59 protein-coding genes (2 of these 59 only partly in view) are annotated in these 57,671 nt (G+C 42.8%); 21 read left to right on the top strand and 38 right to left on the bottom strand.

Annotated elements, in window-relative coordinates; translation table 11 throughout:
• From DK428_RS06810 to glnB, 7 genes are all read right to left on the bottom strand, one after another.
• Positions 1–463, bottom strand: the 5' portion of a protein-coding gene (locus tag DK428_RS06810) for a TatD family hydrolase (protein ID WP_109065033.1). Its footprint begins 320 nt before the window's first position; only the first 463 of its 783 coding nucleotides appear in the window; its start codon is at positions 461–463; its stop codon lies off the left edge, out of view.
• Between the two features lie 3 nt (positions 464–466).
• On the bottom strand, positions 467–1,456 hold the full coding sequence (locus tag DK428_RS06805) for a DNA polymerase III subunit delta' (RefSeq protein ID WP_109065034.1): 990 nt from the start codon (positions 1,454–1,456) through the stop codon (positions 467–469).
• A gap of 2 nt (positions 1,457–1,458) precedes the next feature.
• Positions 1,459–1,956 carry a hypothetical protein gene (locus DK428_RS06800; RefSeq protein WP_109065035.1) on the bottom strand — a complete coding sequence of 166 codons (498 nt, stop codon included), beginning with the start codon at positions 1,954–1,956 and terminating at the stop codon, positions 1,459–1,461.
• A complete protein-coding gene (gene tmk, locus DK428_RS06795; RefSeq protein ID WP_162616570.1) occupies positions 1,941–2,582 on the bottom strand; it encodes a dTMP kinase in 642 nt (213 codons plus the stop codon). The genes DK428_RS06800 and tmk overlap by 16 nt, the downstream gene beginning before the upstream one ends.
• A 1-nt stretch (position 2,583) precedes the next feature.
• On the bottom strand, positions 2,584–3,630 hold the full coding sequence (mltG, locus tag DK428_RS06790) for an endolytic transglycosylase MltG (protein ID WP_109065036.1): 1,047 nt from the start codon (positions 3,628–3,630) through the stop codon (positions 2,584–2,586).
• A 112-nt stretch (positions 3,631–3,742) separates the two neighbouring features.
• Positions 3,743–4,798: an AI-2E family transporter gene (locus tag DK428_RS06785; RefSeq protein ID WP_109065037.1), complete on the bottom strand. Its 1,056-nt coding sequence runs from the start codon at positions 4,796–4,798 to the stop codon at positions 3,743–3,745.
• Positions 4,799–4,801: 3 nt separating this feature from the next.
• Positions 4,802–5,140 (bottom strand): nitrogen regulatory protein P-II, encoded by a 339-nt coding sequence (gene glnB / locus DK428_RS06780; protein WP_005701342.1) that lies wholly within the window; start codon positions 5,138–5,140, stop codon positions 4,802–4,804.
• Between the two features lie 211 nt (positions 5,141–5,351).
• Here glnB and DK428_RS06775 point away from each other — a divergent pair, with 211 nt between their 5' ends.
• Positions 5,352–6,170 (top strand): pyridoxal phosphatase, encoded by an 819-nt coding sequence (locus DK428_RS06775; RefSeq protein ID WP_109065038.1) that lies wholly within the window; start codon positions 5,352–5,354, stop codon positions 6,168–6,170.
• A 98-nt stretch (positions 6,171–6,268) separates the two neighbouring features.
• Here the strand turns inward: DK428_RS06775 and mog are convergent, their stop codons facing one another.
• The 17 genes from mog to frr form a co-directional block, all read right to left on the bottom strand.
• Positions 6,269–6,850 carry a molybdopterin adenylyltransferase gene (mog, locus tag DK428_RS06770; RefSeq protein ID WP_109065039.1) on the bottom strand — a complete coding sequence of 194 codons (582 nt, stop codon included), beginning with the start codon at positions 6,848–6,850 and terminating at the stop codon, positions 6,269–6,271.
• A gap of 74 nt (positions 6,851–6,924) precedes the next feature.
• Positions 6,925–7,854 (bottom strand): phosphatidate cytidylyltransferase, encoded by a 930-nt coding sequence (locus DK428_RS06765; protein ID WP_005702332.1) that lies wholly within the window; start codon positions 7,852–7,854, stop codon positions 6,925–6,927.
• Positions 7,854–8,486, bottom strand: coding sequence for a lysophospholipid acyltransferase family protein (locus DK428_RS06760; protein ID WP_109065040.1), 633 nt, complete (start codon positions 8,484–8,486; stop codon positions 7,854–7,856). Before DK428_RS06760 ends, DK428_RS06765 begins: the two co-directional genes overlap by 1 nt.
• A gap of 10 nt (positions 8,487–8,496) precedes the next feature.
• Positions 8,497–9,105 (bottom strand): CDP-alcohol phosphatidyltransferase family protein, encoded by a 609-nt coding sequence (locus tag DK428_RS06755; protein ID WP_109065041.1) that lies wholly within the window; start codon positions 9,103–9,105, stop codon positions 8,497–8,499.
• Between the two features lie 17 nt (positions 9,106–9,122).
• Entirely contained in the window at positions 9,123–10,985 is a 1,863-nt protein-coding gene (locus DK428_RS06750; RefSeq protein WP_109065042.1) for an SLC13 family permease, read from the bottom strand.
• 50 nt (positions 10,986–11,035) lie between these two features.
• Entirely contained in the window at positions 11,036–11,623 is a 588-nt protein-coding gene (rnhB, locus tag DK428_RS06745) for a ribonuclease HII (RefSeq protein ID WP_065294928.1), read from the bottom strand.
• On the bottom strand, positions 11,616–12,800 hold the full coding sequence (gene lpxB / locus DK428_RS06740; protein ID WP_109065043.1) for a lipid-A-disaccharide synthase: 1,185 nt from the start codon (positions 12,798–12,800) through the stop codon (positions 11,616–11,618). Before lpxB ends, rnhB begins: the two co-directional genes overlap by 8 nt.
• An 81-nt stretch (positions 12,801–12,881) precedes the next feature.
• Positions 12,882–13,670, bottom strand: coding sequence for an acyl-ACP--UDP-N-acetylglucosamine O-acyltransferase (lpxA, locus tag DK428_RS06735; RefSeq protein ID WP_109065044.1), 789 nt, complete (start codon positions 13,668–13,670; stop codon positions 12,882–12,884).
• 37 nt (positions 13,671–13,707) lie between these two features.
• On the bottom strand, positions 13,708–14,160 hold the full coding sequence (gene fabZ / locus DK428_RS06730) for a 3-hydroxyacyl-ACP dehydratase FabZ (protein WP_109065045.1): 453 nt from the start codon (positions 14,158–14,160) through the stop codon (positions 13,708–13,710).
• Between the two features lie 94 nt (positions 14,161–14,254).
• The gene (lpxD, locus tag DK428_RS06725; RefSeq protein WP_162616569.1) at positions 14,255–15,277 is read right to left on the bottom strand and encodes a UDP-3-O-(3-hydroxymyristoyl)glucosamine N-acyltransferase; all 1,023 of its coding nucleotides are present in this window, start codon (positions 15,275–15,277) and stop codon (positions 14,255–14,257) included.
• A complete protein-coding gene (locus DK428_RS06720; RefSeq protein WP_109065047.1) occupies positions 15,277–15,855 on the bottom strand; it encodes an OmpH/Skp family outer membrane protein in 579 nt (192 codons plus the stop codon). The genes lpxD and DK428_RS06720 overlap by 1 nt, the downstream gene beginning before the upstream one ends.
• Before the next feature lie 103 nt (positions 15,856–15,958).
• Positions 15,959–18,361: an outer membrane protein assembly factor BamA gene (gene bamA, locus DK428_RS06715; protein WP_109065048.1), complete on the bottom strand. Its 2,403-nt coding sequence runs from the start codon at positions 18,359–18,361 to the stop codon at positions 15,959–15,961.
• A gap of 34 nt (positions 18,362–18,395) precedes the next feature.
• Entirely contained in the window at positions 18,396–19,727 is a 1,332-nt protein-coding gene (rseP, locus tag DK428_RS06710) for a sigma E protease regulator RseP (protein WP_109065049.1), read from the bottom strand.
• Between the two features lie 9 nt (positions 19,728–19,736).
• Positions 19,737–20,606, bottom strand: a complete 870-nt coding sequence (locus tag DK428_RS06705; protein WP_109065050.1) for a phosphatidate cytidylyltransferase — start codon at positions 20,604–20,606, stop codon at positions 19,737–19,739.
• Between the two features lie 14 nt (positions 20,607–20,620).
• Positions 20,621–21,340 (bottom strand): polyprenyl diphosphate synthase, encoded by a 720-nt coding sequence (uppS, locus tag DK428_RS06700; RefSeq protein WP_109065051.1) that lies wholly within the window; start codon positions 21,338–21,340, stop codon positions 20,621–20,623.
• A 22-nt stretch (positions 21,341–21,362) separates the two neighbouring features.
• A complete protein-coding gene (ispC, locus tag DK428_RS06695; protein WP_420837002.1) occupies positions 21,363–22,655 on the bottom strand; it encodes a 1-deoxy-D-xylulose-5-phosphate reductoisomerase in 1,293 nt (430 codons plus the stop codon).
• Positions 22,656–22,683: 28 nt separating this feature from the next.
• Complete coding sequence (gene frr / locus DK428_RS06690) at positions 22,684–23,241, bottom strand: ribosome recycling factor (protein ID WP_109065052.1); 558 nt, start codon at positions 23,239–23,241, stop codon at positions 22,684–22,686.
• 155 nt (positions 23,242–23,396) lie between these two features.
• Between frr and DK428_RS06685 the strand changes: the two genes are divergently transcribed.
• A complete protein-coding gene (locus DK428_RS06685) occupies positions 23,397–24,254 on the top strand; it encodes a DUF4189 domain-containing protein (RefSeq protein WP_109065053.1) in 858 nt (285 codons plus the stop codon).
• A 65-nt stretch (positions 24,255–24,319) separates the two neighbouring features.
• On the opposite strand, the gene pyrH is transcribed toward DK428_RS06685, so the two are convergent.
• Complete coding sequence (gene pyrH / locus DK428_RS06680) at positions 24,320–25,033, bottom strand: UMP kinase (protein WP_109065054.1); 714 nt, start codon at positions 25,031–25,033, stop codon at positions 24,320–24,322.
• Between the two features lie 154 nt (positions 25,034–25,187).
• The gene (locus DK428_RS06675) at positions 25,188–26,849 is read right to left on the bottom strand and encodes a putative transporter (RefSeq protein WP_109065055.1); all 1,662 of its coding nucleotides are present in this window, start codon (positions 26,847–26,849) and stop codon (positions 25,188–25,190) included.
• A gap of 159 nt (positions 26,850–27,008) precedes the next feature.
• On the opposite strand from DK428_RS06675, the gene DK428_RS06670 reads away from it, so the two are divergent.
• The 5 genes from DK428_RS06670 to leuD all read left to right on the top strand — a co-directional run bounded on the left by DK428_RS06670 (position 27,009) and on the right by leuD (position 34,261).
• Positions 27,009–28,793 carry an ABC transporter ATP-binding protein/permease gene (locus DK428_RS06670; RefSeq protein ID WP_109065056.1) on the top strand — a complete coding sequence of 595 codons (1,785 nt, stop codon included), beginning with the start codon at positions 27,009–27,011 and terminating at the stop codon, positions 28,791–28,793.
• A gap of 507 nt (positions 28,794–29,300) precedes the next feature.
• Positions 29,301–30,848: a 2-isopropylmalate synthase gene (gene leuA, locus DK428_RS06665; RefSeq protein ID WP_109065057.1), complete on the top strand. Its 1,548-nt coding sequence runs from the start codon at positions 29,301–29,303 to the stop codon at positions 30,846–30,848.
• Between the two features lie 101 nt (positions 30,849–30,949).
• Positions 30,950–32,026: a 3-isopropylmalate dehydrogenase gene (gene leuB, locus DK428_RS06660; protein WP_109065058.1), complete on the top strand. Its 1,077-nt coding sequence runs from the start codon at positions 30,950–30,952 to the stop codon at positions 32,024–32,026.
• Between the two features lie 197 nt (positions 32,027–32,223).
• Positions 32,224–33,633, top strand: coding sequence for a 3-isopropylmalate dehydratase large subunit (gene leuC / locus DK428_RS06655; RefSeq protein WP_109065059.1), 1,410 nt, complete (start codon positions 32,224–32,226; stop codon positions 33,631–33,633).
• Between the two features lie 25 nt (positions 33,634–33,658).
• Complete coding sequence (gene leuD / locus DK428_RS06650) at positions 33,659–34,261, top strand: 3-isopropylmalate dehydratase small subunit (protein ID WP_083014587.1); 603 nt, start codon at positions 33,659–33,661, stop codon at positions 34,259–34,261.
• A gap of 180 nt (positions 34,262–34,441) precedes the next feature.
• Here the strand turns inward: leuD and DK428_RS06645 are convergent, their stop codons facing one another.
• Both DK428_RS06645 and mtr read right to left on the bottom strand, forming a co-directional pair.
• Entirely contained in the window at positions 34,442–35,194 is a 753-nt protein-coding gene (locus DK428_RS06645; protein ID WP_109065060.1) for a class I SAM-dependent methyltransferase, read from the bottom strand.
• A 1-nt stretch (position 35,195) separates the two neighbouring features.
• A complete protein-coding gene (mtr, locus tag DK428_RS06640; protein ID WP_109065061.1) occupies positions 35,196–36,440 on the bottom strand; it encodes a tryptophan permease in 1,245 nt (414 codons plus the stop codon).
• Positions 36,441–36,594: 154 nt separating this feature from the next.
• Here mtr and ppa point away from each other — a divergent pair, with 154 nt between their 5' ends.
• Both ppa and DK428_RS06630 read left to right on the top strand, forming a co-directional pair.
• A complete protein-coding gene (ppa, locus tag DK428_RS06635; RefSeq protein WP_005702302.1) occupies positions 36,595–37,122 on the top strand; it encodes an inorganic diphosphatase in 528 nt (175 codons plus the stop codon).
• A gap of 77 nt (positions 37,123–37,199) precedes the next feature.
• Complete coding sequence (locus tag DK428_RS06630) at positions 37,200–37,973, top strand: M48 family metallopeptidase (RefSeq protein ID WP_109065062.1); 774 nt, start codon at positions 37,200–37,202, stop codon at positions 37,971–37,973.
• A 99-nt stretch (positions 37,974–38,072) separates the two neighbouring features.
• On the opposite strand, the gene DK428_RS06625 is transcribed toward DK428_RS06630, so the two are convergent.
• The 5 genes from DK428_RS06625 to DK428_RS06605 form a co-directional block, all read right to left on the bottom strand.
• On the bottom strand, positions 38,073–38,831 hold the full coding sequence (locus DK428_RS06625; RefSeq protein ID WP_109065063.1) for an energy transducer TonB: 759 nt from the start codon (positions 38,829–38,831) through the stop codon (positions 38,073–38,075).
• Positions 38,832–38,841: 10 nt separating this feature from the next.
• Positions 38,842–39,318 (bottom strand): TonB system transport protein ExbD, encoded by a 477-nt coding sequence (gene exbD / locus DK428_RS06620; protein WP_083014578.1) that lies wholly within the window; start codon positions 39,316–39,318, stop codon positions 38,842–38,844.
• 3 nt (positions 39,319–39,321) lie between these two features.
• Entirely contained in the window at positions 39,322–39,792 is a 471-nt protein-coding gene (gene exbB, locus DK428_RS06615; RefSeq protein WP_109065079.1) for a TonB-system energizer ExbB, read from the bottom strand.
• Positions 39,793–39,979: 187 nt separating this feature from the next.
• A complete protein-coding gene (locus DK428_RS06610) occupies positions 39,980–41,242 on the bottom strand; it encodes an HlyC/CorC family transporter (RefSeq protein ID WP_109059857.1) in 1,263 nt (420 codons plus the stop codon).
• Between the two features lie 75 nt (positions 41,243–41,317).
• On the bottom strand, positions 41,318–42,112 hold the full coding sequence (locus tag DK428_RS06605; RefSeq protein WP_109065064.1) for a cytochrome C assembly family protein: 795 nt from the start codon (positions 42,110–42,112) through the stop codon (positions 41,318–41,320).
• A gap of 154 nt (positions 42,113–42,266) precedes the next feature.
• Here DK428_RS06605 and ffh point away from each other — a divergent pair, with 154 nt between their 5' ends.
• Together ffh and DK428_RS06595 are read left to right on the top strand one after the other, a co-directional pair.
• Positions 42,267–43,646 (top strand): signal recognition particle protein, encoded by a 1,380-nt coding sequence (gene ffh, locus DK428_RS06600; protein ID WP_109065065.1) that lies wholly within the window; start codon positions 42,267–42,269, stop codon positions 43,644–43,646.
• An 86-nt stretch (positions 43,647–43,732) separates the two neighbouring features.
• On the top strand, positions 43,733–44,434 hold the full coding sequence (locus DK428_RS06595) for a DUF8095 domain-containing protein (protein ID WP_109065066.1): 702 nt from the start codon (positions 43,733–43,735) through the stop codon (positions 44,432–44,434).
• A 59-nt stretch (positions 44,435–44,493) separates the two neighbouring features.
• Here DK428_RS06595 and plsB read toward each other — a convergent pair whose 3' ends face one another.
• Positions 44,494–46,935 (bottom strand): glycerol-3-phosphate 1-O-acyltransferase PlsB, encoded by a 2,442-nt coding sequence (plsB, locus tag DK428_RS06590; RefSeq protein ID WP_109065067.1) that lies wholly within the window; start codon positions 46,933–46,935, stop codon positions 44,494–44,496.
• Positions 46,936–47,145: 210 nt separating this feature from the next.
• On the opposite strand from plsB, the gene lexA reads away from it, so the two are divergent.
• The 6 genes from lexA to dprA all read left to right on the top strand — a co-directional run bounded on the left by lexA (position 47,146) and on the right by dprA (position 50,694).
• Positions 47,146–47,772 (top strand): transcriptional repressor LexA, encoded by a 627-nt coding sequence (gene lexA, locus DK428_RS06585; protein ID WP_109065068.1) that lies wholly within the window; start codon positions 47,146–47,148, stop codon positions 47,770–47,772.
• A gap of 152 nt (positions 47,773–47,924) precedes the next feature.
• Positions 47,925–48,302, top strand: coding sequence for a 30S ribosomal protein S6 (gene rpsF, locus DK428_RS06580; protein WP_005555822.1), 378 nt, complete (start codon positions 47,925–47,927; stop codon positions 48,300–48,302).
• Positions 48,289–48,615: a primosomal replication protein N gene (priB, locus tag DK428_RS06575; RefSeq protein ID WP_005704762.1), complete on the top strand. Its 327-nt coding sequence runs from the start codon at positions 48,289–48,291 to the stop codon at positions 48,613–48,615. Before rpsF ends, priB begins: the two co-directional genes overlap by 14 nt.
• A 12-nt stretch (positions 48,616–48,627) precedes the next feature.
• Positions 48,628–48,858, top strand: a complete 231-nt coding sequence (gene rpsR / locus DK428_RS06570) for a 30S ribosomal protein S18 (protein ID WP_005541294.1) — start codon at positions 48,628–48,630, stop codon at positions 48,856–48,858.
• Positions 48,859–48,873: 15 nt separating this feature from the next.
• Positions 48,874–49,323, top strand: a complete 450-nt coding sequence (gene rplI / locus DK428_RS06565; RefSeq protein WP_109065069.1) for a 50S ribosomal protein L9 — start codon at positions 48,874–48,876, stop codon at positions 49,321–49,323.
• 255 nt (positions 49,324–49,578) lie between these two features.
• Positions 49,579–50,694: a DNA-processing protein DprA gene (gene dprA, locus DK428_RS06560; RefSeq protein ID WP_109065070.1), complete on the top strand. Its 1,116-nt coding sequence runs from the start codon at positions 49,579–49,581 to the stop codon at positions 50,692–50,694.
• 144 nt (positions 50,695–50,838) lie between these two features.
• On the opposite strand, the gene DK428_RS06555 is transcribed toward dprA, so the two are convergent.
• The 4 genes from DK428_RS06555 to DK428_RS06540 are packed head-to-tail and all read right to left on the bottom strand — an operon-like array spanning position 50,839 to position 53,768.
• Entirely contained in the window at positions 50,839–51,693 is an 855-nt protein-coding gene (locus DK428_RS06555; RefSeq protein WP_109065071.1) for a cysteine ABC transporter substrate-binding protein, read from the bottom strand.
• Positions 51,677–52,441, bottom strand: a complete 765-nt coding sequence (locus tag DK428_RS06550; protein ID WP_109089975.1) for an amino acid ABC transporter ATP-binding protein — start codon at positions 52,439–52,441, stop codon at positions 51,677–51,679. Before DK428_RS06550 ends, DK428_RS06555 begins: the two co-directional genes overlap by 17 nt.
• 9 nt (positions 52,442–52,450) lie before the next feature.
• Positions 52,451–53,119, bottom strand: a complete 669-nt coding sequence (locus DK428_RS06545) for an amino acid ABC transporter permease (protein ID WP_109065073.1) — start codon at positions 53,117–53,119, stop codon at positions 52,451–52,453.
• Entirely contained in the window at positions 53,109–53,768 is a 660-nt protein-coding gene (locus tag DK428_RS06540) for an amino acid ABC transporter permease (RefSeq protein WP_109065074.1), read from the bottom strand. The genes DK428_RS06545 and DK428_RS06540 overlap by 11 nt, the downstream gene beginning before the upstream one ends.
• A 310-nt stretch (positions 53,769–54,078) precedes the next feature.
• Between DK428_RS06540 and rpsL the strand changes: the two genes are divergently transcribed.
• The 4 genes from rpsL to tuf form a co-directional block, all read left to right on the top strand.
• Entirely contained in the window at positions 54,079–54,453 is a 375-nt protein-coding gene (gene rpsL, locus DK428_RS06535) for a 30S ribosomal protein S12 (protein WP_005543325.1), read from the top strand.
• A gap of 153 nt (positions 54,454–54,606) precedes the next feature.
• Positions 54,607–55,077 carry a 30S ribosomal protein S7 gene (gene rpsG, locus DK428_RS06530; RefSeq protein ID WP_109065075.1) on the top strand — a complete coding sequence of 157 codons (471 nt, stop codon included), beginning with the start codon at positions 54,607–54,609 and terminating at the stop codon, positions 55,075–55,077.
• A gap of 116 nt (positions 55,078–55,193) precedes the next feature.
• Positions 55,194–57,296, top strand: a complete 2,103-nt coding sequence (gene fusA / locus DK428_RS06525; protein ID WP_109065076.1) for an elongation factor G — start codon at positions 55,194–55,196, stop codon at positions 57,294–57,296.
• A 63-nt stretch (positions 57,297–57,359) separates the two neighbouring features.
• Positions 57,360–57,671 carry the beginning of an elongation factor Tu gene (gene tuf / locus DK428_RS06520; protein WP_109092129.1) on the top strand. It continues 873 nt past the right edge of the window, so the window shows 312 of its 1,185 coding nt (coding positions 1–312); it begins with the start codon at positions 57,360–57,362; its stop codon lies beyond the right edge, outside the window.

Here is a 57,671-nt window from a genome sequence, read left to right as displayed (position 1 = left end):
AAACGCCACCGCACTTTTCTGCATGGTTATCGCGCAATAAACGAATGGTATCTTCTCGCGCTTCACGGGTGTGAATAATCACAGGTTTATTTAGTTGATTCGCCACTTGAATTTGTCTCGCAAACACCGCTTGCTGCGCGACCTTATTCTCTGAGCTGTAATAATAATCCAGCCCGATTTCACCAATGGCAACCACTTTTTTGTCTTGCGCCAATCGTAGCAGGCGTTCTTCATCGAAAGGCTCTTCCTCAAAATCCAACGGGTGTACGCCACAGGCCAAAGAAATGTTATCAAATTTGCTTAACTCGTCATAAGCCTTTTCAAAGCGGCTGAGTGTTACGCCGATAGCCAGTAAATGTTTCACTTCACGGGCATGGGCTTTTGCCACGACATCGGTAATATTTTCATGTAATTTTTCATAATCCAATGCATCTAAATGGCAATGGGAATCCACAATAAACATTTGTTATCCTTCAAATACGTCGGTAATGAGACGGGTCAAACCGTCCAATAAAATTAATTCCTGATTCACCGCATTAATCGTCTGCAAATCCGACCGCACTTTTTGCACGATATTGCCGGCCTGCAATAATGCGGGGGCAGAAAGCCCTTGCGCAAATTGAATCACGCCGCGTTCAATATCCTGACAAATCCAACCTCTTTTCACCTGCAATTTTGCTTTTAGTGCATCGCTTAAAAAAGCCAACAACCAATCCAGTTGCTGCAATGCTATGTCTTTTTCTTTGGCAAAAAAGGGGAATAATTCGAGCGGTGAACGGCGACGATAAAATACCCAAAATTGACGCAAAAATTCGCGTCGCTGTTCTAATTGGTTTTGTTGCAACATCGCAAGCGCCAACAGCGGGCGCCCATAGTTCACGCGAAGTGCAGTTAACATTTCAAGTGTTTCTGCAGAAACCTGCGATTGCAACCACTGCAACGCAACTTCCGTCTCCGGCGGCAACAGATTCCACACTTGGCAACGGCTATAAATGGTTGGTAACAAAGCGGTTTGTATGTCGCAATGTAAAATGAAATAGGTGTTTGGGCGAGGCTCTTCCAGTGTTTTTAAAATAGCATTGGCAGCCGCTTCTGTCAGGCGATGAGCCTGCTCAATATAAATCACCTTATTACCATTTTGTTGTGCATGCTGAGTGGCCTGTTCATTCATGGCACGAATTTGATCGATGCCAATATCTTTATTCTCTATGGGCGCAATATGTTGGAAATCCGGATGGCTATTGGCCTGCATTAAATGACAAGAATGGCATTGACCACAAGCCTCGTCACCGTTTGGCGTAAGACACATTAAACGCTGCGCTAAGGACTCACATAATTGCTCCACGCCAAGGCCAACATCAGCACGGAGCAACAACGCATGATGCCCCAAGGCTTCATCAAAAGCCCCTGTGATTTTATGATAGGTAGGCGCAAGCCAAGGGTATAAGGAAATCATTTCTAGTTCATAAATAATCTTAAAATTTTAGAAAGAATAACAGCTAACAACATATTGGCCCCCAACAATACCATAAGCGGTAATGTCTTTTTGATAATAAAATTTCCTTGATCTACGACTTGTTGATCCAATACCGACTTATCTTGATTGGCCATCACAAGTTTATATTGACCTTGTTTAAGGTAGTAAGACTTTTCAAGAACTGTGCTTTCAGTAAAAGAATTTTTACGTGCATAGCCAAGGATATGTAAATTTATTGGGCTTTTACCTTGTTCATCTATAAGTTTTATACTATATCCACGCAACGGGTTAGCTTTAAATAACTTTCCTTTAATCCAAATACCATAAAAGCCATTTTGGGGAATGGTTAGTGTAACTTGTTGCGACTGTATAGGAAGTTGTAAGAGGATTTCACCTTTAAAAATGTGTAGTCCACTCCAAATCAATGAAACAAATACAGTAAGAGACGCTATGATGAAAAAAACTAAGATTGCATCCATGATTCATTTTCAACAAACCGACGCAATGCTTGCCTAATATCCTGTTGAACCTGTTCAACAGATTGTTCTGCATTGATAATCACTGCCTTGGGGTTGTCTTTCACTAACGCCAAATAACGTGCTCGAGTGCGGTGGAAAAAATCTAAGTTTTGCTGTTCGATACGATCCAATTCACCACGACCACGGGCGCGAGCCAACCCCACAGCCGGATCAATATCCAAATACAGCGTTAAATCCGGTTCAAAACCGCCCAAAATGGTTTCCTTAAGGCTTTGAAGCAAACGTTGTTCGAGTTGGCGACCACCACCTTGATAGGCTTGGGAAGACATATCATGACGATCACCTACCACCCATTTGCCTTGAGCCAAGGCGGGTTTAATGACATTTTCGACTAACTGAATACGGGCGGCATATAACATTAATAATTCGGCTTTGTCCGTTACCGGCTCTTCCATTTCATGTTTAATGAGGTGGCGCAATTTTTCTGCTAAAGGCGTACCGCCGGGCTCGCGGGTAAGCACCACATCATCAATGCCCAATTCTTTCAAAACATCCACTACACATTGATGGGCAGTGGATTTGCCCGCGCCTTCCAAGCCTTCGATAACAATAAATTTGCCGACCATATTATTTCCTGTTTTGTTCACGATACCAGCGCAAATAATCTTGTACCGCTTTATTGTGTTCGTTGAGATTACGACTAAATTTATGGCCGCCCGAACCGTCCGCCACAAAATAATAAAATTCCGTTTGCGCCGGATGAGCTACTGCCTGCAAGGCCTCTTCACTTGGCATTGCAATAGGCGTTCGCGGCAAACCGTCAATGATATAAGTATTGTAAGGTGTCGGCGTTTCTAAATCTTTTTTGCGAATATTGCCGTTGTAATTATCCCCCATGCCGTAGATCACCGTAGGATCGGTTTGCAATTTCATTTTGGCGTTTAAGCGATTGATAAACACCGATGCAATTTGTGGTCGCTCTGCCGCCACGCCCGATTCTTTTTCCACAATCGAGGCCAAAATAAGCATTTCGTAAGGATCGGCTAACGGTAGATTTTTATCCCGTCCACTCCATGCTTTATCCAAAGCTTTTTTCATACGTTCTACCGAACGTTGCAACAAATCTAAATCGGTGGAGTTCGGCGTGTAATTGTAAGTATCGGGGTAAATCCAGCCGTCAATAATATGGCTTTCAGTTAAATTTTTATTAAGGTTGGTACCCATAGCAAGCAGACCAAAAACCTCGTCATTGGACTTACCCTGCAAAGTTTGTTTTAAGTGCGGTGCATTTTCGAGACGTTTTCTTATAGTTTTGAAGGTTTCGCCTTCAACGAAGGTCAGTGAAAATTGCGCTTCTTTGCCCGAATTCAGCAATTTCAGTAAATCTTCCACGGTTTTTACACCGTTAAGAGAATAGGTTCCTGCCTTCACTTTGTTGAGTTCGGGATGTAATTTTAACAACCAAGGCAACAGCGCGGCATTATCCAAAATACGTTCTTTTTCCAACAAACTAGCCAATTTATTGCCTGTTGTGCCACGTTCTATGGTTAATAATTGATCGTTTTGCACATTCACCGATTGTTGTACGAATTGTTGTAAATGCTGAAATCCCCAAAATCCTGCGCCGGCTAAAACGACAATCAAAAATAAAATAAATACACAAAATTTTTTCATAAATAAAAACCTTAAGTTATTTGCTATTAAGGTGATAAAAAGTTGCAGAATTATAGCATAAGATTGAGATATAAAGAAAAAGAGCCTTACAATTGAAGGCTCTTACAACACATTATTTATTAGAGGGAAGGCTTGATGAATCGCTCAACAGCACAGCATATTTTGCCGTTGTAGGGCTTGCTTCTAAAGCGATTTTCAACGCCATGGTTAACGGCACGGAAAGCAACATCCCTACAGTGCCCAATAACCACCCCCAGAACAATAAAGACAAAAATACCACCAAAGTGGAAAGACCGAGTTTTTTGCCCATTACCCGAGGTTCAAGGGCGCTACCGATACCAACGTTAATCACCACCACACCGACCAACACGCCTAAGCCGACAATAAAACCGTTCAGTAATAATGCCTGCACAATGATCGGCACAGCAGCAATAATGGAACCGATATTTGGAATGTAGTTTAACAAGAAACTGAGCGTTGCCCACAAGATCGCATATTGCACGCCCGCCACTTCTAACAGCACCCAAACACAAATGGCTGTCAGCAAGCTCATCATGGTTTTGACGCCAAGATAACTCATAATGCCGTTTAAAATACGATCTAAATAACGTTCTTGTTGCTCCACATTATTCGGATCATCACTAAACGCCACAACAAATTTATGTTTGGCATAAGGTGCTTCTAACAACATAAAAATCACCACTAACAATAACACGAAAGTGTTAGTGACCACGCCGGAGAAACTCAAAAATACACGTCGAACAAAATTCATGATCACACTTGGATCAAAATTATCCATAATGCTTTTTTCTGAAATATCTAATGGAGTTTTCATCTCTTGCGCCAATCCTACCAAGCTATTTACCCGTTCAGCCAATAATTGACGATATTGCGGAATAGATTGGCTAAATTCTTGAATTGTGCTGTTAATTAACCCGAAAAGGAAAGAAAAGATCACCAAAATTAACAATAACAATGATGTAATGGCTAACCAATAGGGCACTTTTTTCGACGTTAAATAATTCAGTAACGGCGAACAAATAATAGCGATAAATAAGGACAACAGAAACGGCACCGCAATTTCCGATGCGGCTTTAATGCCTGCCAAAATAATGACGATAGCAGCTAAAGCCACCAAGCCTTTGAATAATGAAGAGGATTTTGTCATAAGTTAAATCGCATCCTCATTTTCTTCGCCGGTGCGGATACGAATCACACGTTCTACCTCGTATACAAAAATCTTACCATCGCCGATTTTGCCTGTTTGCGCCGTATCAATAATCGCGTCTAAACATTGCTCCAACAACTCATCCGGCACCACAATTTCCATTTTCACTTTTGGCAGAAAATCCACCATATATTCTGCGCCGCGATAAAGTTCCGTATGCCCTTTCTGGCGCCCAAAGCCACGCACTTCCGTCACCGTCATACCGGTAATCCCGATATCGGACAACGCCTCACGCACATCATCTAATTTAAACGGTTTAATAATCGCTTCGATTTTTTTCATGTTGACATCCTTAGAAATAATGGAATAAAACCCACTCGGTTTCATGTGGCACATTGTAAACAAATAACCGCCTTTCGGCACGCAAAAACACGTATAAAATCGACCGCACTTTGGCAAAGATGCTCTAAAGTGCGGTCGATTTTTTCTGTGCTTCGCTCTATACTACAAAACATCAACTTTCTCCCATCACGCTCAACCCAAAGGAAATCTTATGGCATATCAAGTGATCGCTTTCGATCTCGACGGCACATTATTAAACAGCCAAGGAAATATTCTCCCTGCCAGCAAACGCGCTATTCAACGGGCTCGGGAACAGGGTATCAACGTGGTTTTCGTCACCGGACGCCACCACACTGCCGTAAAACCTTATTATCATGAAGTGGATTTGGATACGCCGATTATTTGTTGCAACGGCACTTACCTCTATTATCCGCAAACAGATGAAGTGAAATTTGCCAATCCGCTTTCCTCCGAACAATGCCATAAAGTCATTGATATTGCAGACACATTCGACACTCATTTGCTCATGTATAGCCGTGACGCGATGAACTATACCCGCTTAAATCCACACATGGAAAAATTCACCCAATGGGTGATGAACTGCCGGCCTGAGGTGCGCCCAAACGTGCGTTTAGTTACTGATTTCAGAGAAATCATTGATAATCCCAAAGAGAACATTTGGAAATTTGTCATCAGCTCACCCGATCGACAAGCCATGGAAAATGCAGTCAGAGCCTTACCTGACTCAGAATTCAGTTGCGAATGGTCTTGGGTTGATCGCTTAGACGTCGCCAATATCGGCAACAGCAAAGGCGCGCGTCTGCTTGATTTGCTGAAGCTATGGAATGTTGAACCACAAAATGTCATTGCTTTTGGCGATAACCACAACGACATCAGTATGCTCACCGCGGTTGGTCTCGGCGTTGCCATGGGCAATGCGGAAGAGGCGGTGAAAGACCAGGCCAAACGGGTTATCGGCTCAAACGACAGCGATAGCATCGCCCGATTAATTGAAGAGATGCTTGGCTAAGATCAAAAAACGGTATTCAGTCATGGTGAATGAATACCGTTTTCGTTTTGATGCTTTGTAAAAAATACCGTCAAAAATGACCGCACTTTTCTCTGCATTTAACTGCGGCGCGCAGATTTCGGACGAAAACTGGCAATGATTTCCGGTTTGGTGTCGATATATAACCCGTTAATGAGTTGCAAACAATACGGCACGGCACTGAAAATCCCCTTCACCAACACGTTGCCGTTTTCATCTTTCACTCCTTCCAACGTCTCCTTGATGGCTTTCGGTTGCCCCGGTAAATTTAAAATCAAACTTTCTTTGCGAATCACGCCTACTTGACGGGAAAGAATAGCGGTCGGTACAAAATGCAAACTAACTTGACGCATTTGCTCGCCGAATCCCGGCATTTCACGATCAGCGACAGCAAGTGTTGCATCTGGCGTAACATCCCGCTTTGCCGGCCCGGTACCGCCGGTAGTGAGCACTAAATGGCAATGTTCCTCATCCACCAACTCGCATAGCGTCCGCTTGATTTCCGCTTGCTCGTCCGGAATCAGGCGCTCTACCACCTCAAATAGATCCACTAACGCCTGTTCCAACCAATTTTTTAATTCCGGAATGCCTTGATCCGGATAAACCCCTTGCGATGCCCGATCAGAAACGGACACCAAACCAATCTTTAAAAGTGCGGTCATTTTTTCTCTCGTTTTTTTAAGGTTTGCGAATAAACAATTCAATTTGACCCGGAGTCGTTATCGTAACAGTAGCCCTAGGTCCAATAATATCTGACAACATGGAAGAAAATCGGCGCGGCGAAGCAAAGAGAATCCATACGATCTAACATACCACCGTGGCCACTAATCATATTCCCCCAGTCTTTTACGCCCATACTCCGTTTCATAGCAGACATCACCAACCCGCCTAAAAAGCCCATGAGGCAGATTAATAAGCTCATTAACACCGCTTGAACCGGGTTAAACGGGGTAAGCCAATAGAGCAAGCCACCCAGCACACTGGCGCTGACGACACCGCCCACAAAACCTTCTACGGTTTTGGATGGCGAGAGTTTTGGCGCAATTTTGTGTTTGCCGAACAACTTGCCCCATACGTATTGCAACACATCACTGGATTGCACCACTAAAATCAAGAAAATCATCAATAGCAGTTTTTTATCTTCAAAACCTTCAATATCCAATGTCAGGATTGCCGGGATGTGGGAAATACAGAAGACGCTGATCATCAATGCCCATTGCACTTTGGTGGAACGATCTAAGAAATGCGCCGTATCGCCCAACAAGGCGGAGAGGATTGGCAAAAACAGGAAGCCATACACCGGAATGAAGATGGTGAACATACTGAACCAGTCGATCGCTACTAAAATGTATTGAATAGGCAGGATGACGTAAAAACACGCGGCAAGAGCTAAATGATCGCCACGGCGAATATAAAGCAATGATAAAAATTCACGCAATGCCATGAAGGAAATCACAAAAAATAACCCGATCACGCCGTAAAACCCCAACGCGGCGGCGGCGAAGATAATTAAAATCATCACCCACCACGCGTTAATTCGCGCGTTAAGATTATCAATTACCGCATGAGGTGTGGAAAAGCCGACTTTGAATTTCAATCCATAACCGATTGATGACGCGATAATTAAGGTGATAATTAAACCACCAAACAGCTGCCATATTTCCATTATGCTTTTCCTTTCTCGGTTAAATTTAAACTTAATAATGCCTGTTCGGCACGGATTAAGAAATCGGCCTTATCTTCCTCTTCACGATAGAATAACGGCTCTCCCATATATAAATCGCACAACAGCGGAATCGGCACCACAAAGCCCTTCGGCAAAACATTATGCATGTTGCTAATCCATACCGGCACAAGTTCTAATTGCGGGTTTTGCTTTGCTACGTAATACAAACCGCTTTTGAAAGGTTGTAGTGGCACATCATCGTCCATTTTACGGGTGCCTTCAGGGAAAATAATCAGAGAATGATGTTGCAAGGCATCACTAATTTGTTTGGTAATGGCTTGCGGGTTATCACCGCCCCGCTCAATCAACAACATATTGAACACTTTGTATGCTAAGAAACGACGAATCGGCCCCTTCGCCCAATAATCCGCACCGGCAACCGGACGGGTGCTTTTGCGTACCAGGTAAGGCAAAGATACCCACAACAAAATAAAATCGCCGTGGCTGTTATGGTTGGCAAAATACAAACGATGTTTATCCGCCGATTGCTGTTCCACATTTTTTTGCGGACGGACGCCGGTGATGAAGGAGGTAAAACGGCACAAAAGAAAATCAATCAATTTGGCTAACATGGTTGCGTTCCTATTCGTTGCCGACTTCTGCCAAACCGGACCTCACGCGTTTTATACACGTGATAATTAACAAAATCACCATAGCCCAAGCCACCCAATAGAGAAAATCAAGTAACGTTGGGGCAAAAACATAAACTAAGCCCAACACGCCGAACAAAAACGCCCGATCGCTTTTGCCCAATGGGCCGTCATAACGGCGGGTTTTGCCTTGAACTTGCCCAAGTACGCCACAAAATTCCGTTAACGCCGATAACCAAATGATCAAGCCGATTTGCAAACCATCAAAAGGATAGACAAAAGCAAAAGGTAGGTATAATGCGGCATCGGATACTACATCGGTAATTTCATTTAAATATCCGCCCAAACGGGATTGTTGGTTAAATTCACGCGCCAACATACCATCAATAGCATTAAGTGCCATACGCACGAACAACCAGATAGGAATCAGAATAAAAAGCCACTCATAGTCGGAAAGTGCGGTCAAAATTAGTCCTAAAATGACAGAAATCGCACAAGCGGCTAAGGTCACCTGGTTGGCGGTCACACCGCGCGCTTCCAATTTTATCGCGAACGGACGCAACAAATTTTGGAATTTGGGTTTCAGTTCATAAATACTCATAACATTATCCTTAAAAGTTAAAAGGGAAAAAGTAAAGGAATAAGAAATATACTCACTAACATCACTAAAATAGTGAACGGCACGCCAACTTTGACAAAATCAGCAAATTTATAACCGCCGGGACCGAAAACCATGGTGTTTACCGGCGAAGACACCGGTGTCATAAAGGCCGCTGAAGCCGCAATAGCCACAACCATCGCGAACGGCACCGGAGATAAATTCAGCTGATTCGCCATCGTAATCGCAATCGGCGCGATAAGAATTGCCGTGGCGGTGTTGGAAATAAACAAACCGACCACTGCCGTGAGAATAAACAGGCTAATCAAGATCCAGTGTTTACCCATGCCACCCACCAAATCCAGCATTAAATCGACAATCATCGCCACCCCGCCGGTTTTTTGCAACGCGAGGGAGAACGGCATCATGCCCACAATCAGTACAAGACTCGACCAATGAATGGATTCATAGGCGCTTTTACTGTCTACACAACGGAAATAACCGAGCATTAAACAGGCAATTAAGGCGGCAACAACGTTTGGCACGAGGCGTGTCACCATCAACAACACCATGACTAAAATACTTAATAAAGCATAAGGTGCTTGGCTTTGTGCAGGCACGGCACGGGTAATTTCGCTCGGATAGTTCAACACAAAGAAGTCTTTACTGTGAGTACGCATTTGCTGGATGAGTTTCCAATCACCTACGACTAATAGTAAATCCCCCGCTTTATAAGGCATTTCCACAAAATGTCCGTCAAGCACTTCGCCGTCACGCTTAATACCGACAACGTTCAAACCGTATTTGGAACGGAAGTGCAGTTCTTCGGTAGATTTTCCGATGCAATCGGAATCCGGCACCAAAATCAATTCCGCCATGCCGATAGAACTGGCTTGTTCTGAAAAAGACTGTGCACGAATTTCCGCCCGTTCTAAATTATATTCCTGACAGAACTCAGCCAAATTGAGTTCGGGATCGCTGCTGTCCATCAATAAAATATCTTTTTCACGCACTTCTGAGGAGCCAAGCGCTGAAATAAATATCGGGCGAAAACGTTTCCAACGCTCAATCGCCAAAACATTCAAACCGAATTTGGAACGTAAATGTAATTCGTCTAAATGTTTACCGATAAGCGAAGAGCCTTTTTTCACAACAAAACGCTGCGCACGCAATTGCAAGCCGTATTCATAAATTAAATCGTTCATAGAACGTTTATCCGTGCTGTGCATCTCGCTTTCTTTATCAGACTTCAACCAACGTCGCGCCACCAACATATAACCGATACCAAGCAATAAAATGGCTAATCCGATAGGAGTAAAATCAAATAATTTTAAGCGCATATCGGTTTCGCGGACTAACTCGGCATTAACCACCAAGTTCGGCGCCGTAGCAATTAATGTCAACATACCGCTAATCAAGCCCGCCACACTTAACGGCATCATCAGGCGTTTCGGAGAAATATTCATTTGTTGGCAAATCATCAGTACCACAGGAATAAAAATTGCCACAACACCGGTAGAACTCATGAACGCACCTAACCCCGCCACAGCCAACATCATGAAAATGAGTACGCGCGACTCGCTATTACGAGAAGCCTTCAACAACCACTCACTCACCTGATAGGCTACGCCGGTGCGCACCAAGCCTTCACCGACAATAAACAACAGTGCGATTAAGATAATATTCGGATCACTAAAGCCGGCGAAGACTTCTTCCACCGTCAGGATACCGCTGAGACTAAAGACTAACATCACCAGCACGGCAACAATATCCATGCGGATGGTATTACGAATGAAGAGAATAACGGCTGCAGCGAGCAACAAAATAACCCACAACCAAGGCTCCGGATGTAAAGCATCAAATAAATGAGTGAATTGGCTCATAGCCACCTCTACAAATAAGGCGTGTTATTAGTGGTTAAATTATAACGATTTTAATAATTTTTGATAGGTGCAAAACTACGACGATATTCCGGCAATACACCAAATTCCGCTAATTTTTCCAAATGCAATTTAGTAGGGTAGCCTTTGTGTTTAGCAAAGGCATATTGGGGATATTTTTTATCCAATTCCATCATTTCTTGATCACGCGCGACTTTCGCCAAAATGGAAGCGGCACTAATTTCAGCCACCAACGCATCGCCCTTCACCACTGCCTGTGCAGGCATCCCTAAATTCGGTGGGATCCGATTGCCATCCACCAACACAAAGTGCGGTCGAATTTTCAAATGTTTTACCGCCCGTTCCATTGCAAGCATGGAGGCATGCAAAATATTCAACTCGTCGATCTCGTGAGGCTCAGCCCGCCCAAGCGCCCACGCCAAGGCTTTTTGCTTAATTTCTTCCGCCAACAATAACCGTTTCTTTTCTGACAGTTTTTTGGAATCAGCCAGCCCTTCAATAGGATTGTTCGGATCGAGAATCACCGCCGCCGTCACCACTGCACCGACCAAAGGTCCACGCCCCACTTCATCCACGCCGGCAATGAGTTCATAACCTTGTGGGTACTCAAACTTATCCATGTTGTTGCTCCAATAAATCAATCACCGCCTGCGCTGCCTGTTTATCTGCATCACATTGAATTAACTGATGTAATTCAGTGAAGCGTTGAATTAAAACGTTGCGATTTTTGACCGCACTTTCCTCTTCGCTTAGATAGGCAGCCAATTTTTCTGCCAAATTCGTAGGATTGCATTCTTCTTGAATTAATTCGGGCACCAACATTTCATCTGCTAACAAATTCGGCAGAGAAACATACTTGGTTTTCACTAACCGTTTTGCCAAGAAATAAGTGAAAGGCTTCATGCGGTACCCTACCACCATCGGTGATTTACACAACATCGCTTCTAAGGCCGCCGTACCTGAGGCTAATAAGGTAGCATCGGCAACAATCATAGCAGCACGGGCATTGCCGTCTAACAGAATCAAATCAAGCTCCGGCGCAACACGTTGTTGAATTTGCTCAAACTGCTGTCGACGTTTTGAGTTAATTAACGGCACTAAAAATTTTACGTCCGGATAACGCTGACGCAATAACTGCGCTGATTGTAAGAAGGGCTCCGTTAAGAATTCCACCTCAGAACCACGACTGCCTACAAGAATGGCAAGGTAACGTTGCGTTTCGTCAAGATTCAACAGCTGACAGGCTTCGGCGCGATTCGGTTTTAACGGAATTGCGTCCGCCATAGTGTGGCCAATAAAACGACAAGGCACATTGAAACGATCATAAAAGGCTTTTTCAAAAGGCAAAAAGGCAAGCACTAAATTCGTTGCCGCCGCAATTTTATATACCCGTTTCTGACGCCAAGCCCATACCGATGGGCTAACATAATGGATGGTTTTAATGCCTTGTTGTTTGAGTTTCAGTTCTACATCTAAATTAAAATCCGGCGCGTCAATTCCAATGAAAACATCCGGTTTTAATGCGAATAACTGCTGAATAATACTACGACGGATTTTAAGCAAGCGTGGCAAATGTTTTAATACTTCCACCAAGCCCATCACGGACAATTCTTCCATATCAAACAAGCTTTCAAAGCCTTCGGCAATCATACGTTCGCCGCCGATACCAATAAAACGGGCGTGAGGATAACGAATTTTAAGGGCTTTAATTAGACCTGCGCCGAGAATATCACCGGACACCTCGCCAGCGATCAAGGCAATAAGCGGAGATTCATTAGACGGGATTACATTTGACATATAAAAACTCTGAAAAAAACGACCGCTCTTTTGGTTGCGAAAAAGAGCGGTCGGAAATTTTAGTATTTTACCAACGGACAATTAACGAATAATGCCGCGTTTGGAACGTTTGAAGAATTCGACGAAGAAACTGATTGCCGATTCGCTTTCTGCAATCTGTTCAATTTCCGGCATCACTTCTTCTAAGGTTTTACCGCTACGATAAATCATTTTGTAAACATTACGGATAGTGTGCATGGTTGGCTTATCAAAACCACGGCGTTTTAAGCCTTCAATATTCACACCGAATGGTTGCGCGTGGTTGCCTTGCGCCATCACATAAGGCGGAACATCTTGGCTCACCATAGAACCGCCACCAAGCATCACGTGCGCACCTACCACGACAAACTGATGAATTGCCGACATACCGCCGACAATAACGAAATCATCTAATTCCACATGACCTGCAAGGGTCGCATTGTTGGCTAAAATACAACGGTTTTTGATGACACAATCGTGCGCCACATGGACGTTAATCATAAACAGGTTGTCATCACCGATTTTGGTTACGCCTCCGCCTTGTACAGTACCGCGATGAATGGTCACACTTTCACGAATACGGTTACGATTACCAATAACGACGCGGGTTGGTTCGCCTTGATATTTCAAATCTTGGTTCACTTCACCAATGCTGGCAAATTGATAAATTTCGTTATCTTCACCGATTTTGGTATTACCGTTAATCACCACATGAGAATGAACTACAGTGCCTTTGCCAATCTCAACCCCTTTACCAACAATAGTAAATGGTCCGATGACAACGTTTTCACCGATTTTGGCACCTTCTTCAACAATGGCTTGCGGGTGAATTTTTGCGGTTGGGTGAATCATATTAGCCCCCTTATTTTAGTATTTATACGATGCGTGATTATGCGACACGACGGGCGCACATTAATTTGGCTTCGCACGCAATTTCACCATCAACAGTAGCTGTGGCTGTAAATGCAGTAATGCCGCGACGTTCTTTAATCACTTCAACGTGTAACACCATTTGATCACCAGGCACGATTGGGCGTTTGAAGCGGGCTTCATCAACACCGGCAAAATAAAAAATCTCACCGCCTGCCAACTCATGAGTTTTAAACGCCAAAATGCCCATGGCTTGCGCCAACGCCTCAAGAATTAATACGCCCGGTAAAATCGGGTTCTCCGGAAAATGTCCGGTAAAACAAGGTTCATTCACACTAATGTTTTTAATTGCTGTTAGCCACTTACCTTCTTCAAAATTGATGACTCGATCCACCAATAAAAACGGATAGCGGTGTGGCAACAATTGCATGATTTCGTGGGCTTCGATAATTCTTGAGGTTTGTGTAGTCACAGGGTTACCTTTTTATACTAAATAATGAATAAAAAATATGCGTGAAATTATACGTTATTTCACGCATTAAATGAACTACATAACGTAGCTCATCTTATTTTAATTTTTTCTCAAGGGCTTTGACGCGTTTGTTTAATCCATCGATGTCAAGGGTCAAGGCGGCGGTTTTACGCCATTCTTTATTAGTTTGTAACGGAATGCCCGAAGAATATACACCCGGTTCGGTAATTGGACGCATCACCATACCCATGCCGGTAATGGTTACTTGATCGCAAATTTCCATATGCCCGTTAATTACACTGGCGCCACCGATTAAACAATAACGACCAACAGTTAAACTGCCCGCCATAATTACACCACCGGCAACCGCTGTTCCCGTGCCAATATGCACGTTGTGGGCGATTTGACAGAGGTTGTCGATAATCACATTATCTTCAATCACTGTGGCATCTAATGCACCACGATCGATACAGGTACAAGCGCCAATTTCCACATGATTACCTATAATCACTTGACCGACTTGCGGAATCTTAATCCATTTGCCACGCTCATTAGCATAGCCAAAACCATCGCTTCCAATTACTGCGCCTGATTGAATTAAACAGTGTTGCCCAATTTGCACATCGTGATAGACGGACACATTTGCCCAAAGTTGAGTATGGGCGCCGATTTTGGTGTTTTTACCTACAAAGCAATTTGCCCCGATAACCACGTTATCACCCAATTCCACACCGCTTTCAATAACAGCATTTGCACCGATGGAAACATTTTCACCTAAAAAAACATCGTCAGAAATGACCGCACTTTTGGCAATGCCGACTGCCGCTTTCGGGGTAGTATCCATATATTGAGCTAATTTGGCATAAGCCACATAAGGATCTTTGACGATAAGCAAATTGCTTTCCGGCGAACAGAACTCCACATCCGCCTCAGAAACCACAAGAATTCCCGCACGGGAATGGGCTAATTTTTCACGGAATTTGGCATTCGAAATGAAAGTAAGTTGATGTTCGTCGGCTTTATCGAGAGAAGCGATATTACTTACAACAACATCGGCGTTACCACGAATGGTAGCGCCGATTTGTTGAGCTAATTCCAAAAGAGAATAAGTTCTCATTATTTCGCCTGTGCCGGAATGGCTTTTAAGACTTCTTCAGTGATGTTTTTGCCGTCAGCAGCATACACTACAGAACGATCATCAAGCACTAAAGTGTAATTTTTTTGTTTTGCTACGTTGTTAGTTGCGGTTTGAATGCTGGCAACCATTTTTGATGTCTCTTCATTTTCACGTTTTGCGTAGCTTTCTTGGAATTCTTTTGCTTTTTTATCATGTTCTGCAATTAATGTATTAATCGCAGTTTGTTCGTCATTAGCAAATTTATTGATGTCATCTTCACGTTTTTTAATATCGGCAGAACGCAATTTTGGCGCTTCTTTTTGTAAAGCGGCAACTTTCGCTTCTACTTTTTTCTGAACATCGGCAATTTTCGCATCAATTTGTTTTTTATTTTCCGCCAGTTTATCTGCGGTCGGTTTGAACTCAGATTCTAATTTATCAGCGACCGCTTTACGATCCGGATGATTTTGGAAAAGATACTCAGCGTTTACAAACGCAATATTTTCTTCTGCCATGGCTAAAGAAGAAGTGAATGCTAAAGCTAAAGAAAGTGCGGTTAATTTTACTACTTTTTTCATGTGTCTATTTTTCCTTTTGGTAAGTTAAATATTAAATTTTTCTGTGCCAATTTCTTGGCACAGATATTTTTTAGAGTATAGGTGACTATATAAGTTCATCCAATTAGAAAGAACCGCCAATGCTAAACTGGAATTGCTCGATATCGTCGTTTTCGTATTTCTTAACCGGTTTCGCGTAAGAGAAGACTAACGGACCGATTGGTGATTGCCATTGGAAAGCGATACCAGCAGAAGCACGAACACGTGAAGGATCGCCATAATCAGGCAAATTCAAATTAGCAAATTTAGATTTTTCGGTTTTCCAGTGTGTATCCCAAACACTCGCCGCATCAACAAAGAATGAGGTACGTACGGAGTTTTGGTTTTTCTCCGCCACAAATGGGGTCGGTACAATTAATTCGACACTAGCTGTAGCCATAGCATTTCCGCCGACGATATCACCATTTACTAAGTTATAACAGGAGGATTGGGTGCTGACACCGGTAGTATTACTACAAATATTCGGGTTGATATAAATCGCTTGTGGCCCAACCGCACCATAGGAGAAACCGCGTAAGCTACCGATACCGCCGGCAGTATAAGTTTGGTAGAACGGTAAACGTTTACCGCCGAAACCATTAGCATACGCTGCGCCTAAACGACCGGATAAGACCCAAGTTTGATCACGATTAAGCGGATAGAAACCTTGCACGTCGGCATTCAATTTATAGAATTTGTTGTTAGAACCCGGAATGGTCACTTTACCGCCAATAGAGGCTTTAACACCTTTAGTCGGTAAGAAACCACGATTTAAACTGTTATAGTTCCAACCGAAAGAAACATCATAATCGTTAGATTTGAAAGTCCATTCGTTATAGTTCATCGATGCTAAATACAATGCACGATTATATTCAGGCGTAATATTTTTTAACTTGTTATAGGTATAACCTACACCGATGTAATACGCGTTGTTTTCATTAACCGGGAAACCTAACGTTAAATTACCGCCATAAGTCGTACGTGCATAAGAGGCTGATGTTGAGTTTTTGGAGTTATCGTATTTTTCAAAGAATACGTTGCCGCCTAAACTCACACCGTCTTTTGTGAAGTACGGCTCGTTATAACCTAAGTTAACACTGGTTCCGTAATCATTACGGGAACCGGCCAAGCTAAGCGAGGAGCCCATTCCTAAGAAGTTGTCCTGTTTAATGCTGGCTTGGTAACTTAAACCGCTTTCCGTACCATAACCCACACCAAAGTTGATGCTACCGGTATTGCGTTCTTTTACTTTATAAATGACATCTACTTCATCGTTACTGCCTTCTACCTGCTCTGTACGGCTTTCAACAGAATCAAAAAATCCTGTACGATCTAACCGCACTTTACCTAACTCAACTAAATCGGTAGATAACCAGCTCCCCTCTTGTTGGCGCATTTCCTGGCGCAAGGTACTGTCGGCGCTTACGGTGTTACCTTCAAAGCGAATTTGACGCACAGAAAGACGTTTACCCGCATCGACAACGAAACTTAAACCAACGGTTTTTTCTTCATCATTGAAGTCCGGCTGTACACTAACTTGCGCACTACCATAACCACGTTCACCCAAGGTTGATTTAATTCGGTCTTCAACGGCTTGAATGTCACTACGACGGAACTCTTCGCCAAGGCGAATTTGTTTTAGCAGTGGTGCTAACTCATCCCGCATGCCACCCACATCACCTACGATACGGGCGCTTTTTACCGTATATTTTTCACCTTCGGAAACATCCACGGTAACGCGTGCTTCGGTTTTTTCATCATTTAACTGCACATCACTATTGACGATTTTGGCTTTGGCATAACCGCGATCCAAATAGTAATTTTGAATTGTTTCCAAATCTTTAGAAAATTGGGTTGAATCAAATTTATTACCGAAAAATTTCCACCATGCATCCGGTTGAAGTTCCATTTGTTCTTGTAACGTATCACTATCAAATACGTTATTGCCGGTAAAAGTAACCCCTTTTAATAACGCAACATCATTTTCTTTAATTTGAAGTTTGACTTCGGCACGGTTATTTGGAAGTGGGTTAACGATGGTTTCCACTTTGGCGTTATAACGCCCGACGCTGTGATAATGTTCTTCTAAACTTTTACGGAAAGCTTCCAGTTTCTCACGATTGAGAACATCGCCTTTTTGGAAACCATTTGCATTTAAATTTTGTTTTAATGCGTCATCCGGAATAGTTTTATTCCCGTCAAGCACCACATCGGAAATAATGGCTTTTGGAATAACAGAAATGATTAATGTATTGCCTTGGTGTGAGGCTTTGACATCTTCATATTGACCACTTAAAAATAGGGTGCGCACGATATTGGCAATATTGGAATCATTAACTTTTTGCCCAATTTTCACCGGTAGGGCGGCAATAACATTACCTTCACTCCCCGCTTGAACACCATCAACACGAATATCTTGGACCACAAAAGAATCGGCAAAGGCTGCAGTTGAACCAAATAAGAGGCTTGCAATTAAGAGTTTTTTCATCGTAAATTTTATCCTGTATAAAATACTCAATTAGTTATAAACGTAAAAAATCATTAATCAGTCCAAATCCCATTAACATCAATAACAAGACAGCACCAATTCGATAACTCACATTCTGCACATGCTCGGAAATCGGTTTTCCTTTAAGCGCTTCCATCACCAAAAAAACAAGATGTCCGCCATCTAGCACCGGCAATGGAAATAAATTCATAATTCCCAAATTAACACTAATTAACGCCATAAAACTTAGGTAGTAAATCAGACCAATCTCAGAAGATGCGCCAGCACCTTTTGCAATAGAAATCGGACCACCTAAGTTAGTCAAAGATAAATCACCGGTAATTAATTTTCCGATGACTTTAATCGTTAACCAAGAGAGTTGGAAGGTCTTATCTACCCCTTTCTGTAAGGATTCGAGCATATCATACTTTAATTCGGTACGATATTCATTAGCCAGGGGATAAAAAGTGAGGGAAATTCCCACAAACCAACGTTTTTTATCATTAAGCTCAGGCGTAATTGTTTTATCTAGCCATACGCCGTTACGCTCCACTTTAAGACTTAACGGCTTACCTTCCTGAACCTTTTCAACAAAGGTCTGCCATTCAATCTTGCTGTTATCCGACCAGTAAAGTTTATCACCTTTCAATAAGCCCTCTTTTTCCGCTGGTGAATTTTCGCTAACCTTGGATAGCGTCATATCCGCTTTACTTCGAATCGGCACAATACCCAATGAACCAAAAGCGCTTTCTTTCTGAGGATCAAACGTCCAATTGGATAAATCCAAAGTCTTACGCTGTTCAATGTTGGAACCAAACTCAACCAACGTCAACTCTACCTTACTATCACCTAATTTTGTCGCTAACAACATATTGATGGTTTCCCAATCAGGAGCGGAAACACCATCGACTTCGGTAATTTGATAATTGGGTTGCACTTGTGCCACTGCGGCGATAGATTGAGGCCGAACTTCATCGATCACCGGCTTAATACTCGGAATCCCAATCGAATAAACGAGAAAATAAGCAAAAATAGCAAATAAGAAATTGGCTAACGGACCAGCGGCAATAATAAACGCACGTTGAGCTACGGTTTTATGATCAAAGGCTTGTGATTTTAATGCTTCAGGCACCTCTTCATTGCGCCCGTCCAACATTTTGACATAGCCCCCGAGAGGAATTGCCGACACCGCAAATTCCGTACCTGTTTTATCGGTACGTAACCAAATGACTTTGCCAAATCCGATAGAAAAACGATGGACTTTTACACCGCACTTTCGGGCCGCCCAAAAATGGCCATATTCATGCACAGCCACTAAAACGGCAATAACAATCAGAAATGAAACGGTTGACCATAAAAATGACATGACTAATTCCTATAATACAAAGAAGTAGAAACATGCGAAGAACGGTACGGCAGCGGTTAAACTGTCAATACGATCTAAAATACCACCATGTCCCGGAATTAAATTGCTACTGTCTTTGATGCCACTTTGGCGCTTAAACATACTTTCGGTTAAATCGCCCAAAATAGAAATTGCTACTGTCGCCACAGACAAACCAATAAAGGCTTCCGGTGAAACAGTTGAAGTCAAACGTTGTTGCGCCACATTAACAAAAATCGCAGCAACCATGCCTGCCATCACCAAACCGCCAATAGCACCTTGCCAAGATTTTCCCGGTGATACTTTCGGTGCCAATTTGTGTTTACCAAATTTACGCCCCACAAAATAAGCGCCGGAATCCGCCACCCAAACCAAAATAAATAAATATAACAACAACATAATGCCGTGGTAAGGGTCTGTCACATAACGATCTAAACGTAGCAATAATACGCCGATTAAAAACGGAATAAGCGTGAAGAAACAGAAAAAGAATTGTAAGACGGAATGCTTGCCCCAGATGGCACTACTTTTCGGGTAGGTCACCACAAAAAATAGCGCAACCAACCACCAAAGAACGGCACCGAATAGAATTGGTTGGGCATAATGTTCAAACACTCGTCCCGCATCCAAGTAATTACCTTCACCATAAATCCAGAGGAATAAAAAGGCAGCACTTAAGCCTGTAATGGCGTAGCGCCAAAAAGTCGGTTGTTTGAAATTAAAGAACTGTGTCCATTCCCAAATGCCCAACACCACAACCACGCCCAATGCAAGAGCAAAATAATAAGGTGAAAATAAAAATAAAGCGGCAAAGACAATGGCAATTAACACAATCGCCGAAATAACTCGTTGTTTAAGCACAATATATTCCTCTGTTATTCAGTCCCACCAAAACGGCGATGACGTTGCTGATAAGATAAAATCGCCTGATGAAATTCGGCTTCATTAAAATCCGGCCATAGCACATCGGAAAAATACAGTTCCGCATAGGCCACTTGCCACAATAAAAAATTACTAATGCGTTGCTCACCGCTGGTACGAATCAATAAATCCACTTCCGGTTGATCTTTGGTGACCAAATGTTGTTGTAATAATGTTTCGTTAATTTCCACCGCAGTGAGCTGTTGCGCTTGCACCTGCTGCACTAAGTGTTGCACCGCTTGGACAATGTCCCAACGTCCACCATAATTAGCGGCAATATTTAAAGTAAGTGCGGTATTATTTTCCGTTAATTTTTCCGCTTTTTTAATTTTTTCCTGTAAGCCCGCACTAAAACGGGAAACATTACCAAGAATTTTCAAACGAATGTTATTTTTATGCAGTTTTTTCACTTCGAAATCGAGCGCTTGCATAAATAAATTCATCAGTGCGCTAACTTCCTGCTCAGGGCGACTCCAATTTTCACTGCTAAAGGCATAAAGAGTTAAATATTTCACCCCGATTTTGCGTGCATAAGATACGGCCTCACGCACTGCCGCCACGCCGTGTTTATGACCAAAAATCCGCATTTTGCCTTGTTGTTTCGCCCAACGACCGTTGCCATCCATAATAATGGCAATATGTTGCGGAATATTGTTCGGGTCCAATTCTGTCATGTTCAATTCTCAGGTTACGCAATCACTTAGACCAATGCGCAAGTTGCTTTTTGGCACATTCACGAGCCACACGATCCACGTCTAATACATCATCAATCTGTTTGATTAGCTGTGGCTGAATTTGTTCCACCACTGCCTGATTAAGTTTGGCAATATCGGTAAATTTAATTTGTCGATCTAAAAACGCCTGCACCGCTATTTCATTCGCGGCATTCATTGCCGTGGTGGCGTATTGCCCCGCTGCAAAGGCATCAATAGCGAGTTTTAAACAAGGATAACGTTGATAATCAGGAGCAAGAAATGTTAAGCCATTGAGTTGGTAAAAATCTAATGGCGCCACACCGGAAATAATACGCTTCGGATACGCCATGGCTTCGGCAATTGGCGTACGCATATCGGGATTGCCCATTTGAGCAATCACAGAACCATCAATATAACGCACCATGGAGTGAATAATAGATTGTGGGTGAATAATCACTTCTATTTCATCCGCTGTCGCATTAAATAACCAACGGGCTTCAATATATTCTAACCCCTTGTTCATCATCGTTGCGGAATCCACGGAGATTTTCTTACCCATAGACCAGTTCGGATGCGCCACCGCTTGTTCCGGCGTAATGCCGTCAAATTCACTTAAATCCATATAACGGAAAGGTCCGCCGGAGCCTGTCAGCACGATTTTACTAATGCCCAGTTCCGCCAACGGACAAAAACCAATTTGTTGCTGTGCCTGTGGCGGCAAGGATTGGAAAATCGCGTTATGTTCACTGTCCACCGGCAATAATTGCGCGCCATGTTGCTTCACCGCATCAATAAAAATCTGACCGCAAGTCACCAAGGCTTCTTTATTCGCCAGCAACACTTTTTTTCCCGCTTGCACGGCCGATAACGTTGGTAATAAACCTGCCGCACCAACAATTGCCGCCATGACCATATCTGCATCGGGGTGTGCGCTTAATTCGCAAATGGCTTGTTGACCGGCTAACACGTGGGTTGGAATTTGATGAGCTATTAATTTTTCGCGCAATATTTTCGCGGCGTTTTCATCTGCTAATGCAGCAAAGTGCGGTCGAAATTTCACGCATTTTTCAAACATAGCGTCAACATTTGAACCGCCCACTAAGGCGAATGCCGCATATTGTTGCGGATTGTGCTCAATCACCGAAAGTGTGCTGTTGCCAATGGATCCTGTGGCACCGAGAATGACGACATTTTGCTTATTTTGCATAAAATTTTGACCGCACTTTTCCCTGTAGGAAATACAATTCATCTCAAACATGGGCTCGTTTACATAAGAAAAGACGCAGTAAAACACTGCGTCCGCATTAATTCGCTATTGATGATTAGAAATCAAGCAATTCTTTTTCTTTATCCGCCAATACCTCATCCACTTTTTTGATGAAACCGTCGGTTAATTTTTGAATGACTTCTTCTGCTTTATGCTGATCGTTTTCGCTGATTTCTTTGTCTTTCAACAAGGCTTTGATTTTATCGTTGGCATCGCGACGCACGTTACGAATGGCCACTTTACCTTGTTCACCTTCGGCTTTCACAATTTTGATTAAATCACGGCGACGTTCTTCCGTTAATGGCGGAAGCGGTACTCGAATGGTTGTTCCCGCAGAAGACGGATTCAAACCTAAATCAGACGTTAAAATGGCTTTTTCTACCGCTTGAATCAATGAACGATCGAACACGGTTACCGCTAAAGTACGCGCATCTTCCGCCACCACGTTGGCTAATTGACGTAACGGCGTTGCAGAACCGTAATAATCCACTTGAATGGCATCCAACAAACTTGGTTGCGCACGGCCGGTACGGATTTTGGCAATATGGCCTTTTAAAGCTTCAAGGCTTTTTTCCATACGTTCTTCGGCATCTTGTCTAATTTGATTAATCATTCGACTTTCCTTTTCAGTAAATAAAGATAAAACAGCGTGATTTTACTGGATTTTTGTAAAATTTTGAATCTTTTATTTTTGAAATATGCTTTCTCGATTGTGATAACTATCATTTTAAAATACAATTAGCCGATTCAATAACTTAGGGATTTAATATGTCTTTTAGGAAAAAACACGCGTTGCACCTAAGCACGGTATTCGGTTCAATCACATTTTTATTTAGTTGTGCGACTTATGTTCATCCGGGCACAACATTGTATTGGTCTGGTAAAGATGTCAGCGAGTTTATGCTCGACAAAGGTCTTACACCGGATACTAAAAAGATTTGCAAAGATAAGGACAAGCCATTTCTCGTTTATGGTTTTGCTAAACCAATTTACGAGGTATTTGATCGTGAAGTCGGACGTGCTTATAACAGTTATGGTGACACCACAATCTATGTTCAAAAAGAACATCAATTTACAGGTGATTACAAGTGGACTTATATCTTTACCGATATCAACGGCAAAATAACTTCCCATCGTTCTGACACTGGTTTTGGCAATATTGACAAAGAATTTAGTTGCCAAGATATGAATGAAGTGCTTAATGATGAAAATAAACTTATTTCACAGTTCTCAAGACAGAGCTTATGGATGAGTATTATCGGTTCACTAGATAATAACAAAATGCTATGGGCATCCAATAAAGCGCATACTTCTCAAAAAGATGCTGAAGAAGATGCTTTAAATCAATGTCGTAATGAAGGTAATACAGGTTGTAATGTTGTCATATCTTATAGCAATACTTGTTTATCAAGTGGCATTGGGATACGTAACGGATCTTACTTTGATGTATTCGGTTTTGGAATGAATAAACAGGATGCAAATCGAGATTTAATTGAGCAGTGTGAGGCGAAAGGAGGCAGCGACTGCCGAACAGTAGCTGAAGGATTATGCGCAACGTCTTGTGATATGCAAACTGATAAAAGTTGTTTGTTGCAACCTCCACAAATACTTTCCCCTAATCAATAAATTTTTCTTAAAATAAAAAACGGTAGAAATCATTTCTACCGTTTCTCTTTTTCGCTGCATTGAGCTTAACAAATCGTGGTGCCTTCATCAGTACCAAGAATCACTTGACGTAATGCACCGGGTTTACCCATATTGAAGACCCGAATCGGCAAGCCGTGGTCGCGGGCCAGGGTGAAAGCCGCTAAATCCATCACTTGCAATTCTTTCTCAATCACTTCTGCGTAAGTTAGATTTTTATACAGTTTGGCATCGGCATTTTTAGCCGGATCGCAGTCATACACCCCATCCACTTTAGTGGCTTTTAACACCACATCCGCTTCAATTTCAATCCCGCGTAAACAAGCGGCGGAGTCGGTCGTAAAGAATGGGCTACCGGTGCCTGCGGAGAAAATTACGACACGTTTTTCACGCAACATTTTGATAGCTTCAGACCAGTTGTAGGTATCACAAATGCCATTTAACTGGAAGGCAGACATTAATTTTGCATTTACATCTGCACGGTGAAGAGCGTCCCGCATCGCCAAACCGTTCATCACGGTAGCCAACATCCCCATATGGTCACCTACCACGCGGTTCATACCAGCTTTAGCAAGTTTAGCGCCACGGAATAAATTACCGCCACCTAACACAACACCAACTTCCACGCCCATTTCAATGAGCTCCTTAATTTCTAACGCCATTCTATCCAAAATGGAAGGATCAATACCGAATCCTTCTTCGCCCTGCAAGGCTTCACCACTCAGTTTTAACAGAATTCTTTTATAAATCGGTTTGCTCATATTTTTCCCTTTTGTGTTAACAAAAATCGGTTCATTCTACTGGATCTTACCTATACTGTGAAGCGAATGGCAGAAAATCATCTAAAAAAACGACCGCACTTTACAGGACAAAATTATTGACGAAGTAAAGTGCGGTCGATTTTAGGCACATTTTTTAACTACCAAAACTCCACAACAGCAACGCTAATAATTGCGGTGAAATGATCCTCAGGAACATAGCAAGCGGATACACCGTGGCATAGGACAACGCCGCCGCACCGCTTTCTTCTTTTATTGCATTGGCAAAAGCTAACGCCGGCGGATCAGTCATGGAACCGGCCAGTACACCACACAGAGACAGGTAATTCAGTTTGCTGTATAAGCAGGCAATAAGACCGGTAACCAACAATGGCACCAAGGTAATAATCACACCGTAGCCCATCCATTCTAAGCCGTCACCGTTTAATAATGTATCAAGGAAACTGCCGCCGGATTTTAACCCCACTACAGCCAAGAACAGCACAATCCCCAATTCACGCAATGCAAGGTTGGCACTTGGCGGCATGAACCAATACAGTTTGCCCAAGGTACCGATACGCGCCAAAACTAACGCAATGACTAACGGCCCACCGGCTAAACCTAATTTTAATGCCACAGGGAAGCCGGGAATGTAAAACGGAATAGAACCGAACAACACACCTAAACCAATACCGATAAATACCGGTAACATTTGTACTTGTTGCAATTTCTGCGCGGCATTACCAATGACGGAAATAGCGTTGTTCATGACATCGGTAGGTCCAACCATGTGCAACACATCACCAAATTGAAGTGTGGTATTGGCAGTTGGCACCAACTCCACCCCCGCTCGGTTTAAACGGGAAATGACCACGCCGTATTTTTGGTGAATGCCCAGGGATTTAATTTTTTTACCCAAGACTTTTTCGCTGGTCACCACCACCCGTTCAGCACGAATTTCACCACTGACCGTGGACGTTGGCACATCCATTTCATCACCGACGATTAAACGCATTTTTTTCAAAGCATTGATTTCGCCGACCAAATGCAAAATGTCATCTAAATAAATTTCCGTGTTGGCTTTCGGTACGCTAATGCTGTCTCCCCGTTTTAAACGGGAACATACCACATCTCCCTTACCAAACCCCGGCACATCAATTAAACACAAGCCATCCAGATTTTTATTGGTGACTTTAATATCCATGGCAGTCAAAGATTCTTTGTCATGCCCGCTTTCTTGTTTAAAGTTACGTTCTTCTTCATCAACGTTGACCTTAAAGAACAAACGTATCAACCACATGGTGAGTAAAATACCGCAAATACCGAAAGGATAAGCCATGGCGTAGGCCATCCCCATGGTTTCTGTGGTGCTGTTCATACCTAATTCGGACAGAATTTGTTGTCCCGCACCAAGGGAAGGCGTATTGGTAACTGCACCGGAATAAATCCCCAAAATAATATCTAATGGCACATCGGCGAATTTGTGGATGAATACTACCGTTATCCCACCGAGCAATACGATAAGAAATGCAAAACCGTTCAGCTTTAACCCTGAACGGCGCAAAGAAGAGAAAAACCCGGGCCCCACTTGAATCCCGATGGTGTAAACAAACAGGATCAAACCGAATTCTTGCACAAAATGCAACGTATGAGTATCCAATTTCAGCCCGTATTGATTGGTGAAATGCGCCACAATAATTCCACCGAACAACACGCCGCCGACGCCGAATCCAACGCCTTTGATCTTCCAATGACCAATCCATAAACCTATCACTGCAACGAGTGCTAACAAACTAATCGTAATTGCAATGTCACTCATATTTACCTCAAATAAAATTAACTAAAAAGGATTATAACAAGTTGATTTTTAACTTGCTTAGGAAAACCTAAAAAATGTTGCCTCTATCACATTTTTCCTTGCCTAATAAGAAAATTTTTTTAAAATGAACCGCACTTTTTTTCGTTATCGGATGACATGATGGACTATACTCAGGAAGTTATTACTTCTTTACTTTGGATTGCAAAAACTCTGGCGATCACCACCGTTGTTTTCAGCTTCAGTATCTTTTTATTGGTGCGTTTCACCAACTGGGGCAAACAATTTTGGATGTTTGCAGGCGGCTACCTTTCGCCAAAACGAAGCATCAAGCCGCTGTTATTTTTCGCTTTGATCGTAACCTTAACCTTATTTAGCGTTCGTCTGGGGCTTGTACATTCCACTTGGTATAACAACATGTACACGGCGCTACAGGAGTTCAATCGTCCGGTATTTTGGGAACAAATGATCCTCTTTTGTTTTATTGCCGGTTTCTCCGTGCTCTCGGCACTTATCAGCTATTATGTCAGCCAACGTTTTTCGATTAACTGGATTGAATGGCTGAACAGAGAAATGCTGGAGAAATGGATGAACAACCGCGCCTATTACAAAAGCCAATACATGAGTAGCAATCTTGACAACCCGGATCAACGTATTCAACAAGACGTGCAATCTTACGTCAAAACCACGCTTTCCCTCAGCACCGGTGTGATTGATGCGGTCACCTCCATGATTTCTTACACCATTTTATTGTGGGGATTGGCCGGACCAATGAGTTTATTCGGCTTAGAAATCCCGCACATGATGGTCTTTTTAGTGTTTGCTTATGTGATATTCACCACGCTCATCGCTTTCTGGCTCGGTAAGCCGTTAATTCGCCTTAATTTCGCTAACGAAAAATTAAACGCGAATTATCGTTACTCCTTAATTCGCGTAAAAGAATATGCCGAAAGCATCGCTTTCTACGCCGGTGAAAAAGTAGAAAAAAACCTGCTATACAAACAGTTCCACGCGGTAATCCAGAATATGTGGGATATTGTGTTCCGGGCATTAAAGTTCTCCGGCTTCAACTTGGTGGTGAGCCAAATTTCGGTGGTGTTCCCATTATTAATTCAAGTGGGACGCTATTTTGAAAAACAAATTAAACTGGGCGATCTGATGCAAACGTTGCAGGTATTCGGCAAATTGCATTCCAACCTTTCTTTCTTCCGTAACACTTACGACAGTTTTGCCGAATACAAAGCGACCTTAGACCGTTTAACCGGCTTCCATTACAGTGTGGAATCCGCACAAAAACAAAGCAAAACCAATATTACCGATCACCCAACAGACGTTATTTTCCAACATCTCAGCGTGAAATCACCGCTTGGTAAAACACTGATTAACGATCTCAACCTCACTCTGCCGCAAGGAGATTCGTTGCTGATTCAAGGACAATCCGGTGTGGGTAAAACCACCTTATTACGTACCGTGGCCGGTTTATGGTCTTACGCGCAAGGGGAAATCTTCTGCCCGCAACACAACACCCTGTTCTTGTCACAACGTCCTTATTTACCACAAGGCAACCTGCTCACAGCGCTCTATTATCCCGGCTCTACCGAAAATGCCGATTTTGCTGAAATCAAGCAAGTGTTAGAACAGGTTCAATTGGCACATTTACAAGATCGTTTAGAACAGGAACAAGAGTGGACACGTATTCTTTCCCTCGGCGAACAACAACGTTTGGCTTTTGCCCGTTTGTTATTACACAAACCGAAAGTAGTATTCCTTGATGAAGCCAGTGCCAGCTTGGACGAAGGCATGGAGCACGCTATGTATCGCTTAATTCGTGATAAATTACCAAACACCACGATTATCAGCGTGGGGCACCGCTCTACCCTTATTCCATTACATCAACAGCAACTGGAATTGCGCGTAGATGGAGATTGGGTGTTAAACGCTAATTAGCTTTTGTGGCTCTCAACTGTAAAGTGCGGTGGGTTTTCAGATGCCTTTAAAACATTTGAAAAACTCACCGCACTTTTTATGGCTTAAACCAAAAAAGTAGATCTTTTTAGTAAATAAATTTCTGTCAGAATAAAAATCGACATAAAGTGACAAAGTTAGAACATCTCTCTTTAAATAAGAAAAAATTCAAACATTAATACCGATTTAATTTCAAAAAATCAGCAAAAACAGAGAGAAAATGCTGATTTATTATTTGACAGGCTTAATTAAATCCGTAATATGTGGAGCGTTCTATAGATTTTTAACTAGGATTTTTCATGTTTCACTCTGTTTCTTTATCCCTCAACCTGCTGCTATCACATTCTTTGTGCGGCTAAGTTGTGGATAAAAAACAGTCAAATGTAAAACCCTCAAGATTTAAACCCGCACTCTAATTTGCGGGTTTTTTTGTTTAAAAATACCGTAAAAAACGACCGCACTTTGAGTGATTGAAAGAAGGAAAATGTTATGACAGATCGCGTTATTATTTTTGATACGACCTTGCGTGATGGGGAACAAGCGTTAAAAGCAAGCCTTACCGTAAAAGAAAAATTACAAATTGCCCTTGCTTTAGAGCGTTTAGGTGTGGATGTCATGGAAGTGGGTTTTCCTGTTTCCTCACAAGGGGATTTTGAATCCGTACAAACTATCGCACGCTATATCAAAAATAGTCGTGTCGCGGCACTTTCCCGTGCGGTGGATAAAGACATTGATGCAGCCTACGAAGCCTTAAAAGTGGCGGAAGCTTTCCGTATTCACACCTTTATTGCCAGTTCCGCATTACACGTTGAAGCCAAATTAAAACGCACCTTTGACGATGTGGTTGAAATGGCGGTGGCGGCAGTGAAACGCGCGCGTAACTACACCGATGACGTGGAATTTTCCTGCGAAGATGCGGGACGCACCGGTATAGACAATATTTGTCGCATTGTGGAAGCGGCAATCAACGCCGGCGCCACTACCGTCAACATTCCAGACACTGTAGGCTACTGCTTACCGATGGAGTACGGCAACATCATCGCCCAAGTACGCAACCGCGTACCAAACATCGATAAAGCCATTATTTCCGTGCACTGCCACAACGACTTAGGCATGGCGACCGCCAACTCTTTAACCGCCGTACAAAACGGCGCGCGCCAAATTGAATGTACCATCAACGGCATCGGCGAACGTGCTGGCAACACCGCATTAGAAGAAGTCGTCATGGCGATTAAAACCCGCCAGGCACTCTTCGGTGTGGACACACGAATTAATACCCAAGAAATTCATCGTGTCAGTCAAATGGTGAGCCAGCTTTGCAATATGCCGATTCAACCGAACAAAGCCATTGTGGGCTCCAATGCTTTCGCGCACTCTTCCGGTATTCACCAAGACGGGATGTTGAAAAACAAAAACACCTACGAAATCATGTCACCAGAAACTATCGGTTTGAAGAAAGAGAAATTGAACTTAACCGCGCGTTCCGGCCGTGCGGCGGTGAAAGGCCACATGACAGATATGGGCTACACCGAACAAGATTACGATTTGGATAAATTGTACGATTCCTTCTTAAAATTGGCGGACAAAAAAGGCCAAGTGTTCGATTATGACTTGGAAGCCTTGGCGTTCATTGATATGCAACAAGGCGATGAAGATCGTTTGGTGTTAGATAAACTTTCCGCTCACTCCACCAAAGAATATCCGGCAACTGCCTTTGTTCAATTACAATTAGACGGTGAGAAATTAAGTACTTCGTCAATCGGCGGTAACGGCCCGGTCGATGCGGTTTACAACGCTATCTTAAATTTAACCGGTTTAGAGATCAAAATGTCTCACTATAACTTAACCGCCAAAGGCGAAGGCGCAGAAGCCTTAGGTCAGGTGGATATTGTGGTGGAACACGAAGGCCGTAAATTCCATGGTGTAGGTTTAGCGACAGATATCGTTGAATCTTCCGCCCTTGCCTTAGTGCACGCCATCAATGCAATTTATCGGGCACATAAGGTAGCAAATATTAAGAATCATAAACATCATTAATCCCTTCGTAGGGACAGGCTTTATGCCTGTCCAATATTAACGAGTAATCGGACAGGCATAAAGCCTCTCCCTACTAAATAACAAATAAAGGATAATTCAATATGCAATCATACAACATCGCTGTTCTCCCTGGCGACGGCATCGGCCCGGAAGTAATGGCAGAAGCCATTAAAGTATTAAACAAAATCCAAGAAAAATTCGGTTTTAAACTTAACTTCAACGAATTTTTTGTCGGCGGTGCCGCAATTGATCACTGCGGTTGTCCGTTACCTGCAGAAACCTTAAAAGGTTGTGAAGAGGCCGATGCGATTTTGTTTGGTTCTGTGGGCGGCCCTAAATGGACAAATTTACCGCCGGATCAACAACCGGAACGTGGTGCGTTATTGCCATTGCGTAAACACTTCAAATTATTCTGTAACCTTCGCCCGGCAACTCTTTATAAAGGATTGGAAAAATTCTGTCCGCTACGAGCAGACATCGCAGCGAAAGGGTTTGATATGGTGGTTGTGCGCGAATTAACGGGCGGGATTTATTTTGGTCAACCAAAAGGTCGTGAAGGCGAAGGCGCACAAACCAAAGCATTTGATACGGAAGTTTATTACAAATATGAAATTGAACGCATTGCTCATGCGGCTTTTGATGCAGCAACGAAACGTCGTAAACACCTGACTTCTGTGGATAAAGCCAACGTATTACAAGCGTCAATCTTATGGCGTGAAACCGTGACCGAAGTGGCTAAAGACTACCCTGAAGTGACCTTAGAGCATATTTATATCGACAACGCGACCATGCAGTTAATCAAAGCGCCGGAGTCTTTCGATGTGCTCCTCTGCTCTAACATTTTCGGCGATATTATTTCTGATGAAGCAGCGATGATCACAGGTTCTATGGGGATGTTGCCATCTGCCAGCTTGAATGAAGAAGGTTTTGGTTTATATGAACCGGCTGGCGGTTCTGCGCCGGATATCGCAGGCAAAGGCATTGCCAACCCAATCGCACAAATTCTTTCTGCGGCGATGATGTTGCGTTACAGCTTCAACTTAAACGAAGCAGCAGATGCCATTGAAAATGCGGTACAAAAAGTCTTAGCAAATGGTCACCGTACCGGTGATCTAGCCGATGACTCTGCCCCTGTTTCAACTGCGGAAATGGGTACATTGATTGCTGACGCAATTTAAGTCGCAATCGATAGCGCGCGTCTCCCTACGCGTGCTTATATAAATAAAATTAGGGCACGCGTCAGGAGACGCGCGCCATCAATGTGGGAGTCTAGTTATCTGGCACCGCCCCAAAAAAATTAAAGTGCGGTTTAAAAACACAGTCAAATTTGACCGCACTTACTCTAACAAAAGCCCCTAACGAATTGAGAAAAATTATGGCAAAAACTCTTTACGAAAAATTATTCGATGCCCACGTGGTGTACGAAGCGGAAGGCGAAACGCCGATTTTGTATATCAACCGTCATTTAATCCATGAAGTGACCAGTCCACAAGCCTTTGATGGGCTACGTGTCGCGGGCCGTCAAGTGCGCCAAGTAAGCAAAACTTTCGGCACCATGGATCACAGTATTTCCACGCAAGTACGCGATGTGAACAAACTTGAAGGCCAAGCAAAAATTCAAGTATTGGAACTGGAAAAAAACACGAAAGCGACCGGTATTCAATTATTCGACATGACCACGAAAGAACAAGGTATCGTGCATGTGATGGGACCGGAACAAGGCTTAACTTTGCCAGGTATGACGATCGTCTGCGGTGACTCTCATACCGCTACCCACGGCGCCTTTGGTGCTTTGGCATTTGGTATCGGCACCTCCGAAGTAGAACACGTATTAGCGACACAAACCTTAAAACAAGCCCGTGCAAAAAGCATGAAAATTGAAGTGCTCGGCAAAGTGGCGCCTGGTATTACCGCAAAAGATATTATTCTTGCCATTATCGGTAAAACCACTATGGCGGGCGGCACAGGCCATGTAGTGGAGTTCTGTGGTGAGGCTATTCGCGACCTTTCCATGGAAGGCAGAATGACGGTGTGCAACATGGCAATCGAAATGGGCGCAAAAGCCGGCTTAATCGCACCGGATGAAACCACTTTCGAATACTTAAAAGGCCGTCCACATGCACCGAAAGGTAAAGATTGGGAGGATGCAATCGCTTATTGGAAAACCTTAAAATCCGATGATGATGCGCAATTTGACGCGGTAGTGACTTTAGATGCCAAAGATATCGCACCGCAAGTCACTTGGGGTACGAACCCTGGGCAAGTAATCGGTATCGATCAACGAGTGCCAAATCCAACAGAAATGGCCGATCCGGTCACTCGCGCCTCTGCTGAAAAAGCCTTGACTTATATTGGCTTAGAAGCTAACGCTGATTTAAAAGAAATCCCTGTGGATCAAGTATTTATCGGTTCTTGCACGAATGCCCGTATCGAAGATTTACGCGCGGCTGCGGCGGTGATGAAAGGCCGCAAAAAAGCCGATAACGTAAAACGGATTTTAGTGGTGCCGGGTTCCGGTTTAGTAAAAGAACAAGCGGAAAAAGAAGGCTTGGATAAAATCTTTATCGAAGCTGGCGCTGAATGGCGTAATCCGGGCTGCTCTATGTGTTTAGGGATGAATGATGACCGTTTAGGTGAATGGGAACGTTGTGCTTCCACTTCGAACCGTAATTTTGAAGGTCGCCAAGGCCGTAATGGCCGCACACACTTGGTTAGCCCTGCCATGGCAGCAGCAGCGGGAATGTTCGGTAAATTCGTTGATATTCGTGAAGTGGCATTAAATTAAGGCCCAAAGAAGAGGAAAAAGAAAGATGGCAGGATTCAAACAACTTTCAGGCTTAGTAGTGCCATTGGATGCCGCGAATGTGGACACAGATGCGATTATTCCAAAACAATTTTTACAAGCCATTACCCGCGTAGGTTTCGGCAAACACTTATTCCACGAATGGCGTTATTTGGATGTAGAAGGCACCAAACCGAATCCGGAATTTGTGTTAAACTATCCACAATATCAAGGCGCTACCATTTTATTAGCACGTAAAAACCTCGGCTGTGGTTCTTCTCGTGAACACGCCCCTTGGGCGCTTGCCGATTATGGTTTCAAAGTGATGATCGCACCAAGTTTTGCGGATATTTTCTATAACAACAGCTTGAACAATCACATGTTACCGATTCGTTTAAGCGAAGAGGAAGTGGAAGAAATCTTCCAATGGGTGTGGGCGAATGAAGGCAAGCCAATTCATGTGGACTTGGAAGCCATGACCGTGACCGTAGGCGACAAAGTTTATACCTTTGAACTGGATGAATTCCGCCGCCATTGTTTGTTAAACGGCTTGGATAATATCGGTTTAACCCTTCAACACGAAGACAAAATCGCAGAATACGAAAGTAAAATTCCGGCATTCTTGCGTTAACTTTTTCTTACTCGGAAAGCAGATATTCTCTGCGTAAGTAAAAAGGCGGACAATTTGTCCGCCTTCTTTCATAAAAAACACATCAAAAATGACTCGCCATCGAATCAAGTTCGATTGTTCGCCCTTATGGGGTCGTTGGCAAAGCCAACGTTCAAATCTGTTGGATTTTTTGACCGCACTTTATGTGTTTTTTCTCGCCTTAACAAACAATAACACCGGGCGATGTTGTAAATCTTTAAATTCATCCTGCCATTGCGGTTGTTCCGCGAGCATAGGCTCCGCCATTTGCTCAATGTGAAAACCTGCGGAAATCAAATTGTTGATGATAGTCGCCGTGGTGCGATGATAGGTAGTGAAAGGCTGTTTAAACCAGTTGCGTTGGCGTTCGCCTTCATCCCGATAGAAATTCAGCCGATAGGCGATTTGTTGTTTTTGCGCGTCTTTTTCCCAACGTTCACCGCCTTGATAACAAGTCACAATGGGATGTTCTTGAGAGAAAATCAATTGTCCGTTTGGTTTCAGTTTGGCATGAATTTTTGCTAATAAGGCAGGAAAATCCTGCACATAATGAAAAGCAAAGGAACTGGTGATGACATCAAAATTGCTTTCGTTTAACCGTTCCAGATGTTCCATTGGGGCTTGCTCCAGTAAAAAGTGCGGTCGAAATTCTGCGAGATTTTTTGCCGCCTGCTGCAACATAGCTTGGGACAAATCTATACCGGCAACAAATGCGGCGCCCCGTTCTAAATAGAGCTTGAGATGTTCTCCGCAACCACAGCCTAAATCTAAAATACGCTTGCCTGACACGCCGCCGACTAAGCCCAACATCGTGGGCTTTTCAACGATTTCATTTAAGCTGTTCGGGTTGCTGCGCAGTTTTTGATACAGGTCGAAAAAACCGTCTTTGTCATACACGCTTTGCTTGTCTTGCATATTATCCTTTGAAGTCGGCAATCCAACCGAACTGCAATGCCACTTGTGCGAAGATATTCAATAATCCGAACAAAATCACAAAATACACCATGAAGTTGCCGCCGTGTACACGATAGGTGGCATTCGGGAATTTTTTACGGCTGGCTTTTGCCAACAACGCCGGCACGATGGCTGCCCAAATCGTGGCGGCTAAACCCGCGTAACCGATAGCGATAACGAAACCGAACGGGAATTGCAAGCTCAGTAATAACGGCGGTAGGAAAGTGACTAACGTTGTTTTAGTGCGTCCTAAGCGGCTGTCATCGAATTTACATAAGTCAGCGATGTAATCAAATAAGCCTAAGGTGACACCAAGGAAAGAACTGGCGATGGCCATATAGGCAAAGAAATTCAAAACAATGCCGATATAATCGGTTTGGATGTATTTATTCAAGGCTTCTAATAAGGCCGCCACATCACCGCCTTTGGCGATGACCGGTGCAAATTCAGCGCGCGGTAAGTTACCTTGAACGGCAAGCTGCCACAAAATATAAATAATCAACGCCAAACCGGTGCCAAGGAAAATGGATTTCATCACGCGGTTGCCGTCACGATCATAGTATTTCACCAAACTCGGTACGTTGCCGTGGAAACCGAACGACACCAAACACACAGGAAGTGCGGTCAAAATATAAGGTAAATATTGTTGTTCGCCCTGTGCCACAGTGTTAAGTAACACATCGGCTTTCACCGAACTCAACAAACCGGAGGTGGAAAGGAAGAAAGAAATGATCATCCCGGCGATTAACACCGTACTAAAACGGTCAACCGCTTTGGTAGAGAACCACACAAACGCCGCCAACACAAAACAGAAAATCAAAGAGCCTGCACTACGCCCCACTTCCACGTTTTCGCCTAATTGATTCAGGAAATTTTCCGTAATACTACCACCGGAGGTAATATAAGCATAAGTGAGAATGTAAAGCACAAAGGCGACAGATAAACCATTAATGACGTTCCAGCCTTTGCCTAATAAATCGGTCACAATCGTATCGAAACTGGCGCCGGTCGGATAATGTAAATTGGCTTCTAAAATCATTAAGCCCGAGGTAGTCATACAAAACCAGGTATAAATCAAAATCGCAATAGAACCGAAAAACCAAATACCGGCAGTAGAAGTTGGGTTGGCAAGCATACCGGCACCGATAGCCGTGCCGGCGATAATCATGGCGCCACCGAGTAATGAAGGGCGTTTTTGCATTGTCATTGTAATGTCCTTTAGTAAAAAATTTGGACTATTATAATAGTACAACTATAAAAGACAACCGGATTTTATCGTACAACAGCCCCTCAACTCGACAAATGAAGCCGATTACGGCTATAATTGCTACGTTTATTTAACTCACAAGAAGGAATAGCAAATGGGCTTAGAAAGCGTACCGGCAGGTAAAGAATTACCGGATGACATCTATGTTGTCATTGAAATCCCTGCAAACTCAGATCCAATCAAATATGAAGTAGACAAAGAAACCGGCACATTATTTGTGGATCGTTTCATGGCAACTGCCATGTTCTATCCGGCAAACTACGGTTATGTGAACAACACCTTATCTTCCGATGGTGACCCTGTTGACGTGTTAGTCCCAACACCATATCCGTTACAACCGGGCTCCGTCATTCGTTGCCGTCCTGTGGGCGTGTTGAAAATGACCGATGAAGCCGGTGGTGATGCAAAAGTGGTTGCCGTTCCACACACCAAATTAAGCAAAGAATACGACCACATCAAAGACGTGGGCGATTTACCGGAATTACTCAAAGCACAAATCCAACACTTCTTTGAAAGCTACAAAGCCTTAGAAGCCGGCAAATGGGTGAAAGTCGAAGGATGGGAAGGCGTTGACGCAGCGCGCAAAGAAATCCTTGATTCATTTGAACGTGCGAAAAAATAATTAAAACGATAAAGACACAGACCGCACCGTTAAAAAGTGCGGTCTTTTTTACACACAAATTCACGAAGGAAAACTCTATGTTCAAATTTAGTAAAACCTTAGCATGCATTTCCATCATCGGTATTTTAACTGCCTGCGCCGATTCCGCTTCAATTAACCAGCAAGCGGCCATGGGCTATCGCCAAATGATCAGCGAAGCACAAGCGAAAGGCCAACTGGATACCCAATCTCAAACAGCCCAACGGGTACATAAAATTTTCAACAAAATGGTGCCTTATGCAAATGCGGAAAATCACACGGGTCAGCCGTTCAATTGGCAAATCGAAGTGATTAAATCAAAAGAACTGAATGCTTGGGCAATGCCTGGCGGTAAAATGGCATTTTACACCGGTTTGGTTGATAACTTACGTTTAACCGATAACGAAATTGCCACCGTCATGGGTCATGAAATGGCGCATGCTTTAAAAGAACATGGTAAGAAAAAAGCAAACGTTGGCCAATTTACCGATGTTGTTGCCGGCGTTGCAAAAGAAGTATTGGCGACTAAAATCGGTGCTGACGGCAGTTCCATGGTGGTGGGTTTAGCCAAAGACTGGGGCTTGGACAAACCTTATTCCCGTAGCGCGGAAACCGAAGCCGACGAAGTGGGGTTATTTTTAATGGCGAAATCTGGTTATAACCCTGAAGCCGCACCGGGATTATGGGACAAAATGCAAAAAGCCTCTACCGGCTCACAAGGCATCCTGGACAAATTAAGCTCAACTCACCCGAGCGATAAAGATCGTCAGGAAAACTTATTGCGTTTAATGCCGGAAGCTATCGCATTGTATAAACAAAGCAAAAGCAAATAAGTGGGCTAATTAAACAACAAAAGTGCGGTGACTTTTTCGAGAGAATATTAAAACACATCGAAAAATCACCGCACTTTTTTATTTATTGCTAAACAGCAACTAATTAATTTTAAAACTGATCGGCACGGTAATAGAAGGCCCCATGCCCGCCGGACGAGGACCAATTGATCTGGCACTATTAACCGCACTTAATGCTGCATTGTCCAAATCCTCTGCGCCTGAACTCTTCGCAATAGAGGCTCCACTAATAGAACCATCCGCACCGATGGAGAATGAAACCGTCACAATACCTTGTTTACGCATCATTTTTGCGCGAGCAGGATAACGTTTGTGTTTCTCAATTTCACGACGCAAGGCTGAACGATAGGCATCAAGCTCACTACCACCGACACCGTTTCCTGCTAAGTTTGGATTCGTTGTGGTTGCCGGACCTGTTGTCGTTGCCTTGGAATTTACCGAAGAATTGGATTCAACGGTTCTGTCACCGATCGGCACGTCCGGGTTTGGTTTGACCTTCGGTTTTTCTTTCGGCTTTTGTTTAGGTTTTTCTTTCGGTTTTTCTTTCGGCTTTTCCGGTTCTTTTGGTTTTTCAACCTTCGGCGGTTCCGGTTTTACGGTTGGATCTTCAACGGTTTCCTGCTTTTCCGGTTCCGGTGCTTTTTCTTCCACCGGCGGCGGTTCAGCCTCCACCATAGCCATAATCATCTCCATGGAAATGCTGGTGGAAATTTCGCCGGTCGCACTGTTGGCGCTCGTATCCGTTTTACTCAAGTGGCTCCAAAAAAGCAAAAATATAATGGTGGCATGAATAACAACAGATAACAGAAAACTCAAGAGTGAACGTTTTGCATTCTGCATTCACATTCTCCTACTTGCCAACATCGGCGGATTGTTCTGTAGGTTTTGCCACCTGAGGTTCAACCGATTTTTGAGCCTGCGGCTCATTGTTTTTCGGTTTTTCACCGCCTTTATCTTTCGTTGCTACAATGGCCACATCTTTAATGTCGTTTTTCGCCAATAAATCCGTTACAGAAACAAAATCTTGGAAAGTGGCATCGGCATCAATTTTTAAGGTCACTTTTTGGGCTTTATCCCAACCGGCAATTTCGGTCTCCAAACTTTCAAGATTAGTCGGTTTGTCATTAAAAAACAGTTCACCATTGGCCGTCACTGTTAATAATTTTGCCAACTCGCTAGATTTAAACGCCACAGAAGCACTTGCTTTCGGCACATTCACTTGGATTTTCCCTTGTGAAATAAAAGAGGCGGTAATCAACACGATAGCCAACAACACCAACATAATATCAATGAAAGGGATAATGTTGATTTCATCAAACTTTTTCACGGACTATTCCTTATGTTCGCTATCATCTTTATTTTTTTGAGAATTTAATACTTTCCACTTCAAACGGTTGACTTCAACCTTACGTCCTAACGCGTTATAGAAAATCATCGATGGGATTGCCACTAAAATACCAAGTGCGGTCGCTTTTAGGGCTAAAGATAAATGCATCATGATCTCGCCGGCATTGACTTCGCCGCCGGATTGACCGATTTGATAAAAGGTTAAAAGAATACCGATAACAGTCCCCAACAAACCGACATAAGGCGCGTTGGCACCCACGGTTGAAATCACGGTCAGATTGCGGTTTAAATCAATTTCAAGTGCATGAATGGTGGAATACTGATTGACTTTAACTCGGGCTAAAAACATAAAACGTTCAATCACCATTGCGAGCATTAACACGCTCATAAAAATCAATAAACCAATAATAATGTAATCGCTATACTTTTGTAAAAAGTCAAAAATTTGCGGCATTTGTTTTTCCTTTGAAAGATGCTCTAAAAAATAATTATAAAGAAGAATATGAATCATATCCTTTCTTTAACTGATAATAAATCGCATTTATTATAAAGTTCTAACGCCGTTTGTAAATTAAAATTTCAACACAAAAAAAGCGATGAAATTGCTTCATCGCTTCAGCAGAAATAAACCGGGTTATAGGCTAAAGTTTGATGACTTTTGCCTGTTTAATCATATTATCGCTTACTTCCAAAATCGTGACTTGCAAGCCACTGACTTCACACACCGTGCCCTCTTGTGGGATTTCTTCCAAATGCTCCAAAATAAGGCCGTTAAACGTACGGACCTCTTCCGTATCCAAATTCCAATCAAACATTTTGTTTAAATCACGCAAGTTGGTGGACCCCTCAATAATGATGGATCCGTCTGATTGTGGTACGACTTCTTCTTCTAGCGTAGGTGCATTAGAGGTGGTAAATTCACCGACAATTTCTTCCAAAATATCTTCTAGGGTCACCAGCCCTTTAATATCACCATATTCGTCCACGACCAAACCGATACGCTCTTTTTTATTGCGGAAATTAGTCAACTGAGTCTTAAGTGCGGTACCTTCCGGAATAAAATACACTTCGTCTGCCGCACGAATTAGGGTCTCTTTGGTAAATTCATTTTTTTCCAATAACAAACGGTAGGCTTCGCGCACTCGCAAAATACCCAACACGTTTTCGTCCATGCTACCTTTATACAACACGATTCGATTATGGGCAGCATGATTTAGTTGACGCATAATCGCTTTCCAATCGTCATCAATATCAATACCGCCGATTTCATTGCGTGGCACCATGATGTCATCCACCGTGACGGTTTCCATATCCAAAATCGATAATAACATCTGCGGATGTTGCTCATCCGGCGTGGCCTCCCCCGCTTCGGAAACAATACTGCGCAACTCTTCACGGCTGATTACCTGTTTTTTCAGATCCGGTTTTAAACCCACCAAACGCATTAAAGATTTGGTAAAAATATTCATTAACCAAACCAAAGGAGAAAAAACTTTAAGTAACGGCATTAATAAGTGACTGCTGGTCAACCCAACCTTCTCAGGATGCATTGCCGCCACGGTTTTCGGGAAAATTTCGGAAAAGATCAACATCACGAAAGTCAATGCGCCGGTCGCAATGGCAACTCCCGCATCGCCATATAAACGCATACCGATTACCGTTGCAATGGCGGAAGCACTGATATTCACGAGATTATTAAAAATAAGAATAAAACTAAGTAAGGTATCCGGTTTGTGTAGCAGTTTTTCGGCTTTTTGCGCCCCTTTGTTGCCTTGCGTGGCAAGAAAGCGCAAACGGTATTTATTTAAGGAAAGCAAACCGGTTTCCGAACCGGAGAAGTAGGCTGAAAGCACTAAGCAAATGATTAGAATAATAAATAACGTACTAAGGGGAATACTGTCCAAAGTGAAATCCTTATATGTATTAAAAATAAAAAAATGCGGCCAATTTTTACCGCACTTTTCTCTCATCCGTTGATTTTACACAATCAAACGACTACCGAAGTAAGCGATAGTCAGCAAAATCATACCCGAAATAGCATAAATAATCATCTTTTTTCCACGCCAACGGTATTGCTTATAGCCCCAAATCGCCAGACCAAAAACAAGCCAACCAAGCAAAGAAAACGCACCTTTGTGAATATTATCCGGTGTTATCGCCTGCATAAGGTGGTAAGTACCTGAAATTAAAGTCATGGTAAGTAAAACTTCACCACTCACTAATAAACGGAAAAAATGGCGTTCTACTGTCATTAACGGCGGCATCATCGGTGAAAAATGAGGTTTCTTGGCTTTTAAATGACGATCAATCCATACCAACTGAATAGCATATAAGGTTGCAATAGCACACACCGCATAAGCAAAAATGGATAAGCCGATGTGAAATAGCAGAAAATCGTTTTGACTCAATAACTGAATAATATGACTTGGCAGGAAAGTAGCATAAATTAAATTAATAATGGAAAAGCAATACACAATAGGCAATACAAACCACATGGTATTCACCTGTAACATGGCAACAGTGGCAAGGGCGGCGATAATCACGCTCATTAAAGACGCCACTTCCATAATGCTGAATGTTTGCCTAGCAGCCAAATCCTGCAATAAAGGAAACGTACTCATGACATGGAAAATAATGGCGCAAAGTGCGGTCAGAAAAAAAAGTGTTTTTTTCGGTTTCGTTTGCCCATCACCGACTTGTGCATTTAACAAGATCGGCGCAATTAACAACACACTGAATAAATAAAACGCAATAGATAAAATGGCAAACCACATAATTATTTCCCTGTTTACATTGAGACGTTTATTCTAGCCATATCCCGTTAAAATCGCTATAAATTTATTTCGCGCGTGAAAATACGCGGAATTTCAGTATAATGACAGCAATTTTTAACCGCATTTTCCCTTCCGAGACAATACAGGAATCCACATGTTTGAAAACTTATCCGATCGCCTAGCCAAAACGTTACGTAACATCAGCGGACGTGGGCGTTTAACCGAAGATAACATCAAAGACACCCTACGCGAAGTGCGCATGGCATTACTGGAAGCCGATGTGGCGCTACCGGTCGTGCGTGATTTCATCAATAAAGTAAAAGAACGCGCCATTGGCGTGGAAGTAAATAAAAGCCTCACGCCGGGACAAGAGTTCGTCAAAATCGTACAAGCGGAATTAGAAGCGGCAATGGGTGAGGCGAACGAAAGCCTAAATCTTGCGACCCAACCACCTGCTGTGATTTTACTGGCCGGTCTGCAAGGGGCGGGGAAAACCACCAGCGTGGGTAAACTAGCCAAATTCCTGCGTGAACGTCATAAGAAAAAAGTGCTTGTGGTATCTGCCGACGTTTATCGCCCTGCGGCGATCAAACAATTAGAAACCCTTGCTCAAGCGGTTAACGTGGACTTCTTCCCATCCGATGTGAAACAAAACCCGGTGGATATTGCCAAAACGGCATTGGCGGAAGCCAAATTAAAATTCTACGACGTGCTTATTGTGGATACCGCCGGTCGTTTACACGTTGACAGTGAAATGATGAATGAAATCAAACAGATTCATGCCGCATTAAACCCAATTGAAACGCTATTCACCGTGGATGCCATGACCGGTCAGGATGCGGCGAATACCGCAAAAGCCTTCAATGAAGCATTGCCACTTAGTGGTGTTATTCTTACCAAAGTGGACGGTGATGCCCGTGGCGGTGCAGCGTTGTCTATTCGTCAAATCACCGGCAAGCCGATTAAATTCCTCGGGGTCGGTGAAAAAACCGACGCGTTAGAGCCGTTCCACCCGGATCGCGTGGCATCGCGTATTCTCGGCATGGGCGATGTGCTTTCCTTAATTGAAGATTTAGAACGTTCCGTTGACCGCGAAAAAGCGGAAAAAATGGCGCAAAAATTCAAGAAAGGGGACGATTTCACTTTAGAAGATTTCCGTGAACAATTACGCGAAATGAAAAAAATGGGCGGCATGATGTCCATGCTAGAAAAATTGCCGGGTGCGAAAAATCTGCCGGATCATGTGAAAAATCAGGTGGACGACAAAATGTTCAACAAACTGGAAGCCATCATCAATTCCATGACCTTAAAAGAACGCGCCAATCCGGACATCATCAAAGGCTCCCGCCGTCGCCGCATCGCCCTTGGTTCCGGCACGCAGGTGCAAGATGTGAACAAGTTGCTCAAACAATTTGATGAAATGCAACGCATGATGAAGAAAATGCGCAAAGGCGGCATGGCGAAAATGATGCGCGGCATGCAAGGCCTAATGGGCGGCGGGCTTGGTGGCTTGGGCGGAATGTTTAGACGTTAGAAAAATAATAAAGTGCGGTTAAAAACGAAGGAATTTTTAACCGCACTTTTACTATCGAAGCCCTTCAACATAATGAGGAAAAGCAAATGAAAACGAAAAATCTCTTATTATTAGGTGCGACATTATCACTAACCGCTTGTTCAGTGAGTGAACTAGGTTTGGGTAATGGTTCTCCAGATTGGCGTCCTTATAAAGATATTGATCAATCTACTCAATATATCTCTTTTATTAGTACAGAGACTGCATATGAGCAATCTCATCCAAATGAAACTCGTGTAGATAGCGTTGGTAGAGCTTATCGAAAAAGCGCTAAAGACCAGGAAGATTTAATTGGGAATCTGTATTATATTTACGATGCTCACGCCAATAATATGGCAATATATTTTGGAACAGAAAACGCTAAAAGTTTAAACCCACACCAAAAAGAAGATATAAAGAAACTTGCAAAAGCGAAAAAAATCGATTTCTATGAGTTTGGAAAGGGACGACTTGCTCACGCCGAATTTACGGCAAATAAATCCATGTGTACTGATTTTAATGGCAAAAATGGGGTAAAAGTTAAAATGGCAAGTAACTATTACCAAGACTATAATAACTATTACACGAGTTTATTAAGCGCCATTATTTCCAAGCATGATATTAAGGATGTGAATTATAAACCTCTAGTGACGGGTAGCCAGTCCTTTATTGCCGAAAGCAACAAGCATGAAGCAAAGCATGGACAACAATTAGGATTAGCTAACTTAAAAGAAAAAGCAACGCTCTTTACTAACATTATTTGTCGCTAAAAAACAAAGTGCGGTCATTTTAAAAAACGTTTTTCAAAATGACCGCACTTTTTATTTAACTAATTCTCGTGGTGTTCATGCTCTTCCACTTTTGCCACCGCGCCATTAATGGTTAGGCAAATTTCGGTGGAAATTAAGTGGGTTAAAATACTGGCCAATTCGTATAATTTTTCCGTATTGGCGGTGCCGCTTTCATTGAAATAACCTTGCGCTTTTAAGCTATTGGTAAATGCGGAGAAAACCGCTTTATCAAAGAATTCCGGTGCGTTGATGCCATGTAAAACAGACAAACGTTGTGCCACAGACTGACTTTCTTTTTCCAAATCCGCACGGGAAATCAACGGATTATTTTGCAATAAATTGACGGTAATGTAATAGCGTTGCAGAATTTCACGCACCCCGGCCGACCAAAGTTGCAACATCCGAATATTCGGTTTGTTGATGGCCAACATATTTTCACTGTGCTTAATGATGTTTTGGCGTTGAAATTCTTGAATAATATGCTCTACTCGCTCAGCGATTTGACCCTCTTCATTAAAATGCAAGAACAATTCGCTACGCAAAAACGGATAAATTTTCAACACGGCATCTAACGCCAGCTCTTTTTGAATGGCTTCATAATGCAGAACAACGCTCGCCACCAAGGAGGGTAATACGAATAAATGCTGAATATTATTGCGGTAATAGGTCATCAACACGGCAGAGGAACGTTCTAAACGCACGATTTCGCCAAAATTGTCTTTTTCCAACAAGATGCCAACACGATCCAGACTTAATACATGATCGAGCATAATTTCCGGTTTTTCCGTCGGCACCACCACATCATCGGAATACGGCACATTTTGTAAGAATTGCTGATAACTGGAAAGTTGCTCTAGCAACTGTTCACGAGATAACGCACGTTGACGGGAGGACAACAGCGCCGTTCCGGTGAGATTCATCGCATTCACTGCCGCCGCTTTGTTGATATTCACCATCACTTGATGAGACACGGCATCTACAGCCTTATTAAACCATTGTGGACGATCTTCCAACGGCTCTTTCCATTCCGGGAAATGTTGATTCAGGTAGTTGCTTAAAGTGATCGGTTCACCAAAGTTCACATAACCTTTGCCCAAATTGCGTAATTTTTTGATTACACGCAACACTAAACCGGCGTTTTCTTTTTCTTTTGCTGCGCCTCGCAATTCCTTCGCATAAGTGTCCACTTCCAAAACGTGCTCATAGCCTACATATACCGGCACAATGGAAATCGGACGGGTTTGCTGTTGCTGCAACGCCTGTAATGTCATTGACATCATGCCGGTTTTCGGCGCCAATAAACGACCGGTGCGGGAACGTCCGCCTTCAATAAAATATTCCACGGAATAACCACGATGGAACAATTCCGCCAAATATTCACGGAAAATCGTGGAATACAGACGATTTCCTTTAAAGGTACGACGAATAAAGAACGCACCACCACGGCGGAACATCCCTCCTACCGGCCAGAAATTAAGGTTAATTCCTGCGGCAATATGCGGTGGCACTAAGCCTTGGTGATACAAAACATAGGAAAGTAACAAGTAATCGATATGGCTACGATGGCAAGGCACATACACGATTTCGTGGCCCTCTAGTGCCAATTTCCGTACGCGATCGGCATTTTCCACATCAATGCCTTGGTAGAGTTTATTCCATAACCAGCGCAAGAAACGATCTGCCACGCGTAAGCCTTCATAACTCACGTTTGCGGCAATTTCGTCCAAAATTTTTTCGGCTTCTTTGTAGGCTTTTTCTTTACTTATATTCTTACTTTTTGACTCGTCTTCAATCGCTGCTAAAATGACCGGCAATTGCAACAATTTATTAAACATAGCCTGACGGTTCGGTAAGCGTGGTCCGGTCGCAGAAATCCGTTGTTTGGCAAAGTGAATTTTAGCAACACGAGCCAATTTCTGTGCGATTTTCTGATCAAAACCATGTTCGCGCGTCATATAACGTAAAGATACCGCCTGGGAAAAGCGCACAAAAGTATCCCGCCCAAACCAAAGCGCTGCAGCGGTTTTTTGCAAGCCATTTAATAACCGTAAATTCGGCAACTTGGATTTATCTTCATGCCCCGGTGCACGCCCCCATAAGACGGAAACAGGAATCAGTTGCACGTCTAATTCAGGCAAAGTGCGGTGTAATTCTAAATATTTATTAAAAACGGCTATGGTTTCCTTCTTGGCGCCTTTCGATTTAAAAAAACGCCGACCTTCATCTAAAAATACGAAACGCGGCAAGATGCTACCATTAATTTCATTGTCTTCTAAAGGATCAGGTAAACCTACGCTTAAACAGTTTTTACGGAAAATAACGAAGTCGGTTTCGGAGGTGTACGGCAACATATAAACCACAGGTTGCGTAATATTAAGCTCTAACTCTTCAATAGGATTATGCGGAATCGGATTATTCTTTACTAAAATCGATAATGGTAATTCAAGCAATTTTCGATAAGCATTAAGAAAACTAGACATAATAAATTTCCTTGTTATAACGTAATGTCACTGACAGATTGTCAATTTCACACTAGTTTAGCATAAAAATTTCACCGAATTAGTGACCTGCGGCACAATTCTAAGATAACACAATCATTCGCTTTATCTTTCACCCAAGAAAAGATTGCACCCATAGATTTTCTGTATATAATACCAGTTATTCATGTATATATTAACAGGAATGATATTATGAAACCACTAACAGCTCGCCAACAAGAAGTCTATGATTTTCTTAAACATCATCTTGAAACCACCGGTATGCCACCAACGCGGGCAGAGATTTCTAAAGAGTTGGGTTTTCGCTCTCCTAATGCGGCAGAAGAACATTTAAAGGCCTTGGCGAAAAAAGGCGTCATTGAAATTGTTTCCGGTGCATCGCGCGGCATTCGTCTTTTATTGGAAGATAATAATGTAGAAGAAGAATCCGGCTTACCGTTAATTGGTCGTGTTGCCGCCGGTGAGCCGATTTTGGCGGAACAACATATTGAAGGCACTTATCATGTTGATCCTACGATGTTTAAGCCACAAGCCGACTTCCTGCTAAAAGTTTATGGTCAATCCATGAAAGACATCGGTATTTTAGATGGCGACTTATTGGCAGTGCATAGCACCAAAGACGTGCGTAACGGTCAGGTTGTGGTCGCCCGCATTGAAGATGAAGTCACGGTAAAACGCTTGGAACGCAAGGGGTCAATAATTTACTTACACGCCGAAAACGAAGAATTTGCACCAATTGTAGTGGATTTGACCCAACGTCCGCATTTTGAAATTGAGGGCATCGCAGTAGGCATTATTCGTAATAATGCTTGGATGTAAAAACACTGAAAAAAATGACCGCACTTTTATTGCAAAAGCCCTGATTCAGTGTATAATTTGCGCCCTCAGTCACGTCCGAATTAGTTCCTTGCTTCCACAAGATTGGTGACTGGTCTTAACGTTGGAGGCTGATTAACCCGTAAGGAGCAGTAATGCGTCACTACGAAATCGTGTTTATGGTCCACCCGGATCAAAGCGAGCAAGTACCAGGGATGATTGAACGTTATACCGGTTCTGTAAAAGAAGCCGGCGGTCAAATTCATCGCCTAGAAGATTGGGGTCGCCGTCAATTAGCATACCCAATTAACAAATTACATAAAGCACACTATGTGCTTATGAATGTAGAAGCGCCTCAACAAGTAATCGACGAGCTAGAAACAACTTTCCGTTATAACGACGCTGTATTGCGCAGCCTTGTTATTCACACTAAGCACGCCGTAACCGAAGCGTCCCCAATGGTTAAAGCAAAAGACGATCGTAAAGCTTTAACTGAAGTTGAATCCAACGATTTTGAGGATGCTGAAGAGTAATTTGAATATTGATAATCGTTTATCCATTATTGGTGTTGTCGCCAATAATCCTAAACGACGCAAAAGCCCGAATGGAATCGAACATTGCCAATTTTTATTGGAACATCGTTCAACCAAGCAAGAAGCAAATTTAACGCGACAAGCGTGGTGTAAAATTCCCGTTCAAATCAGTGGCAATCAATTAGTAGAAAAAACTCAAGGCATTACGGTCGGCAGTAAAATATTAATTCAAGGTTTTTTAACCACACACCAACTCAATAATGGGTTGACACAATTAGTGTTACATGCCGAGCAAATCGAATTTATAGATTAGGAGACTAGCCAAATGGCACGTTATTTCCGTCGTCGTAAGTTCTGCCGTTTCACAGCGGAAAATGTTGTTGAAATCGATTACAAAGATATCGCTACATTAAAGAACTACATTTCTGAAAGCGGCAAAATTGTACCAAGCCGCATTACCGGTACTCGTGCGAAGTACCAACGCCAATTAGCCCGCGCAATCAAACGCGCACGTTATTTAGCGTTATTACCTTACTCTGATACACATCATCACTAAGAAGGGGAAGGTCAAATGCAAGTAATTCTTTTAGATAAAATTGCACACTTAGGTAAAGTGGGCGATCAAGTAAATGTTAAATCCGGTTTCGCGCGTAACTACTTAATCCCACAAGGTAAAGCAGTTATGGCAACCAAAGCTAACATTGAACATTTTGAAGCACGTCGTGCAGAATTAGAAGAGAAAGCAGCTCAAGCATTAGCCGCCGCTGCTGACCGCGCAGCACGTTTAGAAGCATTAGGTTCTGTTACCATCGCGGCTAAAGCAGGTGATGAAGGTCGTCTATTCGGTTCTATCGGTACTCGTGACATCGCTGAAGCAATCACTGCTAAAGGTGTTGAAGTAGCGAAAAGTGAAGTGCGTTTACCAAACGGTTTAGTCCGTACTCTTGGTGAACATGAAGTGACTTTCCAATTCCACGGTGAAGTCTTCTCTCACTTAAACGTTGTTATCGTTGCTGAATAATTAACGCATACAAAAAACCCGGTTTCATTACCGGGTTTTTTTATTGTTCTTTTATAGCACGTAAAGTGCGGTCATAAAAAATAACGTTTTTAAGCTATAAAAAATTATTACCCCAATTCTGTTATTACTCTCCTATATCACTTTCATTCTATTTTCTTCGTAAATTACGATCCCGATCGCAAAATTTGCTTTCATCAATATTTATCACTCGCTATTTGCCTATAATCCCGCGTTTTGAACAAGAGCGAGAAAACCATGAATAATCATCCGGAACTTTTATTACGTCTATTGCAAATTCCCAAACTGGGACCAACCACAATTCATAAAATCCTAGCTCAAGTAAATTTAACGGAATTGCAAAATTACGACGCCGTTGCTTTTCGTCAAATGGGATGGAATGCTCAACAAATACAGGCCTGGTTTCACCCTGAAATGCGTTATATCGAGCCGGCATTGTTATGGGGTGAAAAAGAAGGCAACATAATTCTGGATTATTTCCACCCGAACTATCCTGAACTACTCAAACAAATCGAAAGTGCGCCGCCTGTGTTATTTGTAAAAGGAAACTGTTCGGCACTATCACAACAACAAATTGCCATTGTCGGCAGTCGCCAATGTTCTAACTATGGAGAATACTGGGCAAAATATTTTGCCACCGAACTGACTACCAATGGCTTTATTATCACCAGTGGCTTAGCATTAGGCATTGACGGATTTTGTCATCAAGCAGCCGTAGATTTAAACCAACCGACTATTGCGGTTTTAGGTAGCGGATTAGAAGAAATTTACCCCACCAAACACCGCAAGCTGGCACAAGAAATTATCACCAACAATGGCGCATTAGTTTCCGAATTCTTCCCATTGCACCCCCCGGTGGCAGAAAACTTTCCACGTCGCAACCGCATTATTAGCGGTTTATCTTTAGCAACGTTAATTATTGAAGCAACAGAACGAAGCGGCTCTTTAATTACTGCCCGTTATGCTTTAGAACAGAATCGGGAAATTTTTGCCTTGCCGGGGAATATTCAAAGTCAATTTAGTCAAGGTTGCCATAAGTTAATAAAACAAGGGGCAATGTTGGTCGAAAATATTGAGGATATTTTGGAAAATTTATCACCATCTCCGATATGGAAAAAACGTCCGCAAAACTTACCGCACTTTACCTCCCGCACAACAACCCACGCGCAGTTGCCGGAACCGGTTACGCCATCTCATCCGAAAATTTACGACACAATTGGCTATAGTCCCATTAGCATTGATGATTTAGTAGCGAAACTAGGGTTATCGGTAGATCAGCTTCTCACCCAATTATTAGAATTGGAATTGCAGGATTTAATTATCAGTGAAAATGGATTGTATCGACGATCTTAATTTCAGTTATCAAATCCACCCCATTGATAAACAAATACCATTCGATAATGAGATCTAATATATTCCTCTAAGAAATAATGTTCCTTTGTTTCCTTTAAATAAAAAATGCGCTTAATTCTAAGCGCATTTTGGGGTTTCAATAGGCTATTTATATTCCACTACCACATCGCCTTCGGTAATTGCATCACCGTAAATTGGCTGCAAGGTTTTTTCGTAGGCTTGTTTTAACACACCTTGTTTTCCCAATTTTTCAATTTCGGCATTTAACCAATTTAACAATTCAACATCACCTTTTTTTACTGCCGGCGCAATGAAATCTTGATCACCTAAATTTTTAACGCCCACAGTGAACCCCGGATTTTCTTTCGCCCAAGCGAATAATAGGGTATTGTCATGAGCAAGCGCATCACCACGACCATCACGTAAAGCTTCAAAAGTTTCGGTATTTTGCTCAAATTTCAACAGTTTGATGTCAGGATAATTTTTAGTGAAATAAGCGTCTGCGGTGGTGCCTTTATTGATTAACAAGGTTTTGCCTTTTAATTGATTCACATCGCTAATCACCGCGCCGTCTTTCGACACTACGCCCAACGCCACTTTCATGTAAGGTTTAGCAAAATCCACCACTTCCGCACGCGCCGGGGTGACAGTGAAATTAGCAAGGATAATATCCACTTTATTGGAAGTGAGGTATTCCACACGGTTGGCCGCTTCAACTAACACATATTCCGCTTTATTTTCATCACCCAATAAATCTTTGGTGATAGCTTTGGCGATTTCTACGTCAAATCCTTGGCTTTTGCCTTGACTGTCCACATAGCCGAATGGCGGTTTGTCGCTGAATACGCCGATACGCAATTTGCCGGCTTGTTTGAGTTGCTCAATCGTTGACGAGGTCGCCGATTCAGTTTTACCCTCTTTATCGTTACACGCGGTTAAGCCTATCGCCAATAATGCGGTGGCGAAAAGTGCGGTCACTTTTTTAAATGTTTTGTTCATAATTAACTCCTCTCGGTTCGTAATTTAAGATATTAAGAAAGCTTTTTGCACGGTCGGTTTGCGGATTGGTGAAGAAATCCGATGGTGCCGCCTGCTCTACGATTTGCCCTTTATCCATAAACACAATGCAGTTCGCCACTTGGCGGGCAAAGGACATTTCATGTGTCACAATCAGCATCGTCATGCCGTCTTTCGCTAAGCCCAAAATCACATCCAGCACTTCACGCACCATTTCCGGGTCAAGTGCGGCAGTGACTTCGTCAAACAGCATAATGTCGGGATTCATACACAAAGAACGGACGATGGCAATACGTTGTTTCTGACCACCCGATAATTCGCGCGGATAGGCATTTTTACGCTCAAACAGCCCGACCCGTTTCAACAACATATCGGCTTGCGCTTCCACTTCAGCACGTTGCCGTTTCTGCACTTTGAGCGGACCAAGCAAAATATTGTCGATGACCGACATATGCGGAAATAATTCATAGCTTTGGAACACCATGCCGATATGTTGACGAGCCTTCACCCAAGGTAAGTCTTTACCCAACTCACCTTCATTTTGCAAAATTAATTGACCGCTCTTTATCTCTTCTAAGCCGTTAATGCAACGTAGAAGGGTACTTTTGCCACAGCCTGACGGGCCTAAAATCACCACCACTTCGCCTTTTTTAACGGATAAATTAATATCGTTTAATGCGAGGGTGTCACCGTAATATTTCACTAAATTTTTAATTTCTAACAAGGGCATACACACCTTCTATTTTTCCCAATAAGTTTCCAAATAACGCGAAAGTAAGGATAACGGATAGCAAATTGCAAAATATAACAAGAAAATCACGCCATAAATCCACAAAGCGGCAGAGGGCTCGGTGAATAAGGAAGTCTCAATAATCTGTTGTCCCACTTTGATGACCTCTAATACACCGATTAACATGGCAAGAGAACTGGTTTTCACCATGCGGGTAAATAAGTTGATCGCACTTGGTGTGACACGTTTTAAACTTTGTGGCAATAAAATATAACGAAAAGTCTGTAGCGACGTTAAACCTAATGCGTGAGCGGATTCTACTTGATGTTTTTCAATAGAAGTTAACGCGCCCCGCACTAAATCTCCCATTTCCGCCGCTCCCCAAAAAATGAAGACCCAAATACATACGGTAACGCCATCAATATGCGTGTTGAACCATTTCGCCACGCCGAAATAGGTAATAAAAAGTAAGACCAACAAAGGAATAATGCGGACAAATTCCAAATAAAAGCGGCAAAGGGCGCGAATGACCCGGTTCTTGTTTGTCATCAATAAACCGAGAATTACACCAAGAACACAAGCAAAAAAAACGGAAACAAAGGCAATTTTAGCCGTCACCCATAATCCGCCCAGTAATCGCTCAAAGTTACTCCCTTCAAATAATACATTAAGCGCCATATTTTGCTCTCCGTGTACGGCGTTCCAAATATGCAACAAATAAAGACACCGGCAATAAAATCATTAAATAAAACACGACCAATAAAAATAGAGCTTCATTCGTTTTGTAATCCATTCCAATAATTTCTTTTGCCATAAACATCAACTCGGCAATGGCAATCGCACTCACCACGGAAGTTTCTTTCATTAAAAATAAGCAATTCGCACCAATGGCAGGTGTGGCGATAGCAAAGGCTTGAGGGAATAATACGTAACGAAAGGCCTGTACCGGCGTCAATCCTAAACTTAAAGCGGATTCCAACTGTCCACGAGAAATGGCTTCCAAGCCGCCTCGAATGGCTTCCGCCATATAACTGCCGCCTAAAAAGGCCAAACCGATGATCGCGCAAGTAAAACCATCCAGTTTGATCCCCACTTTAGATAAGCCAAAATACAAAAAGAAAACCTGAATTAATAAAGGCGTATTACGGGAAAGTTCGATATAAAACTTCACCACAAGATTGAGAATCTTAATTTTATAAGTTGTGACTACCGCACAGAAAAAACCGACTAAAAGCGATAGCACAATTGCCCAGAAAGAAAGTTGTAAAGTAATAAATGTTGCATCAACAAATCTGGGGATGACATTCCAAATATACTGCCAGTTCATGAGTATTCCAAAAGACCTAAACCTTCTGGCATTATAAAAATAAGATAATTTCAGATGGAAAGAACGAATTTGTATATCTTATAACCTAAAGAAATTTAAACATCGTTTTTATCACATAAACTATGATCAAAAGTGCGGTCGATTTTCGTCATGTTTTTTCTTCTTTTTATTGTCAGCATCAGCAAGGTTGCAACTGTAGAATAAGTTGACAGAAAGCGGTTTGGAGATTAAAATCTGCGGTCTGTTCTTGTATGGACAGATTTTGTAAAACACATTCTTTAATGAATTTTTATTAAACTGGAGTTTTTTAATGGCAACAATCAACCAGCTAGTACGCAAACCGCGTGTGAAAAAGGTTGTAAAAAGTAACGTTCCTGCATTAGAGGCTTGCCCGCAGAAACGTGGTGTGTGCACACGTGTATACACAACTACACCTAAAAAACCGAACTCAGCATTACGTAAAGTATGCCGTATTCGTTTAACCAATGGTTTCGAAGTAACCTCATACATCGGCGGTGAAGGTCACAACCTTCAAGAGCACAGTGTTGTGCTTATCCGTGGCGGTCGTGTTAAAGACTTACCGGGTGTGCGTTATCACACCGTACGCGGCGCATTAGACTGCGCAGGCGTGAAAGATCGTAAACAAGGTCGTTCTAAATACGGCGTTAAACGTCCTAAAGCTTAATGGTTCTCCGTTAAGTAAGGCCAAACGCTAAATTAGTAAAACTTATTTAAATCGCAAACTCCAGTATCTAATTAACCCCTTATATCAAAAGTGCGGTTAATTTTTATCGAGTTTTGGGATACCCTGAAGATTATAAAAACGGAGAAATTCGCAATGCCACGTCGTCGTAGTATTGAACAGCGCAAGATTTTACCGGATCCGAAGTTCGGTTCAGAATTACTTGCTAAATTTATCAATGTCATCATGGTAGATGGTAAAAAATCTATCGCAGAATCTATCGTTTATAACGCGTTAGACACATTATCTCAACGTACCGGTAAAGAAGCTTTAGAAGCTTTTGAAGCGGCATTAGACAACGTACGCCCAACCGTGGAAGTTAAATCCCGTCGTGTTGGTGGTTCTACTTACCAAGTACCGGTTGAAGTTCGTCCGGTTCGTCGTAACGCATTAGGTATGCGTTGGATCGTTGAAGCGGCCCGTAAACGCGGTGATAAATCAATGGCTTTACGTTTAGCCAACGAATTATCTGACGCATCCGAAAACAAAGGTGCCGCAGTTAAGAAACGTGAAGACGTTCACCGTATGGCTGAAGCTAACAAAGCGTTTGCTCACTACCGTTGGTAATATTCGGTTAGCAGTTACGTTTTTAGGCTTCATCTCATATTTTTATGCGATGAAGCCTCATTCATTTATAAAATTTCGTATTTAATTTTAAATAAGAAATCGTCAAGGAAATAATAATGGCTCGTACAACCCCTATTGAAAGATATCGTAACATTGGTATCAGTGCGCATATTGATGCGGGTAAAACTACTACTACTGAGCGTATCTTGTTCTATACCGGCGTAAGTCACAAAATCGGTGAAGTGCACGATGGTGCCGCAACCATGGACTGGATGGAACAGGAACAAGAACGTGGTATTACCATCACCTCTGCGGCAACCACCGCATTCTGGTCCGGTATGTCACAACAATTCCCACAACACCGTATTAACGTTATCGACACCCCAGGACACGTTGACTTTACTGTTGAAGTAGAACGTTCTATGCGTGTTCTTGATGGCGCGGTGATGGTTTACTGTGCGGTTGGTGGTGTTCAACCACAATCTGAAACCGTATGGCGTCAGGCAAACAAATACGAAGTTCCGCGCATTGCGTTCGTTAATAAAATGGACCGTACCGGTGCAAATTTCCTACGCGTGGTTGATCAATTAAAAACCCGTTTAGGTGCCAATGCAGTTCCACTTCAACTACCTGTTGGTTCAGAAGAAAACTTTACCGGTGTTGTTGATTTGATCAAAATGAAAGCAATTAACTGGAATGAAGCTGACCAAGGTATGACCTTCACTTATGAAGACATTCCTGCAGATATGCAAGCCGCTTGTGAAGAATGGCGTCAAAACCTTGTTGAAGGTGCTGCGGAAGCTTCCGAAGAGTTAATGGAAAAATACCTTGGCGGTGAAGAATTAACAGAAGAAGAAATCAAAGCCGGTCTTCGTCAACGCGTATTAGCAAATGAAATCATCTTGGTAACTTGTGGTTCTGCATTTAAAAACAAAGGCGTACAAGCAATGCTTGATGCGGTTGTTGAATACTTACCGGCACCAACAGATATTCCTGCGATCAAGGGTATCAATCCAGATGAAACAGAAGGTGAACGTCATGCAAGTGATGAAGAACCATTCTCTTCATTAGCATTCAAAATTGCAACTGACCCATTCGTAGGTAACTTAACCTTCTTCCGTGTATATTCCGGTGTAATTAATTCTGGTGATACCGTGTTGAACTCCGTACGTCAAAAACGTGAGCGTTTCGGTCGTATCGTTCAAATGCACGCAAATAAACGTGAAGAAATCAAAGAAGTTCGTGCGGGCGATATCGCTGCTGCTATCGGCTTAAAAGATGTGACAACAGGTGATACATTATGTGCTATTGAAGCACCAATTATCCTTGAGCGTATGGAATTCCCAGAGCCGGTAATCTCTGTTGCAGTAGAACCAAAAACGAAAGCAGACCAAGAAAAAATGGGTCTTGCATTAGGTCGTCTTGCACAAGAAGACCCTTCATTCCGTGTTCACACTGATGAAGAATCTGGTGAAACCATTATTTCTGGTATGGGTGAGTTACATTTGGATATCATCGTTGACCGTATGAAACGTGAATTCAAAGTGGAAGCTAACATTGGTAAACCACAAGTATCTTACCGTGAAACAATCCGCTCTCGTGTTAACGATGTGGAAGGTAAACACGCAAAACAATCCGGTGGTCGCGGTCAATACGGTCATGTTGTTATCGACTTGTACCCATTAGAGCCGGAAGGCCCGGGGTACGAATTTGTTAACGAAATTAAAGGTGGTGTAATCCCTGGTGAGTACATCCCTGCTGTTGACAAAGGTATTCAAGAACAACTTAAATCCGGTCCGTTAGCGGGCTATCCGGTAGTTGATCTCGGTGTTCGTTTACACTTCGGTTCATACCATGATGTAGACTCCTCCGAATTGGCGTTTAAACTTGCCGCATCTTTAGCATTCAAAGCTGCGTTCGCAAAAGCAAACCCTGTTCTACTTGAGCCAATCATGAAAGTTGAAGTAGAAACTCCGCCTGAGTACGTAGGTGACGTAATTGGTGACTTAAGCCGTCGTCGCGCTATGGTGAACGGTCAAGAAGCGAATGAATTCGTTGTTAAAATCGACGCCGAAGTTCCGCTTTCTGAAATGTTTGGTTATGCAACCGACCTACGCTCCCAAACTCAAGGTCGTGCTTCCTACTCAATGGAACCATTGAAATATGCTGAAGCACCGAAAAACGTGGCTGAAGCAGTTATTGAAGCTCGTAAAAAATAATTTTGTTTAACTAATCCACAAGCCATCCTGGCTTGTGGACTTATACATTGAGGAAACTTAATCGTGTCTAAAGAAAAATTTGAACGTACAAAACCGCACGTTAACGTGGGTACAATCGGCCACGTTGACCATGGTAAAACCACTTTAACAGCAGCTATCACAACCGTATTAGCAAAACATTACGGTGGTGCGGCTCGTGCATTCGACCAAATCGATAACGCGCCTGAAGAAAAAGCGCGTGGTATCACCATCAACACATCCCACGTTGAATACGATACTCCAACACGTCACTACGCACACGTTGACTGTCCGGGGCACGCCGACTATGTTAAAAACATGATTACCGGTGCGGCGCAAATGGATGGTGCTATCTTA

It is taken from the genome of Aggregatibacter kilianii (assembly GCF_003130255.1).
GTDB classification, from domain to species: Bacteria; Pseudomonadota; Gammaproteobacteria; order Enterobacterales; family Pasteurellaceae; genus Aggregatibacter; species Aggregatibacter kilianii.
The sequence above is the reverse complement of the archived record's forward strand: the minus strand, read 5'-3'. Positions and strand labels throughout refer to the sequence as shown.

Bases quoted from the DNA above. Each gene is read 5' to 3' on its own strand.
- DK428_RS06630 (WP_109065062.1), top strand. From the start codon at position 37,200: ATGTTCAAATTTAGTAAAACCTTAGCATGCATTTCCATCATCGGTATT.
- DK428_RS06805 (WP_109065034.1), bottom strand. From the start codon at position 1,456: ATGATTTCCTTATACCCTTGGCTTGCGCCTACCTATCATAAAATCACA.
- lpxD (WP_162616569.1), bottom strand. From the start codon at position 15,277: ATGAGAACTTATTCTCTTTTGGAATTAGCTCAACAAATCGGCGCTACC.
- leuD (WP_083014587.1), top strand. From the start codon at position 33,659: ATGGCAGGATTCAAACAACTTTCAGGCTTAGTAGTGCCATTGGATGCC.
- DK428_RS06645 (WP_109065060.1), bottom strand. From the start codon at position 35,194: ATGCAAGACAAGCAAAGCGTGTATGACAAAGACGGTTTTTTCGACCTG.
- pyrH (WP_109065054.1), bottom strand. From the start codon at position 25,033: ATGAGCAAACCGATTTATAAAAGAATTCTGTTAAAACTGAGTGGTGAA.
- leuC (WP_109065059.1), top strand. From the start codon at position 32,224: ATGGCAAAAACTCTTTACGAAAAATTATTCGATGCCCACGTGGTGTAC.
- DK428_RS06760 (WP_109065040.1), bottom strand. From the start codon at position 8,486: ATGTTAGCCAAATTGATTGATTTTCTTTTGTGCCGTTTTACCTCCTTC.
- mtr (WP_109065061.1), bottom strand. From the start codon at position 36,440: ATGACAATGCAAAAACGCCCTTCATTACTCGGTGGCGCCATGATTATC.
- DK428_RS06750 (WP_109065042.1), bottom strand. From the start codon at position 10,985: ATGAGCCAATTCACTCATTTATTTGATGCTTTACATCCGGAGCCTTGG.
- DK428_RS06675 (WP_109065055.1), bottom strand. From the start codon at position 26,849: ATGAGTGACATTGCAATTACGATTAGTTTGTTAGCACTCGTTGCAGTG.
- DK428_RS06625 (WP_109065063.1), bottom strand. From the start codon at position 38,831: ATGCAGAATGCAAAACGTTCACTCTTGAGTTTTCTGTTATCTGTTGTT.
- plsB (WP_109065067.1), bottom strand. From the start codon at position 46,935: ATGTCTAGTTTTCTTAATGCTTATCGAAAATTGCTTGAATTACCATTA.
- DK428_RS06595 (WP_109065066.1), top strand. From the start codon at position 43,733: ATGAAAACGAAAAATCTCTTATTATTAGGTGCGACATTATCACTAACC.
- lexA (WP_109065068.1), top strand. From the start codon at position 47,146: ATGAAACCACTAACAGCTCGCCAACAAGAAGTCTATGATTTTCTTAAA.
- uppS (WP_109065051.1), bottom strand. From the start codon at position 21,340: ATGACAGAATTGGACCCGAACAATATTCCGCAACATATTGCCATTATT.
- exbB (WP_109065079.1), bottom strand. From the start codon at position 39,792: ATGCCGCAAATTTTTGACTTTTTACAAAAGTATAGCGATTACATTATT.
- DK428_RS06775 (WP_109065038.1), top strand. From the start codon at position 5,352: ATGGCATATCAAGTGATCGCTTTCGATCTCGACGGCACATTATTAAAC.
- lpxB (WP_109065043.1), bottom strand. From the start codon at position 12,800: ATGTCAAATGTAATCCCGTCTAATGAATCTCCGCTTATTGCCTTGATC.
- leuA (WP_109065057.1), top strand. From the start codon at position 29,301: ATGACAGATCGCGTTATTATTTTTGATACGACCTTGCGTGATGGGGAA.
- ppa (WP_005702302.1), top strand. From the start codon at position 36,595: ATGGGCTTAGAAAGCGTACCGGCAGGTAAAGAATTACCGGATGACATC.
- rnhB (WP_065294928.1), bottom strand. From the start codon at position 11,623: ATGGATAAGTTTGAGTACCCACAAGGTTATGAACTCATTGCCGGCGTG.
- DK428_RS06685 (WP_109065053.1), top strand. From the start codon at position 23,397: ATGTCTTTTAGGAAAAAACACGCGTTGCACCTAAGCACGGTATTCGGT.
- dprA (WP_109065070.1), top strand. From the start codon at position 49,579: ATGAATAATCATCCGGAACTTTTATTACGTCTATTGCAAATTCCCAAA.
- rpsF (WP_005555822.1), top strand. From the start codon at position 47,925: ATGCGTCACTACGAAATCGTGTTTATGGTCCACCCGGATCAAAGCGAG.
- rseP (WP_109065049.1), bottom strand. From the start codon at position 19,727: ATGTCATTTTTATGGTCAACCGTTTCATTTCTGATTGTTATTGCCGTT.
- frr (WP_109065052.1), bottom strand. From the start codon at position 23,241: ATGATTAATCAAATTAGACAAGATGCCGAAGAACGTATGGAAAAAAGC.
- DK428_RS06545 (WP_109065073.1), bottom strand. From the start codon at position 53,119: ATGGCGCTTAATGTATTATTTGAAGGGAGTAACTTTGAGCGATTACTG.
- rpsG (WP_109065075.1), top strand. From the start codon at position 54,607: ATGCCACGTCGTCGTAGTATTGAACAGCGCAAGATTTTACCGGATCCG.
- tmk (WP_162616570.1), bottom strand. From the start codon at position 2,582: ATGGTCGGCAAATTTATTGTTATCGAAGGCTTGGAAGGCGCGGGCAAA.
- DK428_RS06800 (WP_109065035.1), bottom strand. From the start codon at position 1,956: ATGGATGCAATCTTAGTTTTTTTCATCATAGCGTCTCTTACTGTATTT.
- rplI (WP_109065069.1), top strand. From the start codon at position 48,874: ATGCAAGTAATTCTTTTAGATAAAATTGCACACTTAGGTAAAGTGGGC.
- DK428_RS06765 (WP_005702332.1), bottom strand. From the start codon at position 7,854: ATGGAAATATGGCAGCTGTTTGGTGGTTTAATTATCACCTTAATTATC.
- mltG (WP_109065036.1), bottom strand. From the start codon at position 3,630: ATGAAAAAATTTTGTGTATTTATTTTATTTTTGATTGTCGTTTTAGCC.
- priB (WP_005704762.1), top strand. From the start codon at position 48,289: ATGCTGAAGAGTAATTTGAATATTGATAATCGTTTATCCATTATTGGT.
- DK428_RS06555 (WP_109065071.1), bottom strand. From the start codon at position 51,693: ATGAACAAAACATTTAAAAAAGTGACCGCACTTTTCGCCACCGCATTA.
- fusA (WP_109065076.1), top strand. From the start codon at position 55,194: ATGGCTCGTACAACCCCTATTGAAAGATATCGTAACATTGGTATCAGT.
- DK428_RS06785 (WP_109065037.1), bottom strand. From the start codon at position 4,798: ATGACAAAATCCTCTTCATTATTCAAAGGCTTGGTGGCTTTAGCTGCT.
- DK428_RS06670 (WP_109065056.1), top strand. From the start codon at position 27,009: ATGGACTATACTCAGGAAGTTATTACTTCTTTACTTTGGATTGCAAAA.
- DK428_RS06720 (WP_109065047.1), bottom strand. From the start codon at position 15,855: ATGAAAAAAGTAGTAAAATTAACCGCACTTTCTTTAGCTTTAGCATTC.
- DK428_RS06605 (WP_109065064.1), bottom strand. From the start codon at position 42,112: ATGTGGTTTGCCATTTTATCTATTGCGTTTTATTTATTCAGTGTGTTG.
- rpsR (WP_005541294.1), top strand. From the start codon at position 48,628: ATGGCACGTTATTTCCGTCGTCGTAAGTTCTGCCGTTTCACAGCGGAA.
- DK428_RS06540 (WP_109065074.1), bottom strand. From the start codon at position 53,768: ATGAACTGGCAGTATATTTGGAATGTCATCCCCAGATTTGTTGATGCA.
- glnB (WP_005701342.1), bottom strand. From the start codon at position 5,140: ATGAAAAAAATCGAAGCGATTATTAAACCGTTTAAATTAGATGATGTG.
- rpsL (WP_005543325.1), top strand. From the start codon at position 54,079: ATGGCAACAATCAACCAGCTAGTACGCAAACCGCGTGTGAAAAAGGTT.
- lpxA (WP_109065044.1), bottom strand. From the start codon at position 13,670: ATGATTCACCCAACCGCAAAAATTCACCCGCAAGCCATTGTTGAAGAA.
- leuB (WP_109065058.1), top strand. From the start codon at position 30,950: ATGCAATCATACAACATCGCTGTTCTCCCTGGCGACGGCATCGGCCCG.
- mog (WP_109065039.1), bottom strand. From the start codon at position 6,850: ATGACCGCACTTTTAAAGATTGGTTTGGTGTCCGTTTCTGATCGGGCA.
- ffh (WP_109065065.1), top strand. From the start codon at position 42,267: ATGTTTGAAAACTTATCCGATCGCCTAGCCAAAACGTTACGTAACATC.
- DK428_RS06755 (WP_109065041.1), bottom strand. From the start codon at position 9,105: ATGAGTATTTATGAACTGAAACCCAAATTCCAAAATTTGTTGCGTCCG.
- bamA (WP_109065048.1), bottom strand. From the start codon at position 18,361: ATGAAAAAACTCTTAATTGCAAGCCTCTTATTTGGTTCAACTGCAGCC.
- DK428_RS06550 (WP_109089975.1), bottom strand. From the start codon at position 52,441: ATGCCCTTGTTAGAAATTAAAAATTTAGTGAAATATTACGGTGACACC.